Origin of the sequence: Amycolatopsis sp. NPDC049688 (assembly GCF_040674975.1) — a bacterium.
Classification (GTDB): domain Bacteria; phylum Actinomycetota; class Actinomycetes; order Mycobacteriales; family Pseudonocardiaceae; genus Amycolatopsis.
Map to the genome: position 1 here is coordinate 1 of NZ_JBFANY010000015.1, position 57,088 is coordinate 57,088.

Genomic DNA, 57,088 nt, shown 5'->3' on the forward strand with positions numbered 1-57,088 from the left:
GGTGGCCAGGGTGCGGGCCGCGGCCCGGCTCAGGCTCGACGGCGCCTGCTCGTCGGTGTTCAGGGCATCCACCGGATCGGTGACAGTCACAGCGAGAACCACCCAATCAGTTCGCATCGGCACGCGCCCGTCCCGCGGACGCGCCGGTCTTGACGTGCTATTCCTCGATTTCGCGGTTGCATGGCGCCGCGAAATCAACATAGCAACCGCGCCGGGCCGCACAATGACACGATCGGGTCTGCGAGCCAATCGCCGAGCGCCGGGCTTGATCATTCCGGGACGCCGTGGTCACCGGCTGTCCCCGGCTGTCACTCGGTCGTGAAGATCGCGGCCCAGCCGCGTAATCCGTGGTCGCGGGGGGTGCGGGGGAAGTGGCCCCCGGACGCCGGAACTGGGCCGAACCGGCGATCTCCGCGGCCGTCGCGCGGCCACCAGGATGAATTCGGCAATTGCCCGTTGCCCGTCCGGAAATGGGTGCTAACTTGACGTTCCCCGGCCGCCGAATGGGCCGGTGGCACTTCCCGCGCGCACCGCGGGTGAAAGGACCCGGATGAACATCTTCCTGGCCGGCAGTCTTTGGGTGGCCGGCGCGGCCGCGGTCGCGGGCGTGATCGCGTACCTGGTGCGCCGGTTCGGCTGGGACGAGGGCCGGCCCGACAACAACGACGCGGCGGGCCAGGTGTTCACGATCGTCGGCGGGCTGCACGCGGTCCTGGTCGCCTTCGTGCTCATCTCGCTGTACGACTCGGTGAGCGACGCAAGCCAGAACGCGCAGACCGAGGCCGACAGCCTCGTCGCGGCCACCTGGGCGGCCGACGCGCTGCCGGCCGAGACGAAGGACCGGGTGCACCAGCTCGCCGCCGCGTACGCGCGGACGGTCGAGGAGCAGGAGTGGCCGCGCCTGGCCGACGGCGGCCCGGTGCCCGCGACCGGCGCGACGCAGCTCGACCAGATGCGCCGGGCGGTGGCGGAGGCCCCGGCCGACGACGACTGGCTGCTGGACCGCAAGACCGAGGCGAGCAACCAGCTCTGGTCGGTCTACCAGGCCCGCGAACAGCGGCTGTCCCATTCGGGCGCCGGCGGGGTCGGCGCCGTCGTCTGGTTCGCCCTCGTCCTCGGCAGCCTGATCACCGCGATCCTGCTGCCCAATCTGTTCGGCGGCACGCGGCTCGCCGCGCACATCATCATCGTGTCCACCCTGGCCGGCACGATCACGTTGCTGCTGTTCGCCATCTACCAGCTGCAGAACCCGTTCAGCGGCGGGGCGAAGGTGGCGCCGGAGGCGTTCACCTCGGCGCTGGAAAGGCTGGTTTGACCGGCACGCGGGCCCGCTGGGCGGCGATGCTCGGCGTGGCCGCGGCGGTCTCGGCGCTGCTGGCGGCGACGGGCTGGCTCGCGCCGCAGCCGGCCGGACGCCCGGCGGCTGCCCCGGACACCTGCACGATCCTGCAGGCGGAGAACGTCCGCGAAGGCGCGCCGACGACGCTGCGGCTGCTGGAACTGCCCGCCGGGATCACCCGCCGGGTCACCAAGGCGGGCTACTGGATCAACGCGATGGGGTACGCGAGCGCGCAGGACGTCGTCTACGGCGTCGCCGACGGCACCCGCGCCGGCCGGTACCACGACGGCGCCCACGCGGTCCGGATCGACGCCGCCGGCACCGTCACCGACCTCGGCGTGATCGGCCGTGCGGGCGTCCGGCGTCCGGTGTGGAGCCTGGTCACCGGGGCCACCGCGGGCGCGATCGACGGCGACCGCTGGTACGTGCGGCAGGGCAGTGATCTGTACACAGTGGACATCGACCCGGCGGGACGGGACTACCTGCGGGTGGTGCACCGGACCGCGCTGCGGCCGGTGGCCCTCGCCGTCGGCGTCGACGACTTCGCCTTCGACCCGGCGGACGGCCTGCTCTACGGCGTCGCGGCGGCCTCGCACGGCGACAGCCCGGTCGTCACGCTCGACCCGGCGACCGGGAAGGTCGCGGTGGTCCCCGGGCCCGGGTTCCCGCCCGGCGGCGCTTACGGGGCTGTGGTGCTCGCGCCCGGCGCGATCTACGCCACGGGCAACCACGACGGGCAGCGCAGCGTCACCTACCGCCTCCCGCGCGACGGTTCGGGCCAGGCCGCCGAGGTCGCGTCGGGGCCGCCGCTGGTGAGCAGTGACGCGGCCGGGTGCTACACCGAGGCGGCTCCCTCGCCGACACCGACACCGACGCCGAAACCGACGACCTCGCCGTCCCCGTCCCCGAACCCGCCGTCTCCGTCGCCCACCCCCACGCCGGCTCCGGAGCCGCCGCCCCCGCCGCAACCGCCGCCGGTGGAGCAGCCGGTCGTCCTGCCGCCGTCGCCGTCCCCCACGCCGGCGCCCCCGGTGGTCACCCCGGCGCCGTCCACTCCGGAACCGCCGCCGCCGTCGCCTTCGCCGTCACCCCTTGCGCGCCCGACGAAGAAGGCCGAAGTGGTGGCCTCGGACAGTGGCAAGCGGACCCAGGAGAAACGCCGCTGGGGGCTGACCGCGCTGATCCTCGTGCTCGGCGGGGGCGCGGCGGTCTCCCACGTGCGACGGCACCGGTGAGGGTCAGTACTTGAACTGGTCGACGTTGTCGGCGGTGATGAGCAGCGGGTCGCCCAGCAGGACGGTCTTCGACGGGGCGTCGTACTTCACCGCCGGCAGCTCCAGGCTGACCTTGTTGACCGGGTTCAGCGGTTTGCCGTCGGCGACCTGCTTGGCCGTCCACGCGGTCAGGTAGCCGAGCGATTCGACGTTCCACAGCACCGACTGCGAGCAGGAGCCGTCGAGCAGGTACGGCTTGATGGCCTGCGGCGTGCCGACGCCGACGGTGAACACCTGGCCGATCTTCTGCTGGTCGCCCACGGCCTTCGCGACGCCGGGCGCGGACGTCGTGCACTCGCCGACCAGCCCGGTCAGGCCGGGGTGGGCGGCCATGAGCTGCTTCGCCAGCGTCGTCGCGGCGTCTTCGTCTTCGCCCGCATACACGGTCTCGACGAGCTCGGCCTTCGGGTAGCGCTCGGCCGCGTACTCCTTCTGGACCGCGATCCACGAGTTGAGGTTCGCCGCGGCCTGACCACAGGAGACGATCGCGTACTGGCCGGTGCCGCCGGTCTTCGCCATCAGCGCGTCGACGAGCGCGGTGCCGATGCCCCGCGCGCTGGCCTGGTTGACGAACACCTCACGCTGCGTGCCGGGCGCGTCGGTGTCCGAAGTGAGCACGTGGATGCCCTTGGCCCTGGCCTCGGCGATCACCGGCGCGAGCGCGGCCGGGTCGTTGGGGGCCACCACGATGACGTCGACCTTCTTGGCGATCAGGTCACGCAGGATCGTCACCTGCGCGGCCGGGTCGGTCGTCGACGGTCCGGTCGTGTGCCACACCACGCCCAGCTGTTTCGCCGCCTCGAGGCCGCCGGTGTCCATCGCGTCGAAGTACGGGATGCCCCGCACCTTGGGCACGAACTCGATCCGGGCCGGCGACGGCGCGGGCGCGTTGCCCAGCTGGTCCGAGCAGCCCCCGAGCGCGAGCGCCGCGACCAGCGGCAGCGTCGCGACCAGCCGGAAGGTCTTCGTCGGCCCTCGCATCCCCACCCATTCCTCACTGCTTCGATCGGTCTGCGCACGGTGAAGACCAAGGGCGAACGTAGGGCCCCGGATAACTGTGGTCAACGGGATGTGCGCAAAGGGTTACGGAAGTGAGCTCTGCTCCGGGCGGTTTCAGTGCAGATCCCCTGGTCGGCGGTGTCCATCACGCTCCGCGACCACAATGTACCCTTCCGTGGTGGGGCGGCCGGTGTCACAAAGACAGTCCCTCTTGTACCCCTGGGGGGTATAGTCGCCGTCATGAACGAACAGCACGGGGCTTCGTGGGCGACGGCGATCCAGGCGACTCTGCACTGCCTGACCGGCTGCGCCATCGGTGAGGTGCTCGGCATGGTGCTGGGCACGGCGTTCGGCCTGCACAACGCGGCGACGGTCGTCCTGTCGATCGTGCTGGCCTTCGTCTTCGGCTACGGCCTGACCATGCGGGGCGTGCTGAAGTCGGGGCTCGGCGCGGCGGCGGCGTTCAAGGTCGCGCTGGCCGCGGACACCGTGTCGATCGCCGTCATGGAACTGATCGACAACACCGTGGTCGTGGCGATCCCCGGGGCGATGGACGCCGGCCTGGCCAGTTTCCTGTTCTGGCTGTCGCTGGCGCTTTCGCTGGCGATCGCGTTCGTCGTCACGGTGCCGGTCAACAAGTGGATGATCGGGCGCGGTCTCGGCCACGCCAAGGTGCACGCACACCACCAGCACCACTGAACAACGCGTCCGGGGAGGTGGCGGCCTCCCCGGACGCCGCTACACGCTCGACAGGTCGATCGCGCGGTCCACCCGCCGCCGGTCGAGCACCCGCAGGATCCCTTCCAGCAGGTAGTAGTCGGCGTACGGCAGGGACACCTCGACGCCGTCCTCGTTCGGCCGGTTGCGGGTGCAGCGCGCGACGCTCGCCTCGGCCCGGGCGGACTTCGTCGTCAGGCACGTCCGCGACACCGCCGTCAGGATCCGCAGCGCGCTTTCGCGGTAGTGCGGGCGGTGCGTCAGCTCGGCGAGGTCCAGCAGGCCGCACGCCATGATCACGCCCGCGGAAGCGTCCTTGACGTCGTTCGGCGCCTGCGGGGCCAGGTAGTCCCACACCGGCACGTGGTCCGGGGTCAGGTGGGACAGCGCGAAGTCCGCGAGGCGCCGCGCGGTGGTCAGGAACTCCGCGTCCCCGGTGCGCCGGTGGATCGTCGTGAACCCGTAGACGCCCCACGCCTGCCCGCGCGACCAGCACGACGCCGGGCTGTAGCCCTGCACGGTGTTCGGCCCGATCGGCGCGCCCGTGACCGGGTCGAAGTCGAACACGTGCGGGGTGGACCCGTCCGGGCGGACGAAGTTCCGCTGCGCCGTCTTCGCGTGCGCGACCGCGATCTCGAGGTACTTCGGGTCCCCGCTCTGCTTGCTCGCGAAGGCCAGCAGGTCGAGGTTCATCATCGTGTCCATGATGACGCGGCCCGCGTTGTTCGGATCGCCGAGTGCGCCCCACGCCCGGATGAAGCCGCCGGCGGGGTTGTAGCGCTTGATCAGCGACGACGCGGCCTGTACCGCGCCCGCCCGCCACTTCTCGTCGCCGGTGAGCCGCCACGCGGTCACCCACGAAGGGTAGAAGAGGAACCCGAGGTCGTGCGTGCTCGTGTCGTTCTGGCGCGGCGCGAGTTTCTCCGCGGACGCCAGCGCGAGGGCCTTGAATTGTTCCTCGCCGCTGTACAGCCAGGCCAGCCACAACTGGCCGGGCCAGAATCCGCCGACCCAGTCGCCGTTCTGCGAATAGGTCCATTTCTCGAACTTCGTGCCGACCGGAAACGCGGTGACACCGGGGGCCACCGCGCGGAGCTTGGCCACTGCGTAATCGGCCGCCTGGCGGAGCGTCCGGGTGACCGATGCCTGGTCGGAGGCATCGGGAGTGGCCGCGGAAGCGGCCGTCGGGGTACTGGCGCTCACCGCCACCGCGGCACCGGCCGCGGTGGTCAGCAGGGTTCTCCGGGAAACGCTCACAGGTGCCCGCCATTCCGTGAATCCGTGGGAGGGAAGTGCCCGGAATTTTGGCACGATCGCCCGCCCGTTGTACACCCGGCGGAAGTCTGTTCATGGTTGTGAATTGATGTACCGGTGAGCGGAATGGTTCCGGAAAAGGGCGAAGGCCCGGCGGGGGACACCGGGCCTTCGCGGGTCGCGAGGGTGAGGGCAGTCAACCGCGCGACGATCGGGGGTCAGCAGTGCGGCGCGACGGGGTCGTCCGAACCGGTCTGGACGTAGGTGTCCGAGACGTAGTTGTTCGGGCCGATCCGGTCCCAGATGTTGGTGGTGCCGAACTTGCCGGCGACCGTGTCACCCTCGACGTAGCACTCGATGTTCACCTTGGCGTAGTTGGCCGCGAGGCCCTTGACGGCCGCCGACGTGCTGGCGCTCGCCCGGACGTTCATCGGGTCGCCGGCGGTGCTGACGACCCCGGTGGGGCCGGAGCCGGTCCACAGGTAGGTGACGTTGACGTTCCCGTTGTCGGACATGCCGAGGCCGTCGTAGAAGACGCCGTCGCCGAGGTCGATGCCGGCCGGGTTGCCGACCTTGTAGCCGAGGTCGTCCTTACCGCCGTTGTAGCCGTTGTGGTAGGCGGCGTACGCCTCGGGCTGGCCCTGCGGGAGGTCCTTGTACTCCGCGCGCACCGACGCCGGGTTCCAGTAGTCGTCCTTGGTGTTCCACGGGCCGACGTCCCACACCGGCGCGTACTCGCACCGGCTGCCGTCGGTCTTGCAGACGCGCACGGTGTAGGTGCCGGAACCCTTGCCGGACAGGGCACGCCCGGACGGCAGCGCGACGAAGTGGTCGCGGCTGGTGATGACGTGGCCGTTGGCGGTCGTCTGGCCGGTGAGGCCCTCACGGGTGGCGTAGATCTTGTAGGTGAGCGCGGCCGTGGCGGCCAGCGCGTTCGCCTGCGGGACGCTGTCGGCGCTCAGGGCGACGCTCTTGACCGACGGCCGCACGCCGTCGGTGGTGCTGTGCAGGCTGATCCGCACCTGCACCTCGCTGACGGCGCTCTTCAGCGCGGTTCCGGCGGGGGTCCACTCGGTCCAGTCGTTCACCCCGGTCCGGCCGCGGACGTCGACGTCGACCGAGGTGCCCTTGGGCGTGTCGGCGGAAAGTTCGGCGCTGACGCGGTTCGACGCGGAGCCGAGCTTGTGCACGGCGGTGGTCAGGCTGCCCTCGCTGCCGGCGAAAACCCGTTCGGTTCTGTGCCAGGCGGCGTCGGTCAGGGTCAGGGCACCGCCGGCGCCGGTGACGTTGACGTCATCGGTGTCCACAGTGGACAAGTCGGCGGTCCAGTTGCTGTCCGACGGAGCGGTCGCGGCCTGGGCGGGGCCTCCGGCCAGCGCCGTCACCGCCCCCGCGGCCAGAACCGCCGCGGTCACGCGGCCGGTCATCTTGATCCGGATCATCCCCGGTTCTCCTCTCGCACCTGTTGTTTCGAAGGTGGCGAAAGACTGACGGGGCGGCGTACACGATCCGTACAAGGAGATTGTGCGTCAGGCGCCGGGTAACCGAAGTCCTGGTGGCGGGGTCTCCCAGGGATCGAACACCGGAGGTGTCGTGTAGTCGTCGGGACCGACCTGGGAGAGGTCGACCTCGCCGCCGGTGAACCGGGCACCGCGGAAGATCACCTCGCCGCCTTCGAAGGCGGCGCCCTCGAACCGGACGCGGCCGCCGCTGAACTCGGCGTTGTCGAAGGTCACCCGGGCGCCGTCGCCGAACGTCGCGCCGCCGAACCAGACTTCGCCGCCGCTGACGTGCATTCCGTCGAACGACGTCCAGCCGCGGCCGAACCGGGCCAGGCTGAACAGGAGGCGGCCGCTGGTCACCTGGATGTCCGCGAAGTCCGCGGAGCGGAGGATGGCCCGGAGGAAGTTGAATTCGTGGCCCTGCCAGCCGACCGGCGCGCCCGGGCGGAGGTGGTCGCTGATCACGCTCGTGATCGAGAAGCGCACTTCGGTCTCCTCGTCGTGGTACCACGGCGAATCCAGCGCGGGCTCGTACGGCATGCGCAGGTACGCGCACAGCACGTCGATGCACACCTGGCGTTGCTCGGCCCACTCGTCGGCGAGGCTCGCCATGGCGTACACCCCGGCGAGCCGGACAGTCGGCTTCTCGTGGCCGATCTGGGCGCACGCGGTGGCGAAGCGCTCGTTCAGGACCTTGATGTGCTCGCGTGCTTCGGCGGCTTCGCCGATGCGCTGCTTGCGGTAGGCGACGACGAGCGCCACCACCCCGCCGACGCCCGCCACGACCGACAACGCGACCTTGATGACGTTCAGCCGGGTGTCCGGGCCGGGGGCGGACGGCAGGCCCAGTGCCAGCCACAAAAGCGCGGTCGCGGCCGCGAACACGCCGAGCCCGATCAGGACGACCGCGGCGAGGTGTCTCCTGATCGGCCAGAGTCCGGTGGTCTGCCCGCGCCGGGACGTCGAGGTCACGGCGGGGATCTTAGGCCACCGGTGCCTTCCGGAACGGTGGTTTCGCCGTGGTGGGCTCAGGCGGAAACGATGTGCGGCCGCTCCTCCACGACGTTCGCCGGTTCCGCCGGCCGCGTCGAAAGCTCCCGCCAGATCGCCAGCGCGCGCTCCGAGTAGTCCCGCGACCGCTCCGGCTGCGCCAGCGCCCGGTGCAGTTCCCCGAGCAGCTGCGACACCTCCGCCTCCGAGCGCCGGTCCCCGTTCCGCCGGTGCACCGCCAGCGAGTTCACCAGCAGCAGCTGCGCGTGCGCGAAGTCCCCGCTGTGCAGGCACAGTTCGCCGAGGTTCTGGTTCGCGTACCCCACGCAATGATCGTCGCCGAGGTCGGTGAAGATCGCGATCGCCTGGTCGACGTGCTCGCGGGCCGCCGCGAGGTTGCCCTGGTGCTGGAACAGCAGGCCCAGCCGCTTGAGTGCGTGGGCCTCGCGGTGGCGGTCGCCGATCGACGCCGACAGCTCCAGCGCGTCGGTGATCCAGCGCTTCGCCGCCGCGTAGCAGCCGCGGGCCATCCAGACCGCGCCCGCGCCGAGGCGGGCCACCGCTTCGCCGTTCGGGTCGTCCGCCTCCGCGAACAGTTCCAGGGCCTCGTGGCAGTGGTCGAGCGCCAGGGCGTCTTCGCCTTCGATGCGCAGGATCGTCGACAGCCCGGTCAGCGCGACACCGACACCCTGGGCGTCGTCGAGGGACTCGAACAGCCTTCTCGACTCCTCGAACGCCACCCGCGACTCGGCGTACTCGTCCTGGTAGAGCAGGTACTGCCCGAGGTTGCGCTGGACGATCGCCTCCGCCCGCACCGAACCGGTCCGGCGGGCCGCGGCCAGGGCGACCAGGTGGGTGCTGTGCCAGTCGTCCTGGGGACCGCGCAGGTCGAAGTACGGGGTCAGCGCCGACGCCAGCTGCCACGCCAGGTCGTCGAAACCCTGCTGGGCGGCCAGCGAAACCGCCGCGACGGTCGTGCGCCGCTCGGCCGCGAACCACTCGGCCGGGTCCTCGGGCAGGACGTTCCCGGGCACCGCGGGGCGCGGCAGCTCGTCGTCGCAGTACATGCCGAAGAAGTGCAGCGGCATCCGGCGCGCCGCCTCGAGCGCGAGGCCCAGGTAGCCCTCCAGGACCCGCCGCAGCCCGGCCCGCGTCTTCGCCGCGTCACTGCGCTCCGCGAGCTCCACCGCGTACACGCGCAGGAGGTCGTGCAGCCGGTAGCGCGGTTGCCCGGCCGAGTCGGAGCCGACGAGCTCGACGAGGTGGCCGTCGACCAGCACGTCGAGCACGTCCTCGGCCTCCCGGCGGCCCAGTACCGCCGCGACCGCCCACGCCGGGAACTGGACCGGGCCGAGCAGGCCCAGCCCGCGGAACGCCGTCGCCGCCGACATCGGCAGCAGGTCGTAGGACAGGGTCACGCTCGCCCGGACGGCGAGGTCGCCGACGCGCAGCTCGTCGAGCCGGCGGCGCTCGTCGCCCAGCCGGTCGGCCAGCAGCCGCAGCGTCCAGCCCGGCCGGTGCGTCAGCTTCGCGCCGGCCACCCGGATCGCCAGCGGCAGGTGCCCGCACTGGCGCAGGATCGCCGCGGCGCTCTCCGGCTCGGCCGCCACCCGCTCGGCGCCGACGATGCCCTCCAGCAGCCGCGCGGCCTCGGCCTCCGGCAGCAGGTCGACGTCCACCGGCATCGCGCCGGCGAGCCCGGGCAGGCGCAGCCGGCTGGTCACCAGCACCGCACAGGCCCCGGCGCCGGGCAGCAGCGGCCGCACCTGGGCCGCGCTGCCGGCGTCGTCGAGCACCACGCACATCCGGCGCCCGGCCAGCCGCGACCGCAGCAGCGCCGACCGCTCGGCCAGCTCCCGCGGCAGGCCGGCGTCGGGGATGCCCAGCGTGCGCAGCAGTTCGGCGAGCACGCTCATCGGCGCCCGCGGCGACGACGACGTGCCGGCCAGGTCGACGTGCAACTGCCCGTCGGGGAACTCGTCGCGGACCGCGTGCGCGACCCGGACGGCGACCGCGGACTTGCCGACGCCGGGCGCGCCCGACAGCACGACGACGGCGGGCGTACCGGAGTCCGCGCGCTTCTGCAGCAGCGTGACGACGTCGTGGATCAGCGCGTCGCGGCCGGTGAAGTCCGGCAGGTCCAGGGGCAGCTGGCAGACCGGGGCCACGTCGGCCGGGCGCGGGACGGCGGCGGTTTCCGGCACCAGGGTCGCGCGCAGCTCGCGCAGGCGGGCGCCCGGTTCGGCGTCGAGCTCCTCGCGCAGCACCCGCTCGGCCGACTCGTACGCCTCGATCGCGTCGCCGGTCCGGCCCGCGGCGCGCAGCGCGACGACCAGTTGCGCCCACAGCTCCTCGCGCAGCGGGTGTTCGGTGACCAGCCCGCGCAGCTCGGCGATGGCCTCGCCGGAGCGGCCGAGCCCGATCCGCGCCCGCAGGCGCTGTTCCTGCACCGACAGCCGCAGTTCGGTGAGCCGGGCGACGGTCGCGCCCCAGCTGTGGTCGTGCGGCAGCCCTTCGAGGACTTCGCCGCGCCACAGGGCGTCGGCACGGTCCATCAGCTTCAGCGCCGTCTCGGCTTCGCCGCCGTCGAGCGCTTCCTGCGCTTCACCGGCCAGCGCGGTGAAGGTGAGGTGGTCCAGTTCGTCCGGTTCCGCGGTCAGCAGGTAGCCGGACGCCCGGCTGCTGATCCGCTCGCCCAGGCCCGCGTCGATCTCGGCGAACCGTCTTCGCAGCGAATGCACGTACGTGCGGATGTTCGCCGCGGCCGACCGCGGCGCCGATTCCGGCCACAGCACTTCCACCAGCACGTCGGTCGAGACGACGACGTTGGGCTGCAGGGCCAGCGCGGCCAGCAGCAGCCGGGGTTTCGGGCCGCCGAGGGCGATCACCCGCCCGGCGGCGGTGACCTCCAGCGGACCGAGGACGCAGATGGTAAGCGAGGTGGTCTCAACCTGCCCGATGAGTTCCCCCATGTCCCGGACTCTAAGGCCCGTCCGGCGCAGGGGATAGATCCGTTCGGAGTGTCTGTGCGCACACGTGCGCGCTTTGTACGGGACGTGTACGGCCCTGGCTCAGGCTGCCGCCATGAAGCCTTCGAAACTCCGGCGTATCGCCGGCTCCGGGCTGGTACTGGCCGCGGTCGGCGCGCTCCTGGCCGGCGGCGCGGTCGAAGCGTCGGCCTCGGCCGGGGGGACCGTGAAAACCGCGGGTGACCCCCTCAACGTCCGCCGGGCACCCACCGCGAGTGCCACGGCCGTCAAGACCGTCGCCAACGGCGCCACCGTGGCCATCGACTGCCAGGTCACCGGCTCGTCGGTGACCGGCACCTACGGGACGAGCACGTTGTGGGACTACGTGCCCGCGCTCGGCGGGTACATTTCGGACACCTACGTCTACACCAACTCCGACACGCGGATCGCGCCCGACTGCGGCGTCGGCACGGGCAGCGGCCAGTGCGCCGACGCCTGCGCGGGCGAGGCGCAGTACCGCTCGTCCGACTCGCACTTCCTGGTCTACGACACGAATTCCGACGGCTACTCCGCCGTGGTCGCCTACTGGCTCAAGGGCGGCGCCGGGCCGTTCTACGTCTGGAACTCCGGCGGCGAGGGCACGAAGGTCGACAAGGCCGTCCCGGTCCCGCGCGGCACCTGGCTCTTCTACAAGGTGTGCGTCGCCAACTACACGACCGCCAAGCCGGACCTGAAGTCCTGCAGCGACGGCATCACCGACTACGCGGCCTGACCGCGCATCCACCACGAGAAAGGGCTTTCCCATGGGTCAGGTCAACCGGCGCAAGGTGCTCCTCGGCGGGCTCGCCGCGGTCACCGCCACCGCGGCTTCGGCGGCGCTGCCGTCGTGGGCGAACGCCCGCACCACGGCCGCCGCTCCCCCCATCCGCGACCCCTTCCAGCTCGGCATCGCCTCCGGCGATCCGCTTCCCGACAGTGTGGTGCTGTGGACGAGGCTCGCCCCTTCGCCGCTCAACCCGGACGGCTTCGGCGGCATGCCGGACGCCACCTACGCGGTCGACTGGGAGATCGCGAACGACGAAGCGTTCAGCTCGATCGTCCAGCGCGGTTCGGTCAACGCCGTCAGCGCGTCCGGGCACAGCGTCCACATCGAACCGGCCGGGCTGCAGCCGGCCCGCGAGTACTTCTACCGGTTCAAGAGCTCCGGCTTCATTTCGCCGGTCGGCCGGACGCGCACCGCGCCCGCCGCCGGGGCCGCGGTCAACCAGCTGAAGTACTGCTTCAGCTCCTGCCAGCACTGGGAGGAGGGCTACTACCACGCGTACAAGGGCATCGTGGCCGACGACCCGGACCTGGTCCTGTTCCTCGGCGACTACATCTACGAAAAGAAGTCGGGCCGCACCGCGCAGGAGCGCAACCCGCGCAGCCTGGCCTTCACCGAGGACGTCACCACGCTGGCGCAGTACCGCGCCCGCCACGCCCAGCACAAGACCGACGCCGACCTGCAGGCCGCCCACGCGATCGCGCCCTGGATCGTCGTCTTCGACGACCACGAGGTGATGAACAACTGGAACGGCACCACCTCGCCCGCCCCGGCCGCGCGCAAGGCCGCCGGGTTCCAGGCCTTCTACGAGAACACCCCGATCCGGTCGACGGCCAAGCCCAACGGCGCGTCCATCCAGCTGTACCGGCAGCTGATGTGGGGCAACCTGGCCCGGTTCCACATGCTCGACACGCGCCAGTACCGCAGCGCCCAGGTGCCCGACCCTTCCGGCGACGCCGGTCCGGCCTGCGCCGACATGCGCAGCACCTCCCGCAGCATCCTGGGCGCCACGGAGGAGGCGTGGCTGCTCAAGCAGTTCGAGTCGCACCCCGCCACCTGGGACTTCCTCGGCCAGCAGGTCTTCTTCGCCACGCGCGACTCCGACGGCAACAAGGCCACCTGCGAGAGCAACGACTCCTGGCAGGGCTACGAGGCTTCCCGCAACCGGATCCAGCAGGGCTGGGTCGACCGCAAGGTCGCCAACCCGGTCGTGCTCACCGGCGACGTCCACCGGCACTGGGCCGCCGACCTGCGGCTCGACTACTTCGACCACAGTGCCCCGGTCATCGGCTCGGAGCTGGTCACGACGTCGGTCACGAGCAACAGCGACACCGCCTCGGCGCCCAGCGCGGCCTGGTATGCGAACAACCCGCACGTCAAGTACTGCAAGGGCGAGCGCGGGTACGTCCGCGTCACCACCACCCCGGAGCAGATGCGGGCGGACTTCATGACGACGTCCGACACGAGCGTCTACGACCCGGCGTCGGTGGTGATCAAGAACGACGTCAGCTACGTAGTGCAAGCGGGCACGCCCGGCCTGCAGAAGGTCTAGGGCCCCGGGCGCTACGCTCCGTGACATGACCGAGGAACTGGGCCTGCGGGAGCGCAAGAAGCTCCGCACGCGGGCGGCGATCTCGACGGCGGCGATCGAGCTCTTCCTGGAGCGCGGGTTCGACGCCGTCGGGGTCGCCGAGGTGGCGCGGGCGGCCGAGGTGTCCAAGCGGACCCTGTTCGCCTACTTCCCGACCAAGGAGGACCTGGTGCTGCACCGGTTCGCCGACCACGAGACCGACGCGGCGGACGTCGTCCGCGCCCGGCGGGCCGGCCAGGGGCCCCTGGCCGCGCTGCGGGAGGCGTTCCTGCGGGGGCTCGAAGCCCGGGAGCCGGTGACGGGCCTGTGCGACGCCCCGGCTGTCCTGGCGGTGTTCCGGCTGGTCACCGGAACCCCGGCGCTGGTGGCCCGGCTGGCCGGGTTCACCGGCGCGGGGGAGGCGGCGCTGGCCGCCGCGCTCGGCGAGGCCGGCGTCCCGGCGCTGGACGCGAGCCTGGCCGCGGCGCAGATCGTGGCGGTGCGGCGGGCGCTGGCCACGGCCAACATGGACGCGGTCGCGGCCGGTGTGCCCGCCCGGGTGCGCTTTACGGACGCCGTCGCGGCGGCCGAACGGGCGTTCACCCTGCTGACGTCCGGAGCAGGCTTCCCGTGAGGCGCCCGATCATGACGGATTCACGGCCCGGACCGTGAAAAACACACGGTATCCCCGGGCTTCCCGAAGGTAGACTGCGAAAATTCCTGAAGGGACACCGGAGCCGGCGGGCTCCGGCGTCCCCACCGGACCGCCGCCGCGGTTCCAGCGCACCGAAACACCGGGGGACCCGCGTCCGACTGGGGGTGGCGCGGGTCCCCCGAGCCCGACGATCTTGACAGTCCGATCGCGCCACTCGTAATCTGGGTGTTCCGCCGTCATGCCGAATTTTTCGTTCCATGACAAGGCGGTTTCACGGTGAAAAGATTCTTGCTGATCTCCTGCGCGGTGGCGGGACTGGTGGTGGCGGGGGCCGGAATTTCGGCCGCCGCGCCCGGCGGTGTTTACGACGTCAAGGACTACGGCGCCAAGGGAAACGGGTCCGCCAACGATTCCGGCGCCATCGACAAGGCGATCGCGGCGGCCGGTGCGGCCGGCGGCGGCACCGTCCGGTTCACCTCGGGGAACTACAAGTCGGCGAACACCGTCCACTTGAAGAGCAATGTGACGATCCAGCTCGACGCGGGCGCGACGATCACCGGGTCCAGTGCGGACACCTACGACAAACCCGAGTCGAACCAGTGGGACGAATACCAGGACTACGGCCACAGCCACTTCCACAACGCGATGTTCTACGGCGACAAGCTGACGAACATCGGCTTCACCGGCGCCGGCACGATCGACGGCGGCGGCAACCTCATCACCGGCAACCCGAAGTCCGGCGAGGCCGACAAGATCCTGTCCCTCACCCGGTGTGACGGGCTGACGCTGTCGGGCATCAAGCTGCGGCGCGGCGGCCACTTCGCGGCCCTGATCAACGGCTGCAAGAACGTCGTTTCGGACCACCTGACCATCGACACGGCGAGCGACCGCGACGGCTGGAACATCATCAGCACGACCAACGTCACGATCACCAACGCGACGATCGCGGCGAACGACGACGCCCTGGTGTTCAAAAGCGACTACGCGCTCGGCGCGAAACTGCCGAACGGGAACGTCACGGTGACCGGCGCGAAACTGTCGGCGGTCTGCTGCAACGCCCTGATGTTCGGGTCCGAGACGTGCGGTGACTTCACCGGCTACCAGTTCTCCGGCATCACGATCACCGGCGCGCACAAATCGGGCATCGGGATCGTGTCGATGGACGGCGCGAAGATTTCCGACGTCCACTACCGCGACATCACGATGTCCGGGACGTATTCGCCGATCATGATGAAGATCGGCACGCGGAAGCGGTGCGGGAACAGCCCGGGCGTCGGCTCGATCAGCGGCATCACGTTCGACAACGTCACCGGGACGCACACCGGCACGAACTTCAGCCCGACGATCTGGGGCGCGGACAGCGGTCACCGCGTCTCCGACGTCACGTTCACCGGCGTGAAGCTTTCGGTGCCGGGCGGCAACGGGACGATGGGCACGGGCGTGCCGAGCAACACGGCGACGGACTACAACCCGAAGAGCATCGGCACCCGCCCGTCGTACGGCTGGTACGTGCACTACGCGGACGGCATCCGGTTCGTGAACAGCTCGGTGGAGTTCGCCAAGGACGACGGCCGCCCGGCGAGCATCGTCAACAACAGCTCGGACATCACGTTCGACCACTTCACGGCGGAGAAGGGCTCGAAGAGCCCGTTCGACATCGGCTTCCAGTCGGTGACGGGCTACTGCGTCAAGGACTCGGCAACCACGTCGGGCTCCGCCCTCCGCATCAACACCTCGAGTTCCACCTCAACCTGCTGACAACCACCCGAGGCCCCTTCCCGCTCCGCGGGAAGGGGCCTCTCGCTGTGATCAAAGCGTCGACTCGCGTGATCGAAGGGTCAACTCGCGTGATCGAAGGGTCGACTCGCGTGATTGGAGGGTCGACTCGCGTGATTGGAGGGTCAACTCGCGTGATTGGAGGGTCGACTCGCGTGATTGGAGGGTCGACACGGGTGCGCTCGCCGGCTCCGCCGTGTCGACCCCTCAATCACGCGAGTCGACCTCCCAATCACGCGTGTCGACTGCTCAAGCACGCGTGTCGACCCTTTTCGCACATGACGAAGGGGCCCCGGCTGGTTGGCCGGGGCCCCTTCTGCGGCGTGACGGGGGTCAGTGGCTGTACTGCTCGTTCATGATCAGGAAGGCGCCGAGGCCGTGGAAGTCGTTGGTCTTGCGGGCCCGGCCGTAGTAGTAGGACAGGTCTCCGACGTTGGTGCCTTCGCAGATGTCGGTGATGTTCGTCAGGCCGTCCGACCCGAGTGACACCTTGCGGAGCACGCCGGCGTAGCCCTTGTCCGCCACCGCCTGGTAGGACGACGGCAGGTAGCCGCGCTGGACGCCGCGGGCCATCGTGAACGTGTACATCGACGACGCCGACGTCTCCAGCCAGTTCTTCGAGTCGCCGCCGCGGTCGACGACCTGGTACCAGCGGCCGGTCGAGGCGTCCTGGTACCGCTGGTAGCCGGCCGCCAGGAACCGCACGACGTCGATCAGGGCCGGCCGGCGCGGGTGGTCGGCCGGGAGGACCTCGAGGATGTCGATGGTGGCCATGCCGAACCAGCCGATCGCCCGCGCCCAGTGGTACTTCGAGTGGTGGCCGCTCCCGGACGCCCACGACTCGGAGCCGTCCTCGTCGTAGGCGTGGTAGAGCAGGTTCTTCGCCGGTTCACGCAGGTGGCTGAAGTACACGACGATGTTCTTCGCCGACTCTTCGAAGCAGTAGTCCCCGTCGCCGAACGCCGCGCCGTACAGCGCGAGGAACGGCTGGGCCATGTAGACGCCGTCGCCCCACAGCTGGCCGACCTTGCTGGTGGCGTGGAACATACCGCCGTCGGACGTGCGGGGGTAGGACGGGAAGCGTTTGCGCAGCTGGTCGGCCGCCGTCTTGTACTTCTTGCGGCCCGTCTCCGCGTACAGCAGGGGCAGCATCTGGCACGAGCGCATCGAGTCGAGGTTGTTGAAGCTGTTCGAGATGCCGCTGTCGGTGATGAACCGGTCGTACCACGCGACGATGTAGTCGAGGTACTTCTTCTCGCCGGTGCGCTTGTAGAACAGGTACTGCCCGTAGAGGTACAGCCCGAGGGTGTAGCCCCAGCCGCCGATCTTGTCGGGCGTGTAGCGCTTCATCGTCGAGTCGATCACCGCGCGCGACCAGTCCGTGGGCGCCGTGCCGCCGATCGGGGGCAGCCGGTCCGCCGCCCGCGCGACGGGACCCGCCGCGGCGAGCGCGCCCAGGGCGCCGAGGGTGCCGGCCAGGACCGCGCGCCGGGTCGGGCGAAGGGGATGTTCGGACATCGTCGTCCTTTCGTGCGCTGAGGCTTGTTCTGGTCAGGCCGCCGCACCCCGCCCACGCACCGCAGCCGGGCTGCAAAGTCATGCGGCGGCCGACGGCTGAACAAGCCTCACCGGCCCCGCGACGCGGTGGAAGGGTGGCCGGGATGCCGATCCGCCGTCCGTCGGCATCCCGACCAGCTCTGGGGGGCGCGGCGTGCTGCCCGTGTCGCCGGAGCGATGGTCTCGAAGCGAAAGCGCTTCCGGAGAAAACATCTACTCGCCTCCGGGAGGCCGAGTCAAGAGAGATCGGATCTCTCGTGTCATATATCAGATATTTAACCCGAACGGCCGCAACACTGATGTACCGGCCAGCGAAACTCCGCGGAAAGGTCGGATCTAAGCCTTGACCAGCCGTTGCGGCGAGGAGTACACCACCGGATGGACCAGACCAATGGAGGTCTTCATGGCAGACAGGTTCCTCCGCCGGGTGCTCGTCGCGTGCGCGTCGATGCTGGCGGTGTCCGGGCTCATCGCCGCGCCGGCTTCGGCCGACCTGCAGAAACCCTCCCAGCAGTGGCTGCGCGACAGCCAGGCGGGGCTGTTCCTGCACTGGGGCATGCGCACGTCCCCCGGCTACACCAGCTGCAGCGCCTGGGAAAAGGCGATCACCGACGGCGGCTGGAGTCCCGCCTACTGGGTCACCGAGGCCAAGAAGCTGCACGCGTCCTACCTCGTGCTCGCCTCCTTCCACAGCCGCCTCGGCTACTCGCGGGCCTGGCCGTCGAAGATCCCGGGCAGCTGCAGCACGAAGCGGGACTTCCTCGGCGAGCTGATCGCCGCGGCGAAGCCCCAGGGCCTCAAGGTCATCCTCTACATGACCAACGACGCCCAGTGGCACGACGAGGGCGGCCACGAGTGGCTCGACTCGGACGGCTACTCGAAGTACAAGGGCAAGTCCGTGAACCTCGACAGCCAGGACGGCTTCGGGCAGTTCAGCTACGACAACTTCTTCGAGGTCATGAAGAACTACCCCGATCTCGGTGGCTTCTGGATCGACAACGACAACGCCTACTGGGAGTCGCACGACCTGTACCAGCAGATCTACCAGCAGCGGCCGGACTACCTGCTCAGCAACAACAACGAAGACACGCCGATCATGGACACGATCAGCAACGAGCAGAAGACCGGCATGACCCCGTCCTACGACTACCCGCAGGCGACCTACACCGCGATGCCGCGGCTCACGGAGGCGTGCTTCAAGCTCCCCGACACCGGTTCGTGGTGGTACGGCGGGTCCAACTCGGCGGTCAACAAGATGCTCAACATCGGCCGGTTCGTCACGAACTCGGGTTCGTCGATCAAGTCCCTGATGGCCGAGACGGCGATGGTGAACGGCAAGTTCCCGTCGAACCAGGAGGCGTTCAACAACTTCGCGAACACCTACCTCGACGCGATCTGGGAGTCCCTGGGCGGGACCCAGGGCGCCGGGTACATGTACGGCGGCATGCAGCCGGGTTTCTGGAACGACGGCGCCCACGGCGTCATCACCATCAAGGGTGACACGCAGTACGTCCACGTCCTGACCAAGCCGTCGGGGAGCACGCTCAAGATCCGCGACAACGGCTACCGCATCCGCCGCGTCACGAACCTCCGCACCGGCGCCGAGATTGCGTTCAGCCAGGGCGGCGGCAGCCTGACGCTCACCGGTCTGTCCGGCTGGGACACCTACGACACGGTGTTCAAGGTCGAGACGGCGGGCCGCACCGGCACCTACGACCCGAAGACCGTGACGCTCAAGGCGAGCGCGTCAGCCAGTGGACACAGTGGACAGTCCGCGAGCGACGGCGACTACCTCACCTACTTCGACAACAACAAGACCCTCCCGGTCAACCTCGACTACGACCTCGGGACGGCGAAGAAGGTGCAGTACCTCGGCATCAACCAGCGGGAGGACTCGGTCAGCTACGCCCGGTCGGACAGCGAGCAGTCGGCGCGGATCAAGGCGTACAAGGTGTTCGTGTCCGACGACGGCAAGGACTGGGGCAGCGCGGTGAAGTCCGGGACGCTGCCGAGCCACCGCGGCGTCCAGTTCGTCGACCTCACCGCGGTGAACGCCCGGTACGTGCGGCTGCAGGTCACGAGCACGTACGCCGCTTCGAGCGACAGCTCGCGTTACAAGCGGCTGCGGATCGACGAAACCTGGGTCGGCTCCGACTACGCCACCGCGGCCGGCTGAGGTGATCTGAGCGGGCGGGCCGCCCAGCCGCCCCCGACGCGGCTGGGTGGCCCGCCCCTCAGGCCAGCAGGTCCACGGTCAAGGCCGCGGTCCAGCTGAACGAGCGGGTGCCGTGCCCGGCGCCGGTGAGCGGGTCGACGTACTCCGCGAAGCCGGTCCGGGAAGCGGTTTCGACGAGGTCGTCGCGCAGCCGCGCGGCCAGCGCGTGCTCGCCGTGGCGGAGCAGGCCCTGCCGGATCAGCCAGCCGACGTTGAACCACGACGGCCCGCGCCAGTAGCGGCCGGGGTCGAAGCCCGGCGCGGTCAGGTCGTGGCTCGGGATGCCGTGCACCCGGCCGAGCCGGAAGCGCGGGCCGGTCGCGGCCGCCACCAGGGCGGGGGCGACCGCCAGGTCCGGCAGGACCAGCGGCAGCAGGCCCGCGCACGTGTACTCGGGCATCAGCGAGCCGGTGCGGACGTCGCGGGCGAAGAAGAAGCCGTTGTCCCACAGCGTTTCCTGCAACGCCTTCTCGATGCGTGCCGCGGCTTCGCGGTGCGCGCCGGAGGGCAGGCCGAGCTCGTCGGCGATCGCGGCCAGCGCCAGCTCGGCGTCGGCCAGCAGGGCGTTGAAGCCGGGGTCTTCCACGACGAAGTCCCCGAAGGCCCGGTACCCGCTGTCCCGGTAGTCCGTGGCGAGCCGGACGTACCGGCCGTAGTCGTCGTCGCCCGGCCGGTCGGCGGCGTCGCCGTGCGCCAGGTCGCGGCGGACGAACCCGGTGGCGGGGTGCACGCGCGAGAGCGGGCCGTCCCAGGCCGGGCTGTTGTCCATGCCGGATTCCCACGGGTGCACGATCGCCACCAGCCCGCGGCCGCCCGCGTCGCGGTGCGTCCGCAGGTAGTCGTGCCAGGCCACGAGCTTCGGGTACAGCGCGGCGAGGAACCCGTGGTCCGGTGCGGCCTCGTGGACCGCCAGCGCGGCGCGCGCGTGGACCGGCGGCTGGACCAGCCCCGACGTCCGGCCGGCGCGCCAGAACGACGGCCCCGGGAAGTACGCCTCGGGCGGTGTCGCCGGGTCGAACACGATGTGCGGGACGCGGCCGTCGGGCCACTGCGCGGCGAACAGCGTCAGCAGCTCGCGGCGGGCGCGGGCGGGCGCCAGGTGGCGCAGTCCGAAGGCGATGAAGGCGGAGTCCCAGCTCCACTGGTGCGGGTAGAGCGAACGCGAGGGCACGGTGGACGCGCCGAGCCAGTTGCCCGCCAGGACAGCCTCGGCCCGCTCCCATGTTACGTTCATATGTCCAATCTATCTCCGACTTGTGTCTTGTCAATGGACAAAAGTCCGAAGGAGGCCGCGGGATGACGAGCGCCGGGGAGCTGCTGCAGCTCGTCCGGACGGGCCAGGCGAGCACGCGCAAGGCCCTCCAGGTGCGCAGCGGGCTCTCCCGTTCGACGCTGACCGCGCGCCTGGAGCAGCTCCAGACGGCGGGCCTGCTCGTCGAGGGCGACCACGAGGACTCCACTGGCGGCCGTCCGGCGCGGCAGCTGCGCTTCGACGACGGGCACGCCGTCGTCCTCGCCGCGAGCGTCGACACGACGCACGCCGAAGCGGCCGTCACCGACCTGGCCGGGCGGGTCCTCGCGCGCCGCGCGGGCGGGTTGCGGGTCGCCGACGGCCCGGAGCCGGTGCTCGACCGGATCGCGGGGTGGTTCGAGGAGCTCCGGGCCGAGGCGGACCGGCCGGTGTGCGGCGTCGGCGTTTCCGTGCCGGGCCCGGTGGAGCCCGGCCGCGCCCGGGTGCGCCGGCCGCCGATCATGCCGGGCTGGGACGGCTACCCGATCGACGCCTTCCTCGGCGCGCGGTTCGGCGCCCCGGTGCTGGTCGACAACGACGCGAACCTGATGGCGCTGGGCGAGCACCGGGCGCGGTACCCCGGCTCGGCCGCCCTGGTCGTGGTCAAGGTGTCCACCGGTATCGGCGCCGGCCTGGTCCTCGGGGGCGAGGTCTACCGCGGGATCGACGGCGGTGCGGGCGACATCGGCCACATCCGCCTCCCGGAGCACCCGGAGGCGCAGTGCCTGTGCGGTTCCCGCGGCTGCCTGGCGGCGGTCGCCGGCGGCGGCGCGCTGGCGGCGAGGCTGACCGAGCTCGGCCTGCCGACGGATTCGGGCTCGGGCGTCCGCGACCGGATCGCGGCGGGGGAGCCGGCGGCGGTCCGGCTGGCCGAGGTGGCCGGCCGCCAGGTGGGGGAGGTGCTGGCGACGCTGGTCTGCGTGGTCAACCCGGGTGTGGTGGTGATCGCGGGCGACCTGGCGGAACCGCACTTCGTGGCCGGTGTGCGGGAGGTGCTGTACCGCCGGGCGCTGCCGCGGGCGACGCAGAACCTGCGCGTGGAAATCGGCGGCCGTGGGGAGGGAATGGCGGTGGGCGGGGCGGTGGCGATGGTCGTCGACGCGGTGTTCGCGCCCGCCGAGGTGGACCGGCGGCTGGCGTGACGGCCGAACTACCGTCACCGGGCGGACTGTCCCGAGTGGACGGAGCGACCGACTTTAGTAGGTGGCGGGCGGCCGTCGAGCGTGGTCCGCGATACCGCCACGAACCGGACTTAAGGCCCAGCGAGTAATATACCTCGCGTTTTTCCCGCGACAAATCGGATTTCCGTACCACCGTTCACGGGCCGCGAATTCCTGTCCACATAACGGTTCCGCAAGCACTTCCCGGGAGCGGAACACCGATCTAGTCTCAGCCGGTGTTCCAAGGCCCATTTCCTGGGGGCCGCTTTCGAAGAGGGAGATTTCTGTGCGAAGAAGCTCCACCCTGCTCCTTTCGCTCGCGGTGGTGGGTGGCCTGACCGGCACCCTGCCGGCCACGGCGTCCGCGCAGGGGCGTCAGGACATTCCGCAGTCGCACCCGTTGTGGGCGAACGCGCAGGCGAAGGTCGCCGACACCGCGCCCGCCGCGAAGCTGAGCTTCCGGGTCTACCTGAACCAGCGCGACAACGCCGGCGCCGAGGCGCTGGCCCAGGCCGTGTCCGACCCGGACAGCGCGACCTACCGGCAGTACCTCAGCCCCGACCAGGTACGCGACCGCTTCGCCGCCAGCGACGCGACCGTCAACGCGGTCAAGTCGTGGCTGACCGGCAACGGGTTCAGCATCGGCGAGGTGCCGTCGAACCGCGCCTACGTCGAAGCCACCGGCACCGCCGCCCAGACCGAGAACGCGTTCGCGGTCGACCTCGGCAAGTACCGGGTCAAGGGCCAGACGCTGCGCGCCGCCGACAAGAACCTGTCGGTGCCGGCGAACCTGGCCGGCGACGTCCTCGGGGTCGTCGGCGTCGACCAGGCCACCAACCTGTTCAAGCCGGACCACGCCACCGGCTCGGGGACGCCGTCCGACGTCCCGCCCGGCCCCGGCTTCCGCAACGCCCGGCCGTGCAGCGCCTACTACGGCGAGAAGATCGACACCACCGATCCCGCCTACAACGGCAAGCAGCTGCCGTACGCCCCCTGCGGCTACACCCCGGCGCAGCTGCGCTCGGCCTACGGCGTCGACAAGGTCGGCGCGGACGGCAAGGGCACCACGATCGCCATCGTCGACGCGTTCGCCTCGCCGACCATCTACTCCGACGCGAGCACGTACGCGAAGAAGAACGACCCGCAGCACCCGCTGAAGCAGAGCCAGTTCTCGCAGCACGTCTTCCCGGTGAACCCGGACCTCGAGCCGCCGGACCAGTGCGACGCGGCGGGCTGGTACGGCGAGGAAACCCTCGACGTCGAGGCTGCGCACGGTCTCGCGCCGGGCGCGAACATCCTGTACGTCGGCGGCTCCGACTGCCAGGACAACTCGCTCGACATCGCGCTGAACTACGTCGTCGCCGGCCACAAGGCCGACATCGTGTCGAACTCCTACGGCGACACCGGCGAGGACATCCCGGCCGACGAGGTCAAGGTCTTCAACCAGATCTCGCTGCAGGCGGTGCTCGAGGGCATCGGCGTCTACTTCTCCTCGGGCGACAACGGTGACGAGGTCGCGCGCCTCGGCACGCCGTCGCCGGACTTCTCCGCCTCGGCGCCGTGGATCACCGCGGTCGGCGGCACGTCCATCGCCATCGGCAAGGACGGCAAGAAGATCTTCGAGACCGGCTGGGAGACCAGCAAGTCGACGCTGACCAACGGGGTCTACGGCCCGGCGCTCTACACCAGCGGTTCCGGTGGCGGCACGAGCCGCCTGTTCACGCAGCCCTTCTACCAGAAGGGTGTCGTGCCGGACGCGCTGGCGAAGAAGAACCAGACCGGCAACACCAAGGGCCGGGTCGTCCCGGACATCTCCGCGGTCGGCGACCCGAACACCGGTTTCCTGGTGGGCCAGACGCAGACCTTCCCGGACGGCGCCTACTACGACCAGTACCGGATCGGCGGCACGAGCCTCGCGTCGCCGGTGTTCGCCGGCATCATGGCGGTGGCCGACAGCTTCGACCACTTCCACCACGGCTTCATCAACCCCGTGATCTACAAGCTGACCTCGCGCACCCCGGCGATCAGCGACGTGAAGCACGTGGACGCCGCCGTGGCCCGCGTGGACTACGCGAACTCGGTCGACGCGTCGGACGGCCTGCTCCACTCGGTCCGGACCCTCGACTACCAGGGCCTGACCATCCACACCACCCCGGGCTACGACGACGTGACCGGCCTCGGCACCCCCAACGGGCTGCTGTTCCTGCTGCTCGTCTAGTTCAGCACCACCGTGAAGGCCACGCCGGATCCCTCGGCGTGGCCTTCACGGCTTTCCGGCGAGGGGGATGACGGCGGTGACCGTGGTGCCACCCGGGGTGCTGGTGACGCAGAGGTCGCCGCCGAGGGCCTGGACGCGGTCGCGCAGCCCGGTCAGCCCGGAACCCCCTTCGGGGTCCGCGCCGCCGACGCCCGCGTCCCGCACCTCGACCCGCAGCTCGGTGCCGGTCACCGCGATCCGGACGTCGGCGCGCTCGGTCCGCGCGTGCTTCAGGGCGTTGGTCAGCGCCTCCGACGTCACGAAGTACGCCGTCGCCTCCACCGCCGCGTCGAGCCGTGGCACCGTGCCGACCGCCAGGGCCACCTCCATCGGGATCCGGTCGGCCAGCGACCGGACCGCCGCGACCAGCCCCGCCTCGGTGAGGATCGCCGGGCGGATGCCGCGGGCCAGCTCGCGCAGCTCGGTGATCGCCGTCTGCAGCTCGTCGACCGCGCCGGCGAGCAGCGCCCGGATCTCCGGTGGCAGCCCGTCGCCGGACCGGCCGGCCATCCGCAGCAGCAGCACGACGCTGACCAGCCGCTGCTGGGCGCCGTCGTGGAGGTCGCGCTCCAGGCGGCGGCGCTCTTCGTCGCCGGCCGCGACCAGCCGCGCCCGCGACGCCCGCACCTCGGCCAGCCGCTGCTCCAGCTCGGCGGTGAGCCGCTGGTTGTCCAGGACCAGCCCGGCGGCCGCGCTGAGCGCGTCGATCGACCGGCTGTCCTTCCACACCTCGTCGTCCTGCACGAGCGCGGCCAGCCCGGTGCCGTCGCGCTCCAGCAGCAGCCGGACCATTTCGGCGTGGCCGACGCGGGCGCGCATCACCCCGGCCAGGAACGCGAGCGGCCAAAGGCAGAACAGGATCCGGTACGCCTGCAGCAGCGGCTCGGACAGCGGGTGCGCGTCGCCCAGCGCCGTGCCCGCGCCCGACGTCAGCGCGCCGGCCAGCGCGATCACCACCACCGGCGACAGGAGCCGGCGCTGCGGCAGCCGCCCGGTCAGCCACCGGTAGAGCAGCACGACCACCACGCCCGCGCTGATCGCCGACGCGGCGAGGCCGAGCGCGCGGCCGACCACGGGGGTGGCCTGCGAGTCGGCCGTGACGGCCAGCAGGTCCCGAGGGTCGTCGTCGGTCAGCAAGCCGACCACGCCGATGCCGAGCACCACGACGTACGCCGCGGCCACCAGCAGCCGTTCCCACCGCGAGCGGAGCCTGCCGTGCGGGAACGCGAGCACCAGGTGCGCGATCACCGGGCTGGACGCGGCCCGCAGCGGCACGGCGATCGTGTACAGCACCGGGTTCCGCGTGAACTGCAGGTCCTCCAGGAACAGGGCGACGCCGGCGAGGGCGATGAGCACCCCGATCGGGTTGGCCGGGCGCCGCACGTGCGCGACCGCGCCCGCGAGCAGGAACAGGAACCCGGTCGTGGTGCTGAGCGCGGTGTCGAGCGCCGGGTGGGTGCCTTCGCCGGCTTTGAGCGTCAGCGCGACCACGCCGAGCGCACACCCGGCGGCGAGCAGGGCGGTCATCGCCGCGGTCCGTGGGTGCTGCACTCGGCGACCCTCCCGATGGGTCCTGGCCCGTGGGTGACGCAGTCCGGTAACGGCTAACCGTGATTCGTCCGTTCGGGCCGTCGCGTTACACCACGCGGCTGCGCTTTAGGGTGATCGGCGACAGGAGGCAGGACATGAGCGGACACGGCTTGGACGCCGAGGTCTTCGGCGGGCGGATGCCCCGTGGCGGCGGGGACCTGGCGATCGAAACCCACGGCATCGCGCCGGTGCCGGCGGGCAACCGGTTCGGTCGCCCGTGGCGGCTGTTCAGCGTGTGGTTCGCGCCGAACCTGACGATGACGGCGGTGTTCACCGGCACCCTCGCGGCGTCGCTCGGCCTCGGGTTCTGGACCGGCCTGGCCGCGATGCTCGCCGGCACCGTGCTGGGGTCGCTGCCGGTGGCCTACCTCTCGACGTGGGGCCCGCGTACCGGCACCGGCCAGCTGCCGCTGGCCCGGCTGCCGTTCGGTGGCGGCGTCGTGCTGCCCGGGCTGGTGCAGTGGCTCGGCTCGATCGCCTGGGACGCGCTGGTCGGGCTGTTCGGCGGCGACGCGCTGGCGGAGCTGACCGGGCTGCCGTTCTGGGCGGCGGTGCTGATCGTGCTGGTGCTGCAGTGCACGCTCGGCGTGTTCGGCTACGCGCTGATCCACCGCGTGCAGGCGGTGATGAGCGTGCTGCTGGTGCTCGCGTTCGCCGCGCTGACGGTGAAGGTCCTCGCCGGGCACCCGATCGCCACGGCGGACACGGCCTCGGGCGCCGACCTGGCGGGCGGCGTCGTCCTCTTCACGACCGTGACGTTGTCGCTGGCGATCTCGTGGGCGCCCTACGCCTCGGACTTCAGCCGCTACCTCCCTGCTTCGACGTCGTCCCGCAGCGTCTTCCGGGCCACCCTGCTCGGGCTCGTCGTCTCGTACGCGATCGGCGAGGGCCTCGGGCTCGCGCTGGGGTCGTCGCTGGGCGACCAGACGGCGAAGGGCGTCGCCGGTCTGCTCGGCGGCGGGTTCCTCGGCGGGCTGGCGCTGGCGGTGATCGCGCTGGCGGCGGTGTCGTCGAACGCGATGAACGACTACAGCGGCTCGCTGGCGCTGCAGACGGTCGGCGTCCGGCTGCGGCGCCCGGTGTCGGCGGTGGTCGTCACGGTGCTCGCGTTCGCGCTGATCCTCTGGATGCACAGCGGCGACCTGTCGGCGAAGTTCGAGAACGTGCTGCTGTTCGTCAGCTACTGGATCCCGCCGTTCCTCGGCGTCGTCGTCCCGGACTGGCTCGCGCGCACCCGCGGCGGCCGCCCGGTGGACGTCCTCGCCTCGGTGTCCGTGCGCCCGTGGGCCGCGGTGGTGGCCTTCCTCGTCGGGTTCGGTGCGGCGGTGCCGTTCATGAACACGACCCTCTACACCGGACCGGTCGCGGCGGCGCTGCACGGGGCGGACCTCGCGTACTACGTCGGTCTCGTCGTTTCGCTGGCAGCGTATTCGCTGCTCCGCGGCCGCGTTGACCTCAAGTAATGTAGAGGTTTCACGATGGTGTGGTACCCCTCGAAGGAGGCACCATGCCCACCGCACTCGTCACCGGCGCGTCCGCCGGGCTGGGCCGCGCGCTCGCGGCCGCCCTGGCCGGTCGCCAGTGGACGGTCATCGGCACCGGCCGCGACGCGGCGGCGCTGGAATCGGTGGCGCAGGAGATCGGCTTCACGGCCGTCCCCGGCGACGTCACCGACCCGGCCCACCGCGCCGCGCTCGCCCGTTCCGAGCTCGACCTGCTCGTCAACAACGCCAGCTCGCTCGGGGTCAGCCCGCTGCCGCCGCTGGCCCGCTACCCCCTGGCGGATCTGGAAGAGGTCTACCGCGTCAACGTCTTCGCGCCCCTTGCGCTGACGCAGTTGCTGCTGCCCGCGTTGACCGCGGCCCGGGGCGTCGTGATCGACGTCAGCTCCGACGCCGCTGTCGAGGCGTACGAAGGCTGGGGCGGCTACGGCTCCGCGAAGGCCGCGCTCGACCAGGTGACCGCCGTCCTGGGTGTGGAACACCCGGACCTGTCCGTGTACGCGGTCGACCCGGGCGACCTGCGCACGGCCATGCACCAGCGGGCGTTCCCGGGCGAGGACATCTCGGACCGGCCGCTGCCGGAGACGGCCGTTCCGGCGTTCCTGCGGCTCCTGGACGAGCGCCCGCCCAGCGGCCGCTACCGCGCCGCCGACCTTCTGTCCATCCATGCCCCCACCGCCACCCTCAACGGAGGCGCTGCGCGCCCGGAGTTTTCATGAGCATGAACGTCCAGTTCGACCTACCGCCGGACCTCTCGGCGTCAGCGCCACCGGAGGCCCGCGGCTTGGCGCGCGACGGCGTCCGCCTGCTGGTCGCCTCGCCCGAGAGCGTCCACCACACGGTGTTCTCGGCGCTGGGGGAGCACCTGCGGCCGGGGGACCTGCTGGTCGTCAACACGTCCGGCACCCTCCCGGCCGCTGTCGACGCCCGCCGGGACGGGCGCCCGATCGTGGTCCACTTTTCGACCTCGCTCGACGACGGTTCGTGGGTCGTCGAGCTGCGCGCTCCCGGCGGGCCGCTGCTCGACGGCCGCCCGGGGGAGCGGCTGGAGCTGCCTGCGGGCGCATCCCTGACGCTGCTGGCCCCGGTGGTCCCGGGCGCGGCCCGGCTGTGGCGGGCCGAGGTACCGCAGGAGGTGACCCGGTTCCTGGCCGAGACCGGCCGGCCGATCCGCTACGGGTACGTCCCGCGGGCGTGGCCGCTGTCGGACTACCAGACGGTGTTCGCCCGCGAACCGGGCAGCGCCGAGATGCCCTCGGCGGCGCGCCCGTTCACGCCGGCATTGGTGACCGGCTTGGTGACGGAAGGGGTGCTGTTCGCCCCGCTGCTGCTGCACACGGGCGTGTCGTCCCCGGAGGCGGGCGAGCCACCCCAGGCCGAGCGTTTCCGCGTCCCGGCGACGACGGCGGCGCTCGTGTCGTGGGTCCGTGACCGCGGGGGCCGGGTGATCGCGGTGGGCACGACGGCCGCCCGCGCGCTGGAGTCGGCGGCCTCGGACGGTGCCGTCCACGCGGCCGAAGGCTGGACGGACCTGGTCCTGGGCCCGGACCGCCCGGCCGCCGTGGTGGACGGCATCGTCACCGGCCTGCACGCCCCGGACGCGTCACACCTGCTGCTGCTGGAGGCGGTCGCCGGGGCGGACGTGGTCCAGCGGGCGTACGACGCCGCCGTGGCGCGGCGGTACCTGTGGCACGAGTTCGGTGACGTGTCACTCCTGCTGCGCCACTGAACCGCTACTGACGCACCTCGGCCTGCCGGCGCGACCGGATCAGCGCGGAGACCGTCACCACCGCCACACCCAGCCCGACGCCGCTGACGATCGACGCCACCAGGCTCGCCGTCCCGGTGGCCAGGCCGAACGCCCCGGCCAGGTACACCGGGATGGAGATCGCCACCGGCAGCCAGTTGCGCAGGCTGAACGCGCGGTCCGACGCCACCCACAGCACCAGCGTCACCGCCGCGGCGGTGACGACCGGGATCGCCCACACCACCAGGCCCGTCACCGCGTCCATGCCGAGTGACCTGAGCCACTCGAACGACGCCTGGCCCAGCCCGATGAACAGCAAGACCAGCGCCACGCGGACGCCGGTGGCCCCGTGGCCCCGTCGAGGTGCGGTGCTCGTCATGACTTCCTCCCGTATCCGTGGTCACCCATACCACGTCCGGGTGACGCGAGCGGTTGCCCGCGCCGGCGACTTTCTCCGCGGGCGCTAGGGGCCGTGGCCGCCGATGTCAAGAAATCTCACGAGGTGTCCCGGGATGCGGATGGCTATGCGCCTGAGTGGGTGACCGTGCGAACCTCGCCCGGACACCGACGAAAGGCGATGCTGACGTGCGCACCTCCCGGAGAACCCTGGCCTCGGCGCTGGCCGCCCTGACCTTCGTGGGCGTGCTCGCGGGCTGTTCGCGCGCCGACAGCAGCACGGCACCGGCCGCCAACGAGGGCGCCGCCGGCGAAGTCCGCGTCGGGTACTTCCCGAACGTCACGCACGCCCCCGCGCTGATCGGCGTCAAGAAGGACTTCTTCAAGAACGAGCTCGGCTCGACCAAGCTCACCACCCAGACCTTCAACGCCGGCCCCGAAGAGGTCAACGCCCTGCTCGGCGGCTCCCTCGACGTCGCCTTCCTCGGCTCCGGCCCGGCGATCAACGCCTTCACCAAGTCCAAGGGCGCCATCCAGCTGGTCTCCGGCGCCGTCTCGGGCGGTGCGCAGCTGGTCGTCAAGCCGGACATCACCGGCGTGGACCAGCTCAAGGGCAAGAACATCGCGACGCCGCAGCTGGCCAACACCCAGGACGTCGCGCTCAAGAAGTTCCTGGCCGGCAAGCAGCTGACCGGGCAGGTCAAGATCACCAACCTCGACAACCCCAAGACCCTCGACGCGTTCAAGAAGGGCGAGGTCGACGGCGGCTGGCTGCCCGAGCCGTGGGCGTCCCGGCTCGTGCTCGACGCCGGCGCGAAGGTCCTGGTCGACGAGAAGACGCTGTGGCCGGGCGGCCGCTTCCCGACCACCGTCGTGATCGTGCGCAGCGAGTTCCTGCAGCAGCACCCGGACACCGTCCGCGCGATCCTCAAGGGTGAGCTCGCCGCCATCGACTGGGCCAAGGCGAACCCGGCGGACGCGAAGACCGTGGTCAACGGGGCGCTCAAGGAGCTGGCCGGCAGTACCCTGAGCGCAGCGGTCCTGGACCGCGCCTTCTCCGGCATCGAGCTGACCACCGACCCCATCGCCGCCGAATTCCCGCAGCTCGCGCAGGACTCGGTGACGGCCGGCGTGGTGAAGTCGGCCGTGGCGCTGAAGGGCTTCGCCGACTTCGGTCCGCTCAACGAGGTGCTGAAGGCCAAGAACCTGCCCGCCGTCGACGCTCCCGAACTGACCAAGTGATCCGGAGAGGCAGCCGAAGATGACCACGACCCTCCCGACCGGCCGTACCAGTTTCACCGGCGCGACCGCGGTGCGTCTCGACGGCGTGCGCAAGACGTTCGGCACCGCCGGCCGCGCGGTCGTCGCGCTCGACGGCGTGGACCTGACGGTCGCGCCCGGCGAGTTCGTCTGCCTGCTCGGCGCGTCCGGCTGCGGCAAGAGCACGCTGCTGAACCTGGTCGCGGGCCTGGACGCGCCGTCGGCGGGCGAGATCACGCTGAACACGTCGCGGCCCGCGGTGATGTTCCAGGAAGCGGCGCTGATGCCGTGGCTGACCGCGGCCCGCAACGTCGAGCTGCCGCTGCGGCTGGCCGGGTTCGGCCGCGCCGAGCGCCGGGCGAAGGCCGCCGAGCTGCTGGAGCTGGTCCGGCTGACCGACGCGGGCGGCAAGCGGCCGCACGAGCTGTCCGGCGGGATGCGGCAGCGGGTGGCGCTGGCCCGCGCCCTGGCGGCGACCCTGCGCGTCGGCGGCGACCCGGAGCAGGCGCTGCTGCTGATGGACGAGCCGTTCGCCGCGCTCGACGCCATCACCCGCGACGTCCTGCAGGGTGAGCTGCTGCGCGTCTACCGCAGCACGGGCACGTCGGTGCTGTTCGTGACGCACGACGTGCGCGAAGCGGTCCGGCTGGGCCAGCGCGTGGTGCTGCTGTCGTCGCGGCCCGGCCGGGTCGTGCGCGAGTGGACCGACGTGCCGCTGGCCGACGCCGAGGAGCTGACCGAGGAAATCACCGGGCACCTGCGTGAGGTGATCAGCACCCATGCCGCAGCTTGACCGGTCCGCCGAGGCCGACCTGGATGCGGTCGGCGCCGGACTGGATTCGCTCGACGCCCCCGTGGGCGAACGCCGTCCCGGCTTCTGGAAGCGGTTCGCGTGGGGGTTCCTGCCGCCGGTGGGCGCGCTGGTCCTGCTGGTGGTGGTCTGGCAGATCCTGTGGGCGGCGGCGTTCTGGCCGGAGTCCCAGCTCCCGTCTCCGGCGGCGGTGTGGGGCGAGTTCTGGGGCATCGTCGCCGATGGCCAGGTGTTCGGGTTCGTCTGGACGTCGGTGCACCGGGCGGCGCTCGGCTTCCTGGCTGGGGTGCTGATCGGTACCCCGCTGGGGCTGGTGGTGGCGAAGGTTCGCGTGGTCCGGGCGGCGATCGGGCCGTTGCTGACGGGGCTGCAGAGCCTTCCGTCGGTTGCTTGGGTTCCGGCGGCGATCCTGTGGTTCGGGATCAATGACGGGGCGATCTACTTCGTGGTGTTGATGGGGTCGGTGCCGTCGATCGCCAACGGGCTGGTGTCGGGGATCGATCAGATCCCCCCGATCCTGCCTCGGGTGGGTCAGGTCATGGGGGCGAATCGGTTGTCCTCGGCCCGTCACATCTTGTTGCCTGCTGCGTTGCCCGGGTTTTTGGCGGGGCTGAAGCAGGGATGGGCGTTTTCGTGGCGGTCGTTGATGGCTGCTGAGTTGATTGCGCTGTCGCCGCAGCTGGGGATCGGGCTGGGGGCGTATCTGAATCAGGGTTCGTCGTTCAACAGCATGGAGACGGTTATTGCGGCGATCTTCCTGATCCTGCTGGTCGGCGTGGGGATCGAGCTCTTGGTGTTTCGCCCGTTGGAACGGGCTGTGCTGCGGGCTCGGGGGCTTACTTCGTCGCTTTAGGGTTTTACTGATGTCCTCGCCGGACGGGCAGGCTCTGGGATGACCACCCAGCTTGTTCTGAGGGCGGGCGCGTCGTCGCTATAGAAGAGGCATCACGCGTGTCTGGAGGGGGCATCGCGATGATGCCCTCCCAATCACGCGTGATGCCCTCCCAGACACACGTGATGCCCGCTCAAGCACATCTACCGGCCTAGCGGGAGCGGCGGCCGCCTGCGCGCGTGCCGGCCGAGAACGCTGCCGCGCCGCTTCGGCGGTTGGGTGCCGCCGGTGCTCCGGGCGTGCCTCCGCCGCTGCGGCGGCCGGCCGCCGGGGCTGCCGAGCGGGCGGTTCCGGTCGTCTTGGCCGCGCCGGCCGAGCGGCGCTGACCCTGGCCACCCCGGCTCGCCGTTGTCGAACGCTGCTGCTGGTCCTCGCGCCGGGCCTGGCCGTTGGCGCGCGAACGCTGGCCGCCGCGGTTCTCCTTCGGGGCCGTGGAGCGGCGGCCGCGGCCGCCGCCGCCCGGGGCTGCTCCCGTTGCCGAGACCTTCTTCGGGCGGTTGTCCACCGCCGGGGCCTTCGAGAACGTTCGCTCGCCCGGGGCCAGCTCTGCCAGCAGCGGGTGACCGGGGCCCAGCTGGGTCGTCGTCGGCTTGATGCCCGCCTTGCGCGTCAGGTCGCGGACGTCCCTGACCTGCGCGTCCGTCATCAGCGTCACCACCGTGCCCGACGCACCCGCGCGCGCCGTGCGGCCCGAGCGGTGCAGGTACGCCTTGTGCTCCACCGGCGGGTCCGCGTGGATCACCAGGCGGACGTCGTCGACGTGGATGCCGCGGGCCGCGATGTCCGTTGCGACCAGCGTGCGGGCCGTTCCGGACGAGAACGCCTCGAGGTTGCGGGTCCGCGCGTTCTGGCCCAGGTTGCCGTGCAGCTCCACCGCCGGCACGCCCGACGCCACGAGCTTCCGCGTCAGCGCCTTCGCGCGGCTCTTCGTCCGCGTGAACACCAGCGTGCGGCCCGGTGCCGCCGTCAGGTCGACCAGGACCGGCAGCCGGTGGGTCTCCTCCAGGTGCAGGACGTGGTGCTCCATCGTCGACACCGGCGACTGCGCCGAGTCGACGCTGTGCGTGATCGGGTCGTTCATGAAGCGCTTGACCAGCACGTCGACGCCGTTGTCCAGGGTCGCGGAGAACAGCATCCGCTGCCCGCGCGACGGCGTCGCGTCCATGATCCGCCGGACCTCGGGCAGGAAGCCGAGGTCGGCCATGTGGTCGGCCTCGTCCAGCACGGTGATCTCGATGGCGTCCAGCTTCACGTGCCCGGAGCGCATGTGGTCGGCGAGCCGGCCGGGGCAGGCGACGACGATGTCGACGCCGTCGCGCAGCCGCGTGATCTGCGGGTTCGCGCTGACGCCGCCGAAGATCGTCGTCACGCGCAGGCCCAGCGGCTTCGCCAGCGGCAGGATCGACGCCTCGATCTGCGTCGCGAGCTCGCGGGTCGGCGCCAGGATCAGCGCGCGGGGCCGGCCCGGCTTGCGCCGCGTCGGGCCCTCGGCGAGGCGCGCCAGCACGGGCAGCACGAAGCCGTACGTCTTGCCGGAGCCGGTGCGGCCGCGGCCGAGGACGTCACGTCCGGCGAGGGTGTGCGGCAGGGTCGCCGCCTGGATGGGGAAGGGCTCGGTGACGCCCTGTGAGGCCAGCGCGGCCACGAGGGGGGTCGGCAAGCCGAGTTCAGCGAAAGTGCTCATAAGTCGTGCGGGCACGCGAATGCCCTGGTCTCCGTAACCTGAGAAGGGTTGTCCTGCCCGGCGCAGACCGGTCAACGGCCGCGGCGCGTGGTAGTCGACAACAGCAGCGGGCCGAGGCAGAACTGAGCGGCCCGCATGATCAGTATAGCGGGAGAGGGTGACGTACCCCCAGTGAGATTGCCCGCACTCGCGCGGCCTTGCTAAGTTACCGGTCGGTAATCGAGGAGGACGACCATGCTGCTGAACCCGCGCGAGTACGACCCGGCGCACTTCGACGCCGAGACGCGGCGCCTGCTGCGCGCCACCATCGACTGGTTCGAGCAGCGCGGCAAGGCGAAGCTGACCGAGGACTACCACAACCGCACCTTCTACGCGGACTTCATCGAGTTCGCGGGCAAGGAAGGGCTGTTCTCGACGTTCCTGACCCCGGCGGCGAACGCCGGCGGCCACCCGGACAAGCGCTGGGACACCAGCCGCGTCGCCGCGCTGTCGGAAATCCTCGGCTTCTACGGCCTCAACTACTGGTACCCGTGGCAGGTCACGATCCTCGGCCTCGGCCCGGTGTGGCAGAGCGGTAACGAAGCTGCCCGCCGGCGCGCCGCGGACGCGCTGGACGCCGGCGGGGTCGGCGCCTTCGGTCTGTCCGAAAAGGACCACGGCGCGGACATCTACTCGTCCGACATGGTCCTCACCAAGGACGGCGACGGCTACCGCGCCACCGGCTCGAAGTACTACATCGGCAACGGCAACTGCGCCCGCACGGTGTCGGTCTTCGGCCGCATCGACGGCGTCGACGGCCCGGACCAGTACGTCTTCTTCTACGCCGACTCCGAGCACCCGGCCTACCACGTCGTGAAGAACGTCGTGCCGTCGCAGATGTACGTCGCCGAGTTCCGGCTCGAGGACTACCCGGTGCGGGCCGAGGACATCCTCCACGTCGGCGCCGAGGCCTTCAGCGCCGCGCTGAACACCGTCAACATCGGCAAGTTCAACCTCTGCTTCGGCGGCATCGGCATGGCGACGCACTCGCTGTACGAGGCCATCACGCACGCGCACAACCGCGTCCTCTACGGCAAGCCCGTGACGGACTTCCCGCACGTCCGGCGCGAATTCGTCGAGGCGTACGCGCGGCTGACGGCGATGAAGCTGTTCTCCGACCGCGCCGTCGACTACTTCCGCAGCGCGAACCCGGACGACCGCCGCTACCTGCTGTTCAACCCGATCACCAAGATGAAGGTGACGACGGAGGCGCAGAAGGTGATCGGCCTGGTCGCCGACGTCGTGGCGGCCAAGGGGTTCGAGGCCGACACCTACCTGGCGATGTCGAAGAACGACATCGACGGCCTGCCGAAGCTCGAGGGCACGGTGGCCGTGAACCTGGCGCTGATCGCCAAGTTCATGCCGAACTACCTGTTCGCGCCGCAGGAGTACGCGCCGGTGCCGACGCGCACGGACCCCGCGGACGACGAGTTCCTCTTCCGCCAGGGCCCGGCGCGCGGCCTGTCGAAGGTCCGGTTCCACGACTGGAAGACCGCCTACGCCGAAGCCGCGCACATCCCGAACGTCGCGCTGTTCACCGAGCAGGCCGGCTACCTGGTCAAGCTGCTCACCGAGGCGGCGCCGGACGAGGCCCAGCAGGCCGACCTCGACTTCGGGCTCGCGCTGACCGAGCTGTTCACCCTGATCGTCTACGGCCAGCTGATCCTGGAGCAGGCCCGGATCACCGGTCTGGACGACGAGGTCGTCGACCAGATCTTCGCGGTGCTGGTGCAGGACTTCAGCGTCGCCGCGGTGGACCTCAACGGCAAGGCGAGCTCGACCGAGGCCCAGCAGGCGATCGCGCTGGCCGCGCTGCGCAAGCCGGTGGTGGACGCCGGGCGGTTCGAGAACGTCTGGGCGCGGGTGCGGGCGCTTTCCGGGGTCTACGCTATGCAGCCGTGACGGCGCGCAAGTACCGGCTGGGCGTGGCCCGCAAGACCGTGAACGTCCTCGTTGCCGCGTGCCTGCGACGCGGCGTTCCGATCGCCGGCAGCACCGGCTGGCTGTTGACCACGCGCGGGCGGCGCACGGGCGCCGACCGGACCACCCCGGTCAACGTGGTCGAGGTCGGCGGCGAGCGCTGGCTCGTGTCGCCGTACGGGCAGGTCGGCTGGGTGCACAACATCCGCGCCGACGCCACCGCCCGGCTGTGGCGCGGCGCCACCCGGGAGACGTGGGAGGTCGAGGAGGCCGACGCCGCCACGGCCGGCCCCGTGCTGCGCGCGTACGTCCGCAAGCTGCCGGTGACAGCGCCGTTCTTCGACGCGAAGCCGGGCGACCCGGCCGAGGCGTTCGCCGCGGAAGCCGATCGACACCCGGTGTTCCGGTTGGCAAGATCGCGGGCGTGAACCGAGCGCGGGCGGCGGAGCTGATCTGGGACGCGTGGCTGACCGGCAAGCGGCTGGACGGCCTCCCGGACGGCGCCCGCCCGCGCGACCTCGCCGAAGGCATGGCGGTCCAGGCGGAACTCGCCGGGCTGGCGGGACCGGTGTCCGGCTGGAAGATCGCCGCGACCACGGTGTACGCCCGGCAGTACCTCGACGTCCCCGGGCCGCTGCCGGGCGCGATGTTCGAACGGTTCCACCACGCCGAGGGCTCGCCGGTCCCGGCGGACACGATGACGATGGGCGTCGCCGAACCGGAGTTCGCCTTCCGGCTCAAGGCCGACCCGGGCCCGTCGCCGTCGCTGACGGCGGTGCTCGACGCGGTCGACACGATGTTCCTGGCCATCGAGCTGCCGGACAGCCGCTACACCGACCACCGCCACGCGGGCGGCCCGCAGCTGCTGGCCGACGCGGCGTGCGCGGGCCGGTTCGTCGAGGGCCGTCCGGTACCGGGCTGGCGCGACCTCGACCTGCCCCGCCGCCCGGTGGTCCTGCACGCGGACGGCGAGGAGTTTTCCCGCGGCAGCGGCAGCCTGGTCCTCGGCGACCCGCGGCTGGCCCTGCACTGGCTGGCGATGGAGCTGCCCCGCCACGGCCGCGCGCTGCGCCCGGGCGACATCGTGACGACGGGTACGGCGACCCCGCCGTGCCCGATCCACGCGGGTGGGCACGTGGTCGCGGACTTCGGCGCGCTGGGAAGCGTGGAAGTGCGGTTCACGTCGCTAGAGTGATCGGGTGCTGACTTTCCGTGCGGGGTTCGTCGGGCTGGCGGTGGTCGTCGCCGGACTTGACGCGGGGTTCTGGATCGTCGCCCGCGGGCCGCGGCCGATGACCGCGCGGATCGGCTTCGTGGTGGCGTTCGTGCTGCTGCTGGCCCTGCTGGCGGCGGCCGCGGGTGTGGTGCGCTGGGAGGTGGCGGCGCCGCTGGGCGCGGCCTCGGCCTCGGGGCTGCTCTCCGTCGGCGCGGCGGCGATCTTCAGCGTGGGGCTGGGGTTCGTGCTGACGGCCGTGGTGGAGGCGGCCCTGGTGCGGCGGCTGGTCCTGGAGGCTTCCCCGCGCGGGTGGCGCGGCGGGCTGTGGCTGATCAGCGGGGCCGCCGCCGTGGTGCCGGTGGTGCTGCTCGCGGTGGGGTTGTTCGCGCTGCGGCAAGGCGGGCCGTTCTGAGCTGACCCGCCTGCAGCAAGGCGGGCAGTTCTGAGGTGACCCGCCCGCGGCGAGGCGGGCCACCCTGAGGTGACCCGCCTGCCGCGGAGACCTACTTGCCGAAGCCGGCCCGCCGGAGCGCGTCCGCCATGGACCCGCTAGCCGCGGCGTTCCCGCCGCGGTCCCGGCCACCACCACCGCCGCGACGGTCGCCGCCGCCCTGGCCGCCACGGCGCTGGCCGCCGCCGCCCTGGCCGCGGTCCCGGCGCTCGCCGCCGCGCGGGGAGCCCGCGCCCGGCTCGTCGTCCAGGCGCAGCGTCAGCGAGATGCGCTTGCGCGGCACGTCCACGTCCAGCACCTTCACCTTCACGATGTCCCCGGGCTTCACCACCTCGCGCGGGTCCTTCACGAAGTTCTTCGACAGCGCCGAAACGTGGGCCAGCCCGTCCTGGTGCACGCCCACGTCGATGAACGCGCCGAACGCCGCCACGTTCGTGACGACACCCTCCAGGCGCATGCCCGGCTTGAGGTCGGAGATCTTGTCCACGCCCTCGGCGAACGTCGCCGTCTTGAACGCCGGGCGGGGGTCGCGGCCCGGCTTGTCCAGCTCCGACAGGATGTCCGTCACCGTCGGGAGACCGAACTGCTCGTCCACGAACTCGGCCGGGCGCAGCGAGGACAACGTCCGCGTGTTACCGATCAGCGACCGGATGTCGGTGCCGGTCTTGGACAGGATCCGCCGGACCACCGGGTACGCCTCCGGGTGGACCGCCGACGAGTCGAGCGGGTCGTCGCCGTCCGGGATGCGGAGGAAGCCCGCGCACTGCTCGAACGCCTTCGGGCCGAGCCGCGCGACCTCCTTCAGCGCCGTCCGGGAGCGGAACGGGCCGTTCGTGTCGCGGTGGGCCACGATGTTCTCGGCCAGGCCCGTCGTGATGCCCGAAACCCGGGTCAGCAGCGGCGCCGACGCCGTGTTGACGTCCACGCCGACCGCGTTCACGCAGTCCTCGACCACCGCGTCGAGCGAGCGCGACAGCGAAACCTCGGACAGGTCGTGCTGGTACTGCCCGACGCCGATCGACTTCGGGTCGATCTTCACCAGCTCGGCCAGCGGGTCCTGCAGCCGCCGGGCGATCGAGACCGCGCCACGCAGCGAGACGTCCATGTTCGGCAGTTCCTGCGACGCGAACGCCGACGCCGAGTACACCGAAGCGCCCGCCTCGGAGACCACGGCCTTCGTCAGCTTCAGTTCCGGGTGCTTCTTGATCAGCTCGATGGCGAGCTTGTCGGTCTCGCGCGACGCCGTCCCGTTGCCGATCGAGATCAGTTCCACCCGGTGCCGCGCGCACAGGGCCGCGAGTTCGGCGATCGACTGGTCCCACTTGTTGGCCGGCTGGTGCGGGTAGATGACGTGCGTGTCGACGACCTTGCCCGTCGCGTCCACGACGGCCACCTTGACGCCGGTCCGGAAGCCCGGGTCGAGGCCCATGGTGGCGCGGGTGCCGGCCGGGGCGGCCAGCAGCAGGTCGCGCAGGTTCGACGCGAACACGCGGACGGCGTCGTCCTCGGCCGCCTGGCGCAGCCGCATCCGCAGGTCGATGCCCAGGTGCAGGAGGATCTTCGTGCGCCACGCCCAGCGCACGGTGTCGCCGAGCCACTTGTCGGCCGGCCGGCCCTGCTGGGTGATCCCGAACTTGGCCGCGATGCGCTGCTCGTACTCGGTCGGGCCGACCTGCGGCTCGTCGCTCGGCTCGTCCGGCGCCATCGTCAGGTCGAGGACCTCCTCCTTCTCGCCGCGCAGCATCGCGAGGATCCGGTGCGAGGGGAGCTTGGTGTAGGGCTCGGAGAAGTCGAAGTAGTCGGAGAACTTCGCGCCTTCCTCCTCCTTGCCGGCGCGGACCTTGGCGACCAGGTGGCCCTGGCCCCACATCTTCTCCCGCAGGTCGCCGATGAGGTCGGCGTCCTCGGCGAAGCGCTCGACGAGGATCGCGCGGGCGCCGTCGAGGGCGGCCTGCGCGTCCGCGACGCCCTTGTCCGCGTCGACGAACACCGCCGCGGCGGCCTGCGGGTCGGTGCTGGGGTCGTTCAGCAGGCCGTCGGCCAGCGGCTCGAGACCCGCTTCGCGCGCGATCATGGCCTTCGTGCGGCGCTTCGGCTTGAACGGGAGGTAGATGTCCTCCAGCCGCGACTTCGTGTCCGCGGCGAGGATGGACGCCTCCAGGGCCTCGTCGAGCTTGCCCTGGCTGCGGATGGACTCGAGCACGGCGAGCCGGCGCTCGTCGAGTTCCCGCAGGTAGCGCAGCCGCTCTTCGAGCGTGCGCAGCTGCGCGTCGTCGAGCATGCCGGTGACTTCCTTGCGGTAGCGGGCGATGAACGGCACGGTCGAGCCGCCGTCGAGCAGCTCGACGGCGGCCTTGACCTGTCCTTCGCGCACGCCCAGTTCTTCGGCGATCTTCTGCTCGACCGACACGCTCACTGCAACACGCTCCTGCTTCGCCTGGATCCGATCGTCACATTCTGCCGTTTCCGGCACCCCGACTTTCGGATGGGGTTCCTTGACAATCAGATTGGTCTAGTCCATTTTGTGGTGACCTGCCTCACCCGTGTCGTGGAGGTTCGCCCGTGGTCCCCAAGGCCCGCTTCGCCCTGCTTTTCTTGCTCTCCGTGGTCACGCTGTGTCTCGGCGTGACGTTCGTGCTCGCCGGCAGCGCTTCGGCGGCCAACATCCTGGCCAACCCCGGCTTCGAAGCCGGCACCTCCGGCTGGACGTGCACCGGCACGGCGGCCGCGGTGAGCTCGCCGGTGCACGGCGGCAGCCGGGCCCTGAGCGCGACGCCGTCTTCGTCGGACAACGCCCAGTGCTCGCAGACGCTCACCGTCTCGGCGAACACGGCGTACAAGCTGTCCGGCTGGGTCCAGGGCAGCTACGTCTACCTCGGCGTCTCCGGTTCGGCGACGGCCAGCACGTGGACCCCGGGCACCAGTGGCTACCAGCAGCTGTCGCTGAGTTTCACGACCGGCTCGAGCACGTCGCTGACGGTGTACCTGCACGGCTGGTACGGCCAGCCGGGGTACTACGCCGACGACATCAGCCTCGACGGCCCGGGGACCCCGCCCACCACGACGCCGACCACGCCGACCACACCGACCACACCGACCACACCGCCCACCACGACCACCCCGCCGACGACGACCACCACGACGCCGCCCACGCAGGGTGACCTGCCGAAGCACGTCCTGACCGGCTACTGGCAGAACTTCTACAACGGCGCCAAGGCGCTGAAGCTGGCCGACGTGCCGACGAAGTACAACATCATCGCGGTGTCCTTCGCGGACGCGACGGGCACGCCCGGCGCGGTGAGCTTCACGCTCGACTCGGGCCTGTCTTCGCAGCTCGGCGGCTACACGGACGCCCAGTTCAAGGCCGACGTCAAGACGGTGCAGGCCCGCGGCCAGAAGGTGATCATCTCGGTCGGCGGCCAGAACGGCACGATCAGCGTCAGCGACTCGAACTCGGCGAACAACTTCGCGAACTCGATCAAGTCGCTGATCTCGAACTACGGCTTCGACGGCGTCGACATCGACCTGGAGAACGGCATCAACGCCACGTACATGGGCCAGGCGCTGCGCAGCATCTACAACGGCGGCGGCAAGGTCATCACGATGGCGCCGCAGACGATCGACATGCAGTCCACGGCGGGCGGCTACTTCCAGCTGGCGCTGAACATCAAGGACATCCTGACGATCGTCAACATGCAGTACTACAACTCCGGTTCGATGAACGGCTGCAACGGCAACGTGTACTCGCAGGGCACGGTCGACTTCCTGACGGCGCTGGCCTGCATCCAGCTGCAGGGCGGCCTGCGAGCGGACCAGGTCGGCCTGGGCCTCCCGGCCTCCCCCCAGGCGGCGGGCGGCGGCTACCAGGCCCCGGCGAACACGGTGTCGGCGCTGAACTGCCTGGCCCGCGGCACGTCGTGCGGTTCCTTCAAGCCGTCGGCGACGTACCCGTCGATCCGCGGCGCGATGACGTGGTCGATCAACTGGGACGCGTCGCAGGGGTACGCGTTCGCCAACACGGTGTCGGCGGGCCTCGCGGGCCTGCCGTGACCGTGGGTTGAGACGGCCCTCCCGGACGGCGCGGTCCGGGAGGGCCGTTTCACGCCAGTGTTCCGGCTGTACCTCGCGGTTGACTTCGGCGGTACTCGATAGCAAGGTCGTGTCCCGTCGGACCTCGGCGGGGAGGGCGCATGCATCAAGTGGCGACCGAGCTGGGAATATGTGTGGCCTTGGCTATTCTCTTCTCGCTTGTCAACATTCTTGTCTTCTTGAGTTTGCGTAGATTGTTGTTCGCGTTCTTCGCGAAGAAGAAGTATCGGTCGGACTTGCACGGTACTGCGCTCGGGGGTGGGGCCGCCGAGATCGCCGTGGTGACGTGGGTCCTGGTGGCGTCGGTGTTTGCGAGCATGGTTGTTGTGCTCGTCGGCGGCTCGGTGGGGCAGTCAACCGGATCGCCGGTCGCTGGTTGTGTCGTCGCAGTTGTCGTTTTGCTTTCCTATGGGCTGCTCGTCATGGTGATGTGGGCTCAGGTGGAACAGGCTGTGATTGGGGCGGAAAACGGCGAGTGGGAGGACGCCTTCATGGCGCCGCCGCGTCCGGTGGTGATCTTGCTCGCCGACAAGTTCTTCAGGTGCTGGTGCTTGCGTGCGTCGGTACTGCTCGGCTCCTTCGAAGCCGCATTGATCAGATTCTTTGTAGTGAGTGATCCTCGTGCGCCCGTCTCCGAAGCGATGTCTTTCTGGCTTTCGATAACCGTGTTCGCCTCGATCGCTCTCGTTAAATACGCAGTAACGGTATCCTGGCGGGTTCATTCCTATCGGAAGTTCGAGCTGTTCGTCATGGAGAAAGCAATCGAAGGTGCGATGCGGGCCGGCTTTGAAGAGCTGGACAGGCTTCGAAGGTTGCGAAAGCCTGAATCTCGTCATATTCACGGCAATCAGGAGTCATTTTCCTATGCGCTCTTCCGTCCGGGCGATTGGAGGGGTGAGGCTCATGCTCGGGCGTCCAGAGTTGCGCAGGTCCTGGTTCGCTGCTCCCGCAGATTCGACCGCCGGTTCCCTAAAGGGCAGTCGATGAAGATCGAACTCGCGGGCAGGATGCTCGCTGCTCAATTATTGGAAAACGTCGTGCAGTCGATGGAGCGCCAGGAACTGGTCATGAGAAAATTCCTGCCGTATGCGGCAGCTCTGCTCTGGCATCGCGACCCTGTCTGCGTCTCTGAAGAGATCCATTCGAGGTTCGCCGCCGACTCGGTCGACGTCGACTTCGCCAGTCTCAGTTTTCGAGGCGCAATTGAAGTGTTCAACGATTCGGTTCGCATAACGGGGCCATTGCTCAAGTTCTTCGGCATTCTTGCCGTCATCGCGATCACGGTGTCGGCTGGAAATTTTTCTGGGTTGGTCGAGTTCGTCAAGAAGTTGCTGGGAGGGTGATGTTCAGCGGGGCGTCAACGGCAGCCGCAGGGCGCCCGGGGCGTCCGACGGGACCACCGGGTTCTTCGGCGCCACCGCCCTCACCCGCCGGTACCCGGCGCCCAACGGCGGGCGGGGGTCCTCCTCGCCGCGGTTCGGCCAGAACGCCATGGCCCGCTCCGCCTGGGCCGTGATCGTCAACGACGGGTTCACACCCAGGTTCGCCGAGATCGCCGACCCGTCCACCACGTGCAGCCCCGGGTAGCCGTACAGCCGCTGGTACGGGTCCACGACCCCCGAAGAAGGCGAATCGCCGATCGCGCAGCCGCCGATGAAGTGGCCCGTGATCGGGATGTTCGCCAGGTCCGTCCACGCCCCCTGGGGCAGCCCGCCGATCTTCTCCGCGACCCGGCGCGTCACCTCGTGGCCCGCCGGGATCCACGAGGGTGACGGCGCTCCCGCACCCTGGCGGGTCGTCATGCGGCGGCCGAACAACCCGCGTTTCGTGTACGTCGTCACCGAATTGTCGAGGGTCTGCATCACCAGCAGCCCGATCATCCGCTCCGACCAGCGCCGCGGGTTGTGGATCCGCAGCAGGTCGCGCCGGGCGCGCCACAGCTCCCGCAGGCCCAGCACCCAGCGGCGGCGGCCCGGCGAGCCGTCCACCAGCACCGTCGCCAGCAGGCCCATCAGGTTGCTGCCGCGCCCGTACCGCACCGGCTCCACGTGCGTCACCGCGTCCGGGTGGATCGACGACGTGATCGCGACGCCCCGCGAGTAGTCCGGGCCGGCCCGCAGCGACCGGGCCGCCAGCGCCGCCTCCGAATTCGTGCGGGCCAGGAGCCCGAGCCGCGGGGACACGTGCGGCAGCGTTCCGGTGTCCCGCATCCGGTGCAGCAGGCGCTGGGTCCCCAGCGCGGCCGCGGAGAACACCACCTGCGACGCCGTGAACGTCCGGCGGGAGAAACCGCCGGTGCGCCGCGTGTCCACCGCGTACCCGCCGTCGATCGGCCGCACCGTCACCGCCGTCGTCAGCGGGTGCACCACCGCGCCCGCCCGCTCGGCCAGGTACAGGTAGTTCTTGACCGTCGTGTTCTTCGCCCCGACCCGGCACCCGGTCATGCACTCGCCGCACAGCGTGCAGGCGGACCGCGACGGACCGGCGCCGCCGAAGAACGGGTCCACTCCGGACTGTCCGAAATAGACGCCGACGGGCGTGCGCCGGTACGTGTGCCCGATGCCCATGTCCTCGGCCACGTCCTTCAGCACCCGGTCCGCAGCCGTCGTCGCCGGGTTTTCCACCACGCCGAGCATCCGCTTCGCCTGGTCGTAGTACGGCGCCAGCTCGGCCTTCCAGTCCGTGATGTGCGCCCACTGCGGGTCGGCGTAGAAGCCGTCCGGCGGTTCGTACAGCGTGTTCGCGTACACCAGCGAACCCCCGCCGACCCCGGAGCCGCTCATCACGAACGTGTTCTTCAGAAGTGTGAGCCGCTGGATGCCGAAGCAGCCCAGCGCGGGTGCCCACAGGTACTTCCGCACCCGCCACGACGTCTTCGCGAACTCGTCGTCGGCGAACCGGCGGCCGGTCTCCAGCACGCCGACGCGGTAGCCCTTCTCGGTCAGCCGCAGCGCCGTGACGCTGCCGCCGAAGCCAGACCCGATCACCAGGACGTCGTAGTCCATCACGCCACCACCCGGTAGTCCGCGACGTCGAGCCGCCGCGTCCGCCGGTCGTACTCGGTGACCAGGCCGGGCCAGTTGGTCGTCACCCGGCCGTCGGCCTGGCGGTACCAGCTGGTGCAGGCGCTCCACACGCTGTGGCCCAGCCGCCGCTGCACCTCCCGGTCGTACCGCTGCTCGACGTCGGACCGGACGTCCAGGTAGGACACCCCGGGCCGGGCGAGCTGCTCCACCGCCTGCCGGATGTACCGCGCCTGGCGCTCGATCATGTAGATGATGGATCCGGCGCCGAGGTTCGTGTTCGGCCCGTAGACGCAGAACAGGTTCGGGAAGCCGGGCACGGTCATGCCCAGGTACGCCCGCGCGCCGCCGGACCACTCCTCCTGCAGCGACCGCCCGCCGAGGCCGCGCACGTCCATCCGGTGGAGGAACTCCGTCGCGGCGAACCCGGTGCCGTAGATCAGCACGTCCGCCTCGATCTCGGTGCCGTCCTCGACCCGCACGCCCTTCTCGGTGATCTCGCGGATCCGCCGCGTCTCGACGTCGACGTCCGGCTGGGCCAGCGCGGGCAGGTACTCGTTGGTGAACAGGATCCGCTTGCACCCCAGGGGATAGGCCGGCGTCAGTTTCGCGCGCAGCTCGCGGTCCTTGATGTGGCGGCGGCGCAGCTGCGCGGTCCGCAGCTCGAACATCTTCGCCAGAACCGGGTGGCGCGTCATCGCGTAGGTGGCGTACTCGGCGAGCAGGAAGATCCGCAGCCGGCCCAGCAGCTGCGTGGGCGGCAGGTGCTCGAACAGCCAGTGCTGCCACCGCCGGTAGCTCGGATCGGACTTCGCCATGACGTACGGCGGCGTGCGCTGGAAGACGGTGACGTGCTGCGCCCGTTTCCGCAGCTCGGGCACGAACTGCACGGCGCTGGCCCCGGTCCCGATGACGGCGACGCGCTTCCCGGTCAGCTCGACACCGTGGTCCCACCGCGCGGAGTGGAACGCGTCCCCGGCGAAGCTTTCCCGGTTCGGGATGTCCGGCAGCACCGGCCGCGACAGCTGCCCGACGGCGGGCACGAAGACGTTCGCCTCGAACGTCTCCCCGCCCTTCGTTTCGACGCGCCAGAGGCCGCGTTCTTCGTCGAAGGCGGCTCCGGTGACCTCGGTGCGGTACTGGATGTGCGGCTCGAGGCCGTGCTTGGCGATGACGGCCCGCAGGTAGGCGAGGATGTCCGGCTGGTGCGAGAACCGCTTCGGCCAGCGCGGGTTCGGCTCGTACGAGAAGGAGTAGAGCGGCGAGGGGATGTCACAGGCCGCGCCCGGGTAGGTGTTGTCCCGCCAGACCCCGCCGGGTTCGGCGGCGCTCTCCAGGATCGTGAAGTCGGTGAACCCCGCGCGCTTCAGCTCGATGGCCGTTCCGATGCCGCCGAATCCGGTGCCCACGATCAGCACCGATGGCCCGTTCGCCGCACTGCTCATGCGGGAAAAGCTACGCACCGGACGCCTGTGACAACAGGCCACGAGCGGTCACACAATCGAGAATTCCGGCCAGGGTCACCCCGGCGGGTGGAGGCGCACCTCGTGCGTCGCCGACCCCGGCTCGGCCCACCGCACGAGCTCTCCCGCCGACTTCTCCAACGCCGCCGAAGCCCGTTTCGGCAGCTTCTCGAACGGCGACAGCGCGATCACCGCCGCCTTCCGCGTCGCCTGGATCTCCCAGAAGCCGCGTACCTGCCCGTCGACCAGCAGTGTGCCCTTGACCAGGCCGTTCTGTGTGATCACCCGCTTGCGGTAGGCGTCGGTGACGACCCGCGTCCGGTCCGCGTACGAAAGGATCGTCTGGTCGAACGGCCCCAGCAGCCGCGGCGGGGCCGGGACGTCCTCGTCCGGCACCGTCAGCTCGGGCAGGTCGAGCAGTTCGCGGCCGTCCGGATCGCGGTAGCGCCGCAGGTCCATCGAAGCGGCCACCTCACCCAGCCGCGTGATGCCCGCCCACGTCTGGACGTCCGCCACCGTGGCCGGGCCGAAGGCGCGCAGGTACCGCGAGATCAGCGAAGCAGGCGAAGGCGGCGGCAGGGGAGCACCCACCCATTCGTCCAGGCACGCGTACGTCGTCTGGCCGGCCTTGCCCCAGATCGCCCGGGGCGGGGTCTGCACCAGCGGCAGCCGGCCCCGGGCCAGGTGCGTCAGGGAAGACGGCGGGGCGTCCCAGGTCTTCGCCAGCTCGGCACCCAGCACCGTGCTCGGCAAAGCCGACGCCGTCAGCAGCTCGCGGGCCGCCTTGGCCACCTCGTCGTGGTCGAGCCCGGCCAGCGCGGCGGCGTGCTGGGTGTTCTGCCTGAGGTCGCGGTCGTAGAGCGGCTGGACGACCGGCCGCCACGCCAGCGCGTCCGCCGCCGTCACCAGGTGGACCGTGCCGCGCATCAGGGCGATCCGGACCACGCGACGGCTTTCCAGGAGCTCGGCCAGCTCCGAGGGCTGGAACCCGTCCAGTCGCGACCACAGCCCGAAGTACGGCGGGAACGGCGCCTGCGCCTGGAGCCCGGCCAGGTGCTCCACGGCGTCGAACGCGGACAGCTTCGCCCGGCTCAGCAGCAGCTGGCGGTCGAGGGTCGCGCGGTTGAGCGCGCGCCGGCTCAAGGTCTCCACGTCGTCACCCTAACGATCACCCCGGACAGTTCCGGTCCTCGATTGGACACTCTCTCCGCCGGTGATCCATGATTCCGGCCATGGCCGAGCTCGCCGCGCCCGCCGTCGGGGACTGGGACTTCCCGCGCGGCACCGCGAGCATCGAGCTGATGACCCGGTTCGCCGCCGGACGCGGCCTGCCGGCCGGGAAACTCCTGGCCGCGACCACGCTCACGCCGGAGCTGCTCGCCGACCCGGCCGTCCAGGTCGACGCGCGCCAGGAGCTGGCCGTCGTGCGGGCGCTGGCCGCGCTGGACGGTTCGGACGCGGCCGCGCTGGAGCTCGGGCGCCGCTACCGCGTCACCACCTTCGGCATCTTCGGGTTCGCCTGCATCAGCAGCCCGACGCTGCGCGACGCGATGCTGCTCGCCCTCCGCTACTTCGACCTGAGCTTCGCGTTCTGCATCCCGCACGTCGTCCTCGGCGGCGACCGCCTGACGCTGGAGCTCGATGACAGCCGCGTGCCCGCCGACGTCGCCCGGTTCCTCGTGCTGCGCGACCTGGCCGCGATCTTCGCGGTCATGCGCGACCTGCTGCCCGAGATCGCGCTGGACGAGCTGACTTTCCGGCACGAAACGGCCACGCCGGAGCCGTACCTGGCCGTGTTCGGCGTGCGGCCCCGCTTCGGCGCCGACGCCTGTCGCGCCACGCTCGACCCGGAGCTGCTGACCCGGCCGCTGCCGCAGGCCAACGAGCAGACCGTCGCCCTGTGCGCCGCGCAGTGCGAAGCCCTGGTCACCCGCCGCCGGCAGCGGTCGGGCATCTCGCAGCAGGTGCGGGAACGCCTGGTCCGGCTCGGCGGGGTCGACGCCGGGATGGACGAGATCGCCCGCCAGCTGACGCTCAGCACGCGCACCCTGCGCCGCCGCCTGACCGAAGCCGGGACGAGCTACCGGGCGCTGGTCGACGAGGTCCGCCAGACGCTCGCCGAAGAGCTCCTGGACACCGGCGTGCTGTCGGTCGAGGACGTCGCCTACCGCCTCGGGTACGCCGAGGCGTCGAGCTTCATCCACGCGTTCAAGCGCTGGACCGGGATGACGCCGGCGGCGTTCGCCCGTCGCTTCCGCGCCGCTCGGCAAGCACCGCCGGGTAGGTCAGCTTCAGCAGGTTGAGCAGCGAATCGGTGAGGAAGGTGCGCAGGGCCGCGCGGTCCAGAGCGCCGCGGATCAGCCACTCGCGTGACGCGGCGCGCAGCATCCCGCCGAACGACCGGATCATCGCGCGCAGCTCTTCACGGCCCTCGGTCACGCCGGTCATCAGCGCGGCCTCCAGGACCCGGTCGGCCGCGATTTCGTCGGCCTCGCGCATGATCCGCTCGATTTCGGGGTCGCGCCCGGCGGCCTCCGGCCCGATCACGGTCAGCCACGCGTCCCGGTTGCGGTCGACGACCTCGATCCACCGTTCGACGCCGATCGCCAGCCGCTGCTCCATCGTGGTGTCCGGCAGCGCTTCGGTGACCGGTGCGGGCACGATCATCAGCTGCCGCACCACTTCCAGGTACAGCTCGCGCTTGCCGCCGAAGTAGTGGTTGATCAGCGGGCGCGCGACCCCGGCGGCCTCGGCGATGTCCGAAGTGGACACCGAGGCGTAGCTGCCCGCCCCGAACAGGTGCCGGGCGGCGGCGAGGATCTCGGCGCGCCGCTCGGCCGGTTCGAGCCGGCGGCGCCGGGGCCGGGTCCCACTCGTCATCCGCTCAGCCTCGCCGGGGACCGGCACGCTGTCAACAAGCAGTTGACCCGGTGTCAAAAGAGTGGCTCCGGTGGCGGGCGTGCGGTGTTTCGGGTCAACCTTTGTCGTTATGCAACCGGAACAACCGGCCGGTAACTTCCCGGCACCCGGATGCGACGAGACGGCAGGGACCCGCGACCGGGGCAGGAGCAGATGAACGAAGAAGACGCGCCGATCCGGCGGGCCGGACGCTGGGTGAGTGTCCGCCTGCAGCATCGTCACGTCAGTTTCGACGACGGCTTCGAAGCCGAAGAACCGTTGCCCGACGGCGACTGCGCCGACGAAGAGTCCCTGTCGTACTCGGGCATCGTGATCACCAGCTACGACCGCGGTGAGAAGGTGTCCGAGCGCTGGATCCCGCTGGGCGTCGACCCGTCCGAAGCGGACGACGAGCGGCTCATCGGCCAGCTGCGCGAGGCTCTGCTGTGGCAGGCGGGCCGGCCACCGCAGACCGCCGAGGAGTGACCCCCCGCTAGGGTGACGCCATGCTGCTCACGCGCCTCCTGGTCGTGGTGGCGCTGCTGGTTCCGGCCGCCTGCTCGACGGGCCGGGACGCGCCGGACACCTTCGCGTTCGTCTCGCCGGGCGGGCAGACGCACCTCTTCTACGAGCCCGCCCAGCGGAAACGGGTGGCCGACCTGGCGGGGCCCGACGTCACCGACCCGGCCCGGCAGGTCTCGCTGAGCGACTACACCGGGAAGGTCGTCCTGCTCGCCCTGTGGGGCGCGTGGTGCCCGCCGTGCCGCACCGAGGCGCACACGCTGAAGGACATCTCGGCGCGCGGGAAGAGCGAAGGCATCGAAGTCCTCGGGCTCAACGTGCGGGACAACCGCCAGTACGCCGCCGACTTCGTGCGGGACTCCGGGCTCACCTACCCGTCGATCCACGACGAGTCCGGCCGGATCGCGCTGCGGCTGCGGGGGATCCCGCTCGCGGCGGTGCCGATCTCCCTGGTCGTCGACCGGCAGCAGCGCGTGGCGGCGGTCCACATCGGAGAAGCCCTCGAAGAGGACCTCCGCCCGCTCCTCGACCGCGTCCGCGCCGAGTAAGCCCTCGTGAGTGAGAAACAGTGTTCTAACACTGTTTCTCACTCACGACCCGGTGCGCAGGCCCTCGAAGGCCACCTTGCACACCGCGTCCGCGACCTCGGCCGCCGACGAGCCCCGCCGCGGCCGGTACCACTCGATCAGGGAGTTGACCATGCCGAACACGAGCCGGGCCGTCACCGCCGGGTCGACGTCCGGGCGGACGTCCCCCTCCGCTTCGGCCTGCTTCACCAGGTCCGTCACCAGGCGGTCGAACTCGCGCCGCCGGGCCAGTGCCGCGCGTTCCACCTTCGTGTTGCCGCGCACCCGCAGCAGCAGCGTCACGAACGGCAGCCGGTCCGCCAGCACCAGCACGCTGCCGCGCACCAGGTGCTCCAGCCGGTCGATCGCCCGCCCGTCCAGCTGGGCTGTCTCGTCCGCGACTTCGAACAGCCCGTCCAGGGCGCGGTCGACGGCCAGCCGCAGCAGCTCCTCCTTGCTGGGCACGTGGTGGTAGATCGCCGACTTCGTGATGCCGAGCTTGCGGGAGAGGTCCTCCATGCTCGTGCCGTCGTAGCCGCGCTCGTTGAACAGCTTCACCGCCACCTGCAGCAGCGATTCGAGGTCGTAGCCGGGCCGTCCGCGCCGCGGCGTCGTCACGGCTTGTCCCGCTGGTCGACGATCCGCCGCATCTTGCCCATGGACCGCTCCAGGGTGTCCGGGTCGACGACGTCCACCGACACCGTCACGCCGACGCCGTCCTTCACGCCGCTGACGAGAGACGCGGCGGCCTCTTCCCGGGCGGCGGGAGAAGCGTCGTGGCGCGCCTCGACCCGCACGGTCAGGTGGTCGAGCCGCCCGCGCGTGGACCGGACGAGCTGGAAGTGCGGGCTCAGCCCGGCCGTCCGCAGCACGATCTCCTCGATCTGCGTCGGGAAGACGTTGACCCCGCGCAGGATGATCAGGTCGTCGGTGCGGCCGGTGACCTTGGCCATCCGCCGGAACGCCGGCCGGGCCGTCCCCGGCGACAACGCCGTCAGGTCCCGGGTGCGGTAGCGGATGATCGGCAGCGCCTGCTTGGTCAGCGACGTGAACACCAGTTCACCGGTCTCCCCGCCGCCCAGGACCGCCTCGGAGTACGGGTCGATCACCTCGGGGTAGAAGTGGTCCTCCCAGATGTGCAGGCCGTCCTTCGTCTCGACGCACTCCTGCGCGACACCCGGCCCCATCACCTCCGACAGCCCGTAGATGTCGACGGCGTCGAGCGCGAACCGCTCCTCGATCTCGGCGCGCATCTGCTCGGTCCACGGCTCGGCGCCGAAGATGCCGACCTTGAGCGAACTGGCCTTCGGGTCGACGCCCTGGCGCTCGAACTCGTCGAGCAGCGTGAGCATGTACGACGGCGTCACCATGATGACCTCGGGCCGGAAGTCGGTGATCAGCTGCACCTGCCGCGCGGTCATCCCGCCCGAGGCCGGGATCACCGTGCAGCCCAGCTTCTCCGCGCCGTAGTGCGCGCCGAGCCCGCCGGTGAACAGGCCGTATCCGTAGGCGACGTGCACCTTGTGCCCCGGACGTCCGCCCGCGGCGTGGATCGACCGGGCCATCACCGTCGCCCAGGTGTCGATGTCCTGCTCGGTGTACCCGACGACGGTGGCCTTGCCGGTGGTGCCGCTGGAGGCGTGGATGCGCCGGACCTCCTCCTGCGGCACGGCGAACATCCCGAACGGGTAGTTCTCGCGCAGGTCCTGCTTGGTGGTGAACGGGAACTTCGCCAGGTCGGCCAGTTCCTTGCAGTCGTCGGGGTGGACGCCGGCTTCGTCGAACTTGCGCGTGTAGGCGGGCACGTTCGCGTAGGCGTGCCGCAGTGTCCACTGCAGACGTTCCAGCTGGAGGGCGGCCAGCTCGTCCGCGCCGATGTCCGGCTCGATCATGGTCAGTCCCGTTTCGCGGAGAGGACGCGGCTGCGGCCGCGGAATTCGGCGACGACCTCGGGCCCGGCGGGGGTCTCCCGGTGCACGGTGACGTCGTAGATGCCGTTGCGGCCGTAGCGGGTGCGCTCGGTGGCCGTGGCGACGAGGTGGTCCCCGAGCCGGCCGGCCGCGACGAAGGAAATCTCGGCACCCGCAGCGACCGTGACCGGGCCGTGGGTGTTGCAGGCGCAGGCGAACGCCGTGTCGGCCAGCAGGAAGACGTACCCGCCGTGGGCGATGTCGTGGCCGTTGACCATCGCGCGCGTGATCGTCATGGTCGCGACGGCCCGGCCTTCGCTCGCTTCGACCAGCTCGATGCCCATCGCGCGCGACGCCTCGTCGGCGGCGAACATCGCGTGCGCGGCGTTGGTCATCAACCCTCCGTCCCCACCGACCGAATGGACGGTCACCTCGCGGTTTCGCACAGTAAAGGCAGTGGTCGGCACCGGTGTCAAGCGCCGGGACTTCCGATCTTCGGGACCGCCGGTTAGCATGGGTTAACTGAACGTCCGGTAGGTAATTCGGCGAGAGGGACCTGATGGCACTGCTGCGCAGCTACGTCTCCGGGAGCTGGCACACGGCGGCGGACGAGGGCGTCCCGCTGCACGACGCGGCCACCGGCGAGGAGGTCGCCCGGATCTCCTCGGCGGGCGTCGACTTCGGGGCCGCGCTCGAGTACGGCCGCCGCGTCGGCGGGCCCGCCCTCCGTGAGCTGACGTTCCACCAGCGTGCGGCCCTGCTCAAGGCCCTCGCCTCGCACCTGCGCGAGCACCGCGAAGAGCTGTACGCCCTCTCCGCCCGCACCGGCGCCACCCTCGGGGACTCGAAGTTCGACATCGACGGCGGCATCGGCGTCCTGTTCAGCTACGGCTCCAAGGGCAAGCGCGAGCTGCCCAACGACACGGTCTACGTCGAAGGCAACGTCGAGCCGCTCAGCCGCGGGGGCACGTTCGTCGCGCAGCACATCGCGACGCCGCTGCGGGGCGTCGCCGTCCAGATCAACGCGTTCAACTTCCCGGTGTGGGGGCCGCTGGAGAAGTTCGCGCCGGCGTTCCTGGCCGGGGTGCCGAGCCTGGTCAAGCCGGCCAGCTCGACGGCCTACCTGACCGCGCGGCTGGTCGAGCTGATCATCGAGTCCGGGATCCTGCCGGAGGGCTCGCTGCAGTTCGTCGCCGGCAGCGTCGGCGACCTGCTCGACCACGTCACCGCGCAGGACCTGGTGTCGTTCACGGGGTCGGCGTCGACGGCGCAGAAGCTGCGGACCCACCCGGCCATCGTGCGCCACGCGGTCCGGTTCAACGCCGAGGCCGACTCGCTGAACTGCTCGATCCTCGGTCCGGACGCGGTCAAGGGCACGACCGAGTTCGACCTGTTCGTCAAGCAGCTGACCACCGAAATGACGGTCAAGGCGGGCCAGAAGTGCACCGCGATCCGCCGCGCGTTCGTCCCGGCCGCGCTCCTCGACGACGTCGCCGAGGCGGCTTCCGCGCGGCTGGCGAAGGTGACGGTCGGCAACCCGGCTTCCGAAGGCGTCCGGATGGGCGCGCTGGCCAGCCTGGAGCAGCGCGAGGAGGTCCGGCGCTCGCTGAAGGCGCTGCTGGACGCCGGGAGCGTCGTGTTCGGCGACCCGGAGAAGGTCGACGTCGTGGACGCCGACGCCGAGCGTGGCGCCTTCATCTCGCCGGTGCTGCTCAAGGCCGACCCCGAGCGCACCGAGCCGCACGAGGTGGAGGCGTTCGGTCCGGTCTCGACGCTGATGCCGTACACGTCCGCCGAGCAGGTCGTCGACTTCGCCGCGCGCGGCGGCGGCAGCCTGGCCGGGTCCGTGGTCAGCGCGGACAAGGAGTTCGTGCGCGAAGTCGTGCTCGGCGCGGCGCCGTACCACGGCCGCCTGCTGGTGCTGGACGCCGAAGACGCGAAGGAGTCCACCGGGCACGGCTCGCCGATGCCGCAGCTGGTCCACGGCGGCCCGGGCCGCGCGGGCGGTGGCGAGGAGATGGGCGGCATCCGGGGCGTGCTGCACCACATGCAGCGCACCGCCGTGCAGGGTTCGCCCGCGGTGCTGTCCGCGGTCACCGGTCGCTGGGTCACCGGCGCCCCGCGCACCGAAGGCGATGTCCACCCGTTCCGGAAGTCTCTGGCCGAGCTGCGCATCGGTGACTCGGTGGTGGCCGGGCCGCGGGTTGTTTCCCAGGAGGACGTCGACCACTTCGCCGAGTTCACCGGCGACACGTTCTACGCGCACACCGACCCGGAAGCCGCCGCGGCCAACCCGCTGTTCGGCGGGATCGTCGCGCACGGCTACCTGGTCGTCTCGTTCGCGGCGGGGCTGTTCGTCTCGCCCGAGCCGGGCCCGGTGCTGGCCAACTACGGCCTGGAAAACCTGCGCTTCCTCACCCCGGTCAAGGTCGGCGACTCGCTGACGGTGACGCTGACCGCGAAGCAGATCACCCCGCGGATCGACCAGGACTACGGCGAGGTCCGCTGGGACGCCGACGTCACCAACGCCGAGGGCGAGTCCGTGGCGAAGTACGACGTCCTGACGCTGGTTTCGAAGGAGCAGCCGTGACGGCCACTGTGTCACTGGAAGAACACTTTGAGCACACGATCGAGCGCGACCAGCGGATCGAGCCGCGCGACTGGGTGCCCGACGGCTACCGCAAGACGATGATCCGGCAGATCGCGCAGCACGCGCACTCGGAGATCATCGGCATGCAGCCCGAAGGAAACTGGATCACGCGGGCGCCGTCGCTGCGGCGCAAGGCGATCCTGCTGGCCAAGGTCCAGGACGAGGCCGGCCACGGGCTCTACCTGTACTCGGCCGCGGCGACGCTGGGCGCGGACCGCGCGGACCTGACCGACAAGCTGATCACCGGCAGGCAGAAGTACTCGTCGATCTTCAACTACCCGACGCTGACCTTCGCCGACGTCGGCGTGATCGGCTGGCTGGTCGACGGCGCGGCGATCTGCAACCAGGTGCCGCTGTGCCGCTCGTCCTACGGGCCGTACGCGCGGGCGATGATCCGGATCTGCAAGGAGGAGTCCTTCCACCAGCGGCAGGGCTACGAACTGCTGATGACGATGATGAAGGGCACCGAGCAGCAGCGGGAGATGGTCCAGGAGGCGGTGAACCGCTGGTGGTGGCCGTCGCTGATGATGTTCGGCCCGCCGGACGCCGACTCGCCGAACACCGCGCAGTCGATGGCGTGGAAGGTCAAGCGCCACACCAACGACGAGCTGCGGCAGCGGTTCGTGGACATGTCGGTGCCGCAGGCTTCGGCGTTGGGTGTCACCTTCCCGGACCCCGACCTGAAGTGGAACGCCGAGCGCGGGCACTACGACTTCGGCGCGGTGGACTGGGACGAGTTCAAGAACGTCCTGAAGGGCAACGGCCCCTGCAACGCGCAGCGGATCGCGCACCGGCGCCGCGCCCACGAGGACGGTGCCTGGGTCCGCGAAGCCGCCGTCGCGCACGCCAGGAAGAAGGAGCGCAAGTGACCGACCTGACCGCCGAGGGCGGCCACGGGGCCGTTCCCCTGGACGGCGTCCCCGCCGCGCCGGGCCCGATCAAGCACGACTGGCCGCTGTACGAGGTGTTCGTCCGCGGCAAGCGCGGCCTGAACCACGTGCACGTCGGATCGCTGCACGCGGCTGACGACCAGATGGCGCTGCACCACGCCCGCGACCTCTACACCCGCCGCAACGAAGGCGTGTCGATCTGGGTCGTGAAGGCGGCGGACATCACGGCGTCGTCGCCGGACGAGAAGGACCCGTTCTTCGCGCCCAGCGGCGACAAGGTGTACCGGCACCCGACGTTCTACGACATTCCCGAGGAGGTGCCGCACATATGAGTTTCGACAACGTCTACGAGTCGCTGACCGAGGAGAACGACGCCCGCTGGGCGTTCGGCACCGGCTTCGAGGACCCGCTGTCCGGTGTGGACACCTCCGTCCCGTCCGGTGTGGACGGTGCGGCGCTGGCCGCGTACTGCCTGATGCTGGGCGACGACGCGCTGATCTTCTCCCACCGGCTCCAGGAGTGGTGCACCAACGCCCCCGAGCTGGAGGACGAGGTCGCGATCGCCAACATCGCCCTGGACCTGCTGGGCCAGGCGCGGCTGCTGCTGGCGCGGGCCGGGAAGGCCGACGGCTCCGGACGCTCGGAGGACTCCTACGCGTTCCAGCGCGCGGAGCACGAGTTCCGCCACGTCCGGCTCGCGGAGCTGGGCGGCGGCCACTTCGGGCACCTGATCGCGCGGCTGTTCGTGTTCTCGACCTGGCGGCTGGCGCTGTTCCAGCGGCTGGTGTCGTCGGTGGACCCGGTGCTGGCGGCCATCGCGGACAAGGGCGTCAAGGAGCTGACCTACCACCGCGACTACGCGGCGCAGTGGCTCGTCCGCCTCGGCGACGGGACGCCGTTGTCGCACGAGCGGATGCAGGAGGGGCTCGACGCGGTCTGGCCGTACGTGGGGGAGCTGTTCCGCCCGCACGCGGTGGAGTTCGTGGACGCGGCTTCGCTGCGGCCCGAGTTCGACGCGGTCCTGGACCAGGCCCTGACCGCGGCGACCCTGGTGCGGCCGTCCTCGGGTGAGCTGGCCGGGGTCTCGGGCCGGACCGGCCGCGACGGCGTCCACACCGAGTCTTTCGGTTACCTGCTGGCGGAGCTGCAGAGTGTCGCCCGGGCCATGCCGGACGCGAAATGGTGACCGCTGCCGCCGTGGCCGCCACGGTCACCGACCCC

48 protein-coding genes (1 of these 48 cut by a window edge) are annotated in these 57,088 nt (G+C 70.8%); 30 read left to right on the top strand and 18 right to left on the bottom strand.

Annotated elements, in window-relative coordinates; genetic code table 11:
• Nucleotides 1-550 precede the first annotated feature (550 nt).
• Both AB0J55_RS34705 and AB0J55_RS34710 read left to right on the top strand, forming a co-directional pair.
• The gene (locus tag AB0J55_RS34705) at nt 551-1,315 is read left to right on the top strand and encodes a hypothetical protein (RefSeq protein ID WP_364258385.1); all 765 of its coding nucleotides are present in this window, start codon (nt 551-553) and stop codon (nt 1,313-1,315) included.
• The gene (locus tag AB0J55_RS34710) at nt 1,312-2,574 is read left to right on the top strand and encodes a hypothetical protein (RefSeq protein ID WP_364258387.1); all 1,263 of its coding nucleotides are present in this window, start codon (nt 1,312-1,314) and stop codon (nt 2,572-2,574) included. The genes AB0J55_RS34705 and AB0J55_RS34710 overlap by 4 nt, the downstream gene beginning before the upstream one ends.
• A 3-nt stretch (nt 2,575-2,577) precedes the next feature.
• Here the strand turns inward: AB0J55_RS34710 and AB0J55_RS34715 are convergent, their stop codons facing one another.
• Nucleotides 2,578-3,594, bottom strand: coding sequence for an autoinducer 2 ABC transporter substrate-binding protein (locus AB0J55_RS34715; RefSeq protein WP_364258390.1), 1,017 nt, complete (start codon nt 3,592-3,594; stop codon nt 2,578-2,580).
• Between the two features lie 258 nt (nt 3,595-3,852).
• Between AB0J55_RS34715 and AB0J55_RS34720 the strand changes: the two genes are divergently transcribed.
• Nucleotides 3,853-4,311, top strand: a complete 459-nt coding sequence (locus AB0J55_RS34720; RefSeq protein WP_364258393.1) for a DUF4396 domain-containing protein — start codon at nt 3,853-3,855, stop codon at nt 4,309-4,311.
• 39 nt (nt 4,312-4,350) lie between these two features.
• Here the strand turns inward: AB0J55_RS34720 and AB0J55_RS34725 are convergent, their stop codons facing one another.
• The 4 genes from AB0J55_RS34725 to AB0J55_RS34740 form a co-directional block, all read right to left on the bottom strand.
• A complete protein-coding gene (locus tag AB0J55_RS34725) occupies nt 4,351-5,586 on the bottom strand; it encodes a glucuronyl hydrolase (RefSeq protein ID WP_364258396.1) in 1,236 nt (411 codons plus the stop codon).
• Between the two features lie 215 nt (nt 5,587-5,801).
• Nucleotides 5,802-7,025 (bottom strand): hypothetical protein, encoded by a 1,224-nt coding sequence (locus AB0J55_RS34730; protein WP_364258399.1) that lies wholly within the window; start codon nt 7,023-7,025, stop codon nt 5,802-5,804.
• An 87-nt stretch (nt 7,026-7,112) separates the two neighbouring features.
• Nucleotides 7,113-8,057 (bottom strand): pentapeptide repeat-containing protein, encoded by a 945-nt coding sequence (locus tag AB0J55_RS34735; RefSeq protein ID WP_364258401.1) that lies wholly within the window; start codon nt 8,055-8,057, stop codon nt 7,113-7,115.
• A 56-nt stretch (nt 8,058-8,113) separates the two neighbouring features.
• A complete protein-coding gene (locus AB0J55_RS34740; RefSeq protein WP_364258404.1) occupies nt 8,114-11,047 on the bottom strand; it encodes a BTAD domain-containing putative transcriptional regulator in 2,934 nt (977 codons plus the stop codon).
• A gap of 112 nt (nt 11,048-11,159) precedes the next feature.
• Here AB0J55_RS34740 and AB0J55_RS34745 point away from each other — a divergent pair, with 112 nt between their 5' ends.
• From AB0J55_RS34745 to AB0J55_RS34760, 4 genes are all read left to right on the top strand, one after another.
• Nucleotides 11,160-11,816, top strand: a complete 657-nt coding sequence (locus AB0J55_RS34745; protein ID WP_364258407.1) for a hypothetical protein — start codon at nt 11,160-11,162, stop codon at nt 11,814-11,816.
• A 31-nt stretch (nt 11,817-11,847) separates the two neighbouring features.
• The gene (locus tag AB0J55_RS34750) at nt 11,848-13,419 is read left to right on the top strand and encodes an alkaline phosphatase D family protein (RefSeq protein ID WP_364258410.1); all 1,572 of its coding nucleotides are present in this window, start codon (nt 11,848-11,850) and stop codon (nt 13,417-13,419) included.
• Nucleotides 13,420-13,444: 25 nt separating this feature from the next.
• Nucleotides 13,445-14,071: a TetR family transcriptional regulator gene (locus AB0J55_RS34755; RefSeq protein ID WP_364258413.1), complete on the top strand. Its 627-nt coding sequence runs from the start codon at nt 13,445-13,447 to the stop codon at nt 14,069-14,071.
• Nucleotides 14,072-14,368: 297 nt separating this feature from the next.
• On the top strand, nt 14,369-15,850 hold the full coding sequence (locus tag AB0J55_RS34760) for a glycosyl hydrolase family 28 protein (protein WP_364258416.1): 1,482 nt from the start codon (nt 14,369-14,371) through the stop codon (nt 15,848-15,850).
• A 351-nt stretch (nt 15,851-16,201) separates the two neighbouring features.
• On the opposite strand, the gene AB0J55_RS34765 is transcribed toward AB0J55_RS34760, so the two are convergent.
• Nucleotides 16,202-17,386 carry a glycoside hydrolase family 88 protein gene (locus AB0J55_RS34765; protein ID WP_364258419.1) on the bottom strand — a complete coding sequence of 395 codons (1,185 nt, stop codon included), beginning with the start codon at nt 17,384-17,386 and terminating at the stop codon, nt 16,202-16,204.
• A 442-nt stretch (nt 17,387-17,828) separates the two neighbouring features.
• Here AB0J55_RS34765 and AB0J55_RS34770 point away from each other — a divergent pair, with 442 nt between their 5' ends.
• Nucleotides 17,829-19,601 (top strand): alpha-L-fucosidase, encoded by a 1,773-nt coding sequence (locus tag AB0J55_RS34770; RefSeq protein WP_364258422.1) that lies wholly within the window; start codon nt 17,829-17,831, stop codon nt 19,599-19,601.
• A gap of 58 nt (nt 19,602-19,659) precedes the next feature.
• Here the strand turns inward: AB0J55_RS34770 and AB0J55_RS34775 are convergent, their stop codons facing one another.
• Entirely contained in the window at nt 19,660-20,874 is a 1,215-nt protein-coding gene (locus AB0J55_RS34775) for a trehalase family glycosidase (RefSeq protein ID WP_364258425.1), read from the bottom strand.
• 62 nt (nt 20,875-20,936) lie between these two features.
• On the opposite strand from AB0J55_RS34775, the gene AB0J55_RS34780 reads away from it, so the two are divergent.
• Both AB0J55_RS34780 and AB0J55_RS34785 read left to right on the top strand, forming a co-directional pair.
• Nucleotides 20,937-22,073 (top strand): ROK family protein, encoded by a 1,137-nt coding sequence (locus tag AB0J55_RS34780; RefSeq protein WP_364258429.1) that lies wholly within the window; start codon nt 20,937-20,939, stop codon nt 22,071-22,073.
• A 304-nt stretch (nt 22,074-22,377) separates the two neighbouring features.
• Nucleotides 22,378-24,309, top strand: coding sequence for a S53 family peptidase (locus AB0J55_RS34785; RefSeq protein ID WP_364258432.1), 1,932 nt, complete (start codon nt 22,378-22,380; stop codon nt 24,307-24,309).
• Nucleotides 24,310-24,354: 45 nt separating this feature from the next.
• Here the strand turns inward: AB0J55_RS34785 and AB0J55_RS34790 are convergent, their stop codons facing one another.
• On the bottom strand, nt 24,355-25,899 hold the full coding sequence (locus AB0J55_RS34790) for a sensor histidine kinase (RefSeq protein ID WP_364258435.1): 1,545 nt from the start codon (nt 25,897-25,899) through the stop codon (nt 24,355-24,357).
• A gap of 134 nt (nt 25,900-26,033) precedes the next feature.
• Between AB0J55_RS34790 and AB0J55_RS34795 the strand changes: the two genes are divergently transcribed.
• The 3 genes from AB0J55_RS34795 to AB0J55_RS34805 are packed head-to-tail and all read left to right on the top strand — an operon-like array spanning nt 26,034 to nt 29,169.
• The gene (locus AB0J55_RS34795) at nt 26,034-27,401 is read left to right on the top strand and encodes a cytosine permease (protein ID WP_364258438.1); all 1,368 of its coding nucleotides are present in this window, start codon (nt 26,034-26,036) and stop codon (nt 27,399-27,401) included.
• 44 nt (nt 27,402-27,445) lie between these two features.
• Nucleotides 27,446-28,159, top strand: a complete 714-nt coding sequence (locus AB0J55_RS34800) for an SDR family NAD(P)-dependent oxidoreductase (protein WP_364258441.1) — start codon at nt 27,446-27,448, stop codon at nt 28,157-28,159.
• Between the two features lie 2 nt (nt 28,160-28,161).
• Nucleotides 28,162-29,169, top strand: a complete 1,008-nt coding sequence (locus AB0J55_RS34805; RefSeq protein ID WP_364258945.1) for an S-adenosylmethionine:tRNA ribosyltransferase-isomerase — start codon at nt 28,162-28,164, stop codon at nt 29,167-29,169.
• Between the two features lie 4 nt (nt 29,170-29,173).
• Here AB0J55_RS34805 and AB0J55_RS34810 read toward each other — a convergent pair whose 3' ends face one another.
• Entirely contained in the window at nt 29,174-29,566 is a 393-nt protein-coding gene (locus tag AB0J55_RS34810) for a hypothetical protein (RefSeq protein WP_364258443.1), read from the bottom strand.
• 206 nt (nt 29,567-29,772) lie between these two features.
• On the opposite strand from AB0J55_RS34810, the gene AB0J55_RS34815 reads away from it, so the two are divergent.
• From AB0J55_RS34815 to AB0J55_RS34825, 3 genes are read left to right on the top strand one after another with little or no spacing between them, the layout of a single operon-like run.
• Complete coding sequence (locus AB0J55_RS34815; protein WP_364258446.1) at nt 29,773-30,825, top strand: ABC transporter substrate-binding protein; 1,053 nt, start codon at nt 29,773-29,775, stop codon at nt 30,823-30,825.
• Between the two features lie 19 nt (nt 30,826-30,844).
• On the top strand, nt 30,845-31,636 hold the full coding sequence (locus AB0J55_RS34820; protein WP_364258448.1) for an ABC transporter ATP-binding protein: 792 nt from the start codon (nt 30,845-30,847) through the stop codon (nt 31,634-31,636).
• On the top strand, nt 31,623-32,507 hold the full coding sequence (locus tag AB0J55_RS34825) for an ABC transporter permease (protein WP_364258451.1): 885 nt from the start codon (nt 31,623-31,625) through the stop codon (nt 32,505-32,507). Before AB0J55_RS34820 ends, AB0J55_RS34825 begins: the two co-directional genes overlap by 14 nt.
• A gap of 190 nt (nt 32,508-32,697) precedes the next feature.
• Here AB0J55_RS34825 and AB0J55_RS34830 read toward each other — a convergent pair whose 3' ends face one another.
• A complete protein-coding gene (locus tag AB0J55_RS34830) occupies nt 32,698-34,230 on the bottom strand; it encodes a DEAD/DEAH box helicase (RefSeq protein ID WP_364258454.1) in 1,533 nt (510 codons plus the stop codon).
• A 234-nt stretch (nt 34,231-34,464) separates the two neighbouring features.
• Between AB0J55_RS34830 and AB0J55_RS34835 the strand changes: the two genes are divergently transcribed.
• From AB0J55_RS34835 to AB0J55_RS34850, 4 genes are read left to right on the top strand one after another with little or no spacing between them, the layout of a single operon-like run.
• A complete protein-coding gene (locus AB0J55_RS34835; RefSeq protein ID WP_364258457.1) occupies nt 34,465-36,171 on the top strand; it encodes an acyl-CoA dehydrogenase in 1,707 nt (568 codons plus the stop codon).
• Nucleotides 36,168-36,617: a nitroreductase family deazaflavin-dependent oxidoreductase gene (locus tag AB0J55_RS34840; RefSeq protein WP_364258459.1), complete on the top strand. Its 450-nt coding sequence runs from the start codon at nt 36,168-36,170 to the stop codon at nt 36,615-36,617. Before AB0J55_RS34835 ends, AB0J55_RS34840 begins: the two co-directional genes overlap by 4 nt.
• Nucleotides 36,614-37,384 carry a fumarylacetoacetate hydrolase family protein gene (locus AB0J55_RS34845; protein ID WP_364258462.1) on the top strand — a complete coding sequence of 257 codons (771 nt, stop codon included), beginning with the start codon at nt 36,614-36,616 and terminating at the stop codon, nt 37,382-37,384. The genes AB0J55_RS34840 and AB0J55_RS34845 overlap by 4 nt, the downstream gene beginning before the upstream one ends.
• Nucleotides 37,385-37,388: 4 nt before the next feature.
• Nucleotides 37,389-37,817, top strand: coding sequence for a hypothetical protein (locus AB0J55_RS34850; protein WP_364258465.1), 429 nt, complete (start codon nt 37,389-37,391; stop codon nt 37,815-37,817).
• A gap of 91 nt (nt 37,818-37,908) precedes the next feature.
• Here the strand turns inward: AB0J55_RS34850 and AB0J55_RS34855 are convergent, their stop codons facing one another.
• A complete protein-coding gene (locus AB0J55_RS34855; RefSeq protein WP_364258468.1) occupies nt 37,909-40,272 on the bottom strand; it encodes a Tex family protein in 2,364 nt (787 codons plus the stop codon).
• Between the two features lie 146 nt (nt 40,273-40,418).
• Here AB0J55_RS34855 and AB0J55_RS34860 point away from each other — a divergent pair, with 146 nt between their 5' ends.
• Complete coding sequence (locus AB0J55_RS34860; protein WP_364258471.1) at nt 40,419-41,906, top strand: glycosyl hydrolase family 18 protein; 1,488 nt, start codon at nt 40,419-40,421, stop codon at nt 41,904-41,906.
• Nucleotides 41,907-42,046: 140 nt separating this feature from the next.
• Nucleotides 42,047-43,288 carry a hypothetical protein gene (locus tag AB0J55_RS34865; protein ID WP_364258474.1) on the top strand — a complete coding sequence of 414 codons (1,242 nt, stop codon included), beginning with the start codon at nt 42,047-42,049 and terminating at the stop codon, nt 43,286-43,288.
• A gap of 3 nt (nt 43,289-43,291) precedes the next feature.
• Here the strand turns inward: AB0J55_RS34865 and AB0J55_RS34870 are convergent, their stop codons facing one another.
• The 3 genes from AB0J55_RS34870 to AB0J55_RS34880 form a co-directional block, all read right to left on the bottom strand.
• Entirely contained in the window at nt 43,292-44,950 is a 1,659-nt protein-coding gene (locus AB0J55_RS34870; RefSeq protein ID WP_364258477.1) for a GMC family oxidoreductase, read from the bottom strand.
• A complete protein-coding gene (locus AB0J55_RS34875; RefSeq protein WP_364258480.1) occupies nt 44,950-46,413 on the bottom strand; it encodes an NAD(P)/FAD-dependent oxidoreductase in 1,464 nt (487 codons plus the stop codon). Before AB0J55_RS34875 ends, AB0J55_RS34870 begins: the two co-directional genes overlap by 1 nt.
• Before the next feature lie 75 nt (nt 46,414-46,488).
• Nucleotides 46,489-47,583, bottom strand: coding sequence for a winged helix DNA-binding domain-containing protein (locus AB0J55_RS34880; RefSeq protein ID WP_364258483.1), 1,095 nt, complete (start codon nt 47,581-47,583; stop codon nt 46,489-46,491).
• A gap of 80 nt (nt 47,584-47,663) precedes the next feature.
• Here AB0J55_RS34880 and AB0J55_RS34885 point away from each other — a divergent pair, with 80 nt between their 5' ends.
• Complete coding sequence (locus tag AB0J55_RS34885) at nt 47,664-48,734, top strand: AraC family transcriptional regulator (RefSeq protein WP_364258486.1); 1,071 nt, start codon at nt 47,664-47,666, stop codon at nt 48,732-48,734.
• On the opposite strand, the gene AB0J55_RS34890 is transcribed toward AB0J55_RS34885, so the two are convergent.
• Nucleotides 48,640-49,311 carry a helix-turn-helix domain-containing protein gene (locus AB0J55_RS34890; protein WP_364258488.1) on the bottom strand — a complete coding sequence of 224 codons (672 nt, stop codon included), beginning with the start codon at nt 49,309-49,311 and terminating at the stop codon, nt 48,640-48,642. The two genes, AB0J55_RS34885 and AB0J55_RS34890, sit on opposite strands and share 95 nt — an antisense overlap.
• A gap of 192 nt (nt 49,312-49,503) precedes the next feature.
• Here AB0J55_RS34890 and AB0J55_RS34895 point away from each other — a divergent pair, with 192 nt between their 5' ends.
• Together AB0J55_RS34895 and AB0J55_RS34900 are read left to right on the top strand one after the other, a co-directional pair.
• Complete coding sequence (locus AB0J55_RS34895; protein ID WP_364258491.1) at nt 49,504-49,815, top strand: hypothetical protein; 312 nt, start codon at nt 49,504-49,506, stop codon at nt 49,813-49,815.
• A gap of 20 nt (nt 49,816-49,835) precedes the next feature.
• On the top strand, nt 49,836-50,399 hold the full coding sequence (locus AB0J55_RS34900; protein WP_364258494.1) for a TlpA disulfide reductase family protein: 564 nt from the start codon (nt 49,836-49,838) through the stop codon (nt 50,397-50,399).
• 42 nt (nt 50,400-50,441) lie between these two features.
• Here AB0J55_RS34900 and AB0J55_RS34905 read toward each other — a convergent pair whose 3' ends face one another.
• The 3 genes from AB0J55_RS34905 to paaI are packed head-to-tail and all read right to left on the bottom strand — an operon-like array spanning nt 50,442 to nt 52,722.
• Complete coding sequence (locus AB0J55_RS34905; RefSeq protein WP_364258497.1) at nt 50,442-51,035, bottom strand: TetR/AcrR family transcriptional regulator; 594 nt, start codon at nt 51,033-51,035, stop codon at nt 50,442-50,444.
• The gene (gene paaK, locus AB0J55_RS34910; RefSeq protein ID WP_364258500.1) at nt 51,032-52,309 is read right to left on the bottom strand and encodes a phenylacetate--CoA ligase PaaK; all 1,278 of its coding nucleotides are present in this window, start codon (nt 52,307-52,309) and stop codon (nt 51,032-51,034) included. The genes AB0J55_RS34905 and paaK overlap by 4 nt, the downstream gene beginning before the upstream one ends.
• 2 nt (nt 52,310-52,311) lie before the next feature.
• Nucleotides 52,312-52,722, bottom strand: a complete 411-nt coding sequence (paaI, locus tag AB0J55_RS34915) for a hydroxyphenylacetyl-CoA thioesterase PaaI (protein ID WP_364258502.1) — start codon at nt 52,720-52,722, stop codon at nt 52,312-52,314.
• Between the two features lie 164 nt (nt 52,723-52,886).
• Here paaI and paaZ point away from each other — a divergent pair, with 164 nt between their 5' ends.
• The 5 genes from paaZ to paaD all read left to right on the top strand — a co-directional run.
• The gene (paaZ, locus tag AB0J55_RS34920) at nt 52,887-54,917 is read left to right on the top strand and encodes a phenylacetic acid degradation bifunctional protein PaaZ (protein ID WP_364258505.1); all 2,031 of its coding nucleotides are present in this window, start codon (nt 52,887-52,889) and stop codon (nt 54,915-54,917) included.
• Nucleotides 54,914-55,846, top strand: coding sequence for a 1,2-phenylacetyl-CoA epoxidase subunit PaaA (paaA, locus tag AB0J55_RS34925; protein WP_364258508.1), 933 nt, complete (start codon nt 54,914-54,916; stop codon nt 55,844-55,846). Before paaZ ends, paaA begins: the two co-directional genes overlap by 4 nt.
• A gap of 68 nt (nt 55,847-55,914) precedes the next feature.
• Complete coding sequence (paaB, locus tag AB0J55_RS34930) at nt 55,915-56,199, top strand: 1,2-phenylacetyl-CoA epoxidase subunit PaaB (protein WP_364258948.1); 285 nt, start codon at nt 55,915-55,917, stop codon at nt 56,197-56,199.
• Nucleotides 56,196-57,053 carry a 1,2-phenylacetyl-CoA epoxidase subunit PaaC gene (paaC, locus tag AB0J55_RS34935; RefSeq protein ID WP_364258511.1) on the top strand — a complete coding sequence of 286 codons (858 nt, stop codon included), beginning with the start codon at nt 56,196-56,198 and terminating at the stop codon, nt 57,051-57,053. Before paaB ends, paaC begins: the two co-directional genes overlap by 4 nt.
• On the top strand, nt 57,047-57,088 hold the beginning of the coding sequence (gene paaD, locus AB0J55_RS34940; protein ID WP_364258514.1) for a 1,2-phenylacetyl-CoA epoxidase subunit PaaD. 447 nt of this gene lie beyond the right edge of the window; only the first 42 of its 489 coding nucleotides appear in the window; it begins with the start codon at nt 57,047-57,049; its stop codon lies beyond the right edge, outside the window. The genes paaC and paaD overlap by 7 nt, the downstream gene beginning before the upstream one ends.

Excerpts from the sequence above, each read along its gene's own strand:
- AB0J55_RS34795 (WP_364258438.1), top strand. The coding sequence starts at position 26,034 with ATGAGCGGACACGGCTTGGACGCCGAGGTCTTCGGCGGGCGGATGCCC.
- AB0J55_RS34775 (WP_364258425.1), bottom strand. The coding sequence starts at position 20,874 with ATGAACGTAACATGGGAGCGGGCCGAGGCTGTCCTGGCGGGCAACTGG.
- AB0J55_RS34730 (WP_364258399.1), bottom strand. The coding sequence starts at position 7,025 with ATGATCCGGATCAAGATGACCGGCCGCGTGACCGCGGCGGTTCTGGCC.
- AB0J55_RS34835 (WP_364258457.1), top strand. The coding sequence starts at position 34,465 with ATGCTGCTGAACCCGCGCGAGTACGACCCGGCGCACTTCGACGCCGAG.
- AB0J55_RS34885 (WP_364258486.1), top strand. The coding sequence starts at position 47,664 with ATGGCCGAGCTCGCCGCGCCCGCCGTCGGGGACTGGGACTTCCCGCGC.
- AB0J55_RS34825 (WP_364258451.1), top strand. The coding sequence starts at position 31,623 with ATGCCGCAGCTTGACCGGTCCGCCGAGGCCGACCTGGATGCGGTCGGC.
- paaZ (WP_364258505.1), top strand. The coding sequence starts at position 52,887 with ATGGCACTGCTGCGCAGCTACGTCTCCGGGAGCTGGCACACGGCGGCG.
- paaC (WP_364258511.1), top strand. The coding sequence starts at position 56,196 with ATGAGTTTCGACAACGTCTACGAGTCGCTGACCGAGGAGAACGACGCC.
- AB0J55_RS34890 (WP_364258488.1), bottom strand. The coding sequence starts at position 49,311 with ATGACGAGTGGGACCCGGCCCCGGCGCCGCCGGCTCGAACCGGCCGAG.
- AB0J55_RS34745 (WP_364258407.1), top strand. The coding sequence starts at position 11,160 with ATGAAGCCTTCGAAACTCCGGCGTATCGCCGGCTCCGGGCTGGTACTG.
- AB0J55_RS34780 (WP_364258429.1), top strand. The coding sequence starts at position 20,937 with ATGACGAGCGCCGGGGAGCTGCTGCAGCTCGTCCGGACGGGCCAGGCG.
- AB0J55_RS34765 (WP_364258419.1), bottom strand. The coding sequence starts at position 17,386 with ATGTCCGAACATCCCCTTCGCCCGACCCGGCGCGCGGTCCTGGCCGGC.
- AB0J55_RS34705 (WP_364258385.1), top strand. The coding sequence starts at position 551 with ATGAACATCTTCCTGGCCGGCAGTCTTTGGGTGGCCGGCGCGGCCGCG.
- AB0J55_RS34810 (WP_364258443.1), bottom strand. The coding sequence starts at position 29,566 with ATGACGAGCACCGCACCTCGACGGGGCCACGGGGCCACCGGCGTCCGC.
- AB0J55_RS34875 (WP_364258480.1), bottom strand. The coding sequence starts at position 46,413 with ATGAGCAGTGCGGCGAACGGGCCATCGGTGCTGATCGTGGGCACCGGA.
- AB0J55_RS34895 (WP_364258491.1), top strand. The coding sequence starts at position 49,504 with ATGAACGAAGAAGACGCGCCGATCCGGCGGGCCGGACGCTGGGTGAGT.
- AB0J55_RS34820 (WP_364258448.1), top strand. The coding sequence starts at position 30,845 with ATGACCACGACCCTCCCGACCGGCCGTACCAGTTTCACCGGCGCGACC.
- AB0J55_RS34830 (WP_364258454.1), bottom strand. The coding sequence starts at position 34,230 with ATGAGCACTTTCGCTGAACTCGGCTTGCCGACCCCCCTCGTGGCCGCG.
- AB0J55_RS34770 (WP_364258422.1), top strand. The coding sequence starts at position 17,829 with ATGGCAGACAGGTTCCTCCGCCGGGTGCTCGTCGCGTGCGCGTCGATG.
- AB0J55_RS34715 (WP_364258390.1), bottom strand. The coding sequence starts at position 3,594 with ATGCGAGGGCCGACGAAGACCTTCCGGCTGGTCGCGACGCTGCCGCTG.
- AB0J55_RS34800 (WP_364258441.1), top strand. The coding sequence starts at position 27,446 with ATGCCCACCGCACTCGTCACCGGCGCGTCCGCCGGGCTGGGCCGCGCG.
- AB0J55_RS34805 (WP_364258945.1), top strand. The coding sequence starts at position 28,162 with ATGAACGTCCAGTTCGACCTACCGCCGGACCTCTCGGCGTCAGCGCCA.
- paaI (WP_364258502.1), bottom strand. The coding sequence starts at position 52,722 with ATGACCAACGCCGCGCACGCGATGTTCGCCGCCGACGAGGCGTCGCGC.
- paaK (WP_364258500.1), bottom strand. The coding sequence starts at position 52,309 with ATGATCGAGCCGGACATCGGCGCGGACGAGCTGGCCGCCCTCCAGCTG.
- AB0J55_RS34755 (WP_364258413.1), top strand. The coding sequence starts at position 13,445 with ATGACCGAGGAACTGGGCCTGCGGGAGCGCAAGAAGCTCCGCACGCGG.
- AB0J55_RS34865 (WP_364258474.1), top strand. The coding sequence starts at position 42,047 with ATGCATCAAGTGGCGACCGAGCTGGGAATATGTGTGGCCTTGGCTATT.
- AB0J55_RS34900 (WP_364258494.1), top strand. The coding sequence starts at position 49,836 with ATGCTGCTCACGCGCCTCCTGGTCGTGGTGGCGCTGCTGGTTCCGGCC.
- AB0J55_RS34740 (WP_364258404.1), bottom strand. The coding sequence starts at position 11,047 with ATGGGGGAACTCATCGGGCAGGTTGAGACCACCTCGCTTACCATCTGC.
- AB0J55_RS34720 (WP_364258393.1), top strand. The coding sequence starts at position 3,853 with ATGAACGAACAGCACGGGGCTTCGTGGGCGACGGCGATCCAGGCGACT.
- AB0J55_RS34750 (WP_364258410.1), top strand. The coding sequence starts at position 11,848 with ATGGGTCAGGTCAACCGGCGCAAGGTGCTCCTCGGCGGGCTCGCCGCG.
- AB0J55_RS34870 (WP_364258477.1), bottom strand. The coding sequence starts at position 44,950 with ATGGACTACGACGTCCTGGTGATCGGGTCTGGCTTCGGCGGCAGCGTC.